Source organism: Nonomuraea sp. NPDC049129 (assembly GCF_040648495.1).
Taxonomy (GTDB): Bacteria; Actinomycetota; Actinomycetes; order Streptosporangiales; family Streptosporangiaceae; genus Nonomuraea.
The window spans coordinates 1-56,356 of record NZ_JBEZDU010000035.1; the positions used below are offsets into that span (position 1 = coordinate 1).

Here is a 56,356-nt window from a genome sequence, read left to right on the forward strand (position 1 = left end):
AGCACGACGTTGCGGCCCTTGGGACCCAGGGTCACCTTGACCGCGTCGGCCAGCTGGTTCATGCCGCGCTCGAGACCGCGCCGGGCGTCCTCGTCGAACGCGATCATCTTCGAAGCCATTCCTGCTCCTGCTCTCGATAGGGGCTGTCCGGGACGGCGCCCGCGACGGACGGCCCGCCGACAGGCGGACCTCGCCGTCCCGGCACACCCCGCCGGTTGGCACTCTCCAGGGGCGAGTGCCAGGCGTCCCGTCGCACTCTACCCACAACTTGCGTGGCACGCACCTAGTGCGTGCCACGCATCATCAGATAGAGTCGCTCCCATGAACGACGACGCCCTCGACCTCCGGGCGCGCAACAAGCAGGCCACCCGAGAGGCGATCAGCCACGCCGCGCTGCGCCTGGCCATCGAGCAGGGCCCTCACGGGCTGGCTCTGGTGCGCGTCCATGACATCGCCACGGCCGCCGGAGTCTCATCCCGTACGTACAACAACTACTTCTCCAGCAGGGCGGAGGCGATCTGCGCCTTCCAGGCCGACCAGGCCGGCCGCGTGGGGCAGGCGCTGCGCGCCCGGCCCGCCGGCGAGCCGCTCGACCAGGCCGTCATCGCGGCCGTGATCGAGCTCTACACCGACCCTGAGCCCGACAAGGCCGGCCTGCGCATGATCATGTCGACGCCCGAGCTGGAGGGCGAGGCGCTGAGGGCGTTCACCATGGCGGAAGGCCCGCTCACCGAGGCGATCGCGGCCCGCACCGGCACCGACCCCCAGCGCGACCTGTTCCCCGCCGTCACGGCCGCCGCGGTCGCCGCCGCCATCCGGGTGGCGGGGCGACGGTGGCTCGAGCCCGGCAATACGGAATCCTTCGCCGCGATCCTGCGCGGCGCCCTGTCCTGCGTCGTTCCCGCCGCGCCACCTGAAGGGACTCAGCCCTAAGGGCTTGAAGCCGTGCTTTCGAGCGCGTGGCCGGAGCTGACGTGGCAGCGACCCGCTCAATAACGAGGTGCGCCGAACCCGCGGTTCGGGCGAAGATGGCCGCGCCTGGCTGTGGGAGCCGGCACTCCCTGGATGAGGAGCGTGCCATGAGCGCCATCGGATCAGCGGACCCGGAGGTCCGGGTGAGCACGGGACGGCTGCGCGGGCGCATGGAGGACGGCGTGGCCGTCTTCCGCGGTGTCCCGTTCGGGCGCCCGCCGGTGGGCGCGCTGCGGCTGGCCGCGCCGGTGCCGGCCGAGGCGTGGGACGGGGTGCGCGAGGCCGGGGAGTTCGGTCCGCGGCCGCCGCAGTCCAGGTTGCTGGGCGCCTCCAGCGCGGACGGCGCCGACGGTGACTGGTTGACCGTCAATGTCTGGTCCCCCGACCTGGGCGCCGCCCGGCTGCCGGTGATGGTGTGGATTCATGGCGGGGGTTACATGTACGGGTGGTCCGGCGACCCCGTCTTCGACGGCCGCGTGCTCGCCCGGGACGGCGTCGTCATGGTCACCTTCAACTATCGGGTCTCCGCCGAGGGCTTCGGACATTTCCAGGGGGCACCGGCCAACCGCGGGCTCCTGGACCAGGTGGCCGCCCTCCGCTGGGTGCAGGACAACATCGCGGCCTTCGGCGGCGATCCGGACCGGGTCACCGTCTTCGGAGAGTCCGCCGGAGCCGGGAGCATCGCGGCGCTGATGACGATGCCCAGAGCCGCCGGCCTGTTCCGCCGGGCGATCGCGCAGAGCGTGCCGGGCATGTTCTTCTCCACTGAGCTGGCCACCGACATCGGCGCCGCGGTAGCCGCTGAGCTGGGCCTGCCCCCGCTCGCGGGCGAGCTCGCCCGCCAGTCGCCGGAGCGGCTGATCGACGCCGGGGACACGGCGGCGGAGAAGATGGGCGACTGCCCGCGGTGGGGCCACGCGGCGCACGTCCGGACGCTGTGCGCGCCGGTCGTGGACGGCGAGGTGCTGCCCGCGGTGCCGTGGCGGTCACTGGCGGATGGGGCCGCGCACGGGGTGGAGCTGATCGTGGGTCACACCCGCGACGAGTATCGGCTGTTCATGGCCATCAGCGGCGACACCGGCCAGATCACCGCCGAACGAGCGGACACCGCGCTGCGGGCGCTCGCCCCGGACCCGGAGGCCTACCGGGCCGCCTACCCGGGTGCCGACGAGGAGCGACTGTACGAGCTGGTGCACTCCGACTGGTTGTTCCGGATGCCTTCCGTACGCCTGGCCGAAGCCCGCCAGAAGCACGGGCGCGCCCACCTGTACGAGCTGACCTGGCCGGCCCCCGGCATGGGCGGAGACCTCCTCGGCGCCTGTCACGGGCTCGGCCTGCCGCTGACGTTCGGCAACCTGACCGCCGGATCGGCGGGACTGCTGATCGGACAGGATCCGCCTCCGGCCGCGGCCGAGCTGTCGGCCCAGGTTCGAGCGGCATGGATCGCCTTCGCCACGACCGGAGACCCGGGCTGGCCGGCGTACGAGCCGCAGAACCAGCACACCTGGATCATCGACACCAAGCCCGACATAGCAGCGTATCCGGAGGAAACCTCCCGTGAGCTGTGGGCCGGGCACGCCTTCGGCCCTCTCGCGTTGCAGACGAGTCCGTAACCGTTCCAACCCAATACATGGGCCGACCACCGTCCAGGCGCTGACGACGAAGGCGCCCGGTGCGGCGCGCCGTCGTACCACATGTGCTTGTAGCTCATCGCGGCCCTGAAGCAGGTCCAGGAACGGGACCTGGCCGTCAGGTGCTGTGACGCTGGCGGCGGGCCGGTCCAGGAGATCACCAGATGTAGCGTTTTGACACCTCCCACGGATAACCGCTATCTATTGGCTAACCGTTAGGGGGATGGAGTGCAGGACGCAGTGCTGGCGATGCTCGCCAAGGAGCCGTCACACGGGTACCACTTGCACGCTCGGCTGCAGCGAACTCTCGGCCCGCTCGGCGAGTCGATGAACCGCGGTCAGATCTACGTGACGCTGGCCCGGCTGGAAAAAGCCGGGCTCGTTGTCTGTGAGCGGACGGACGGCCTGCCCGAGCGGCCCGAACGCAAGGTCTATGAGCTGACGCCGGCCGGGCAGCAGCGGGTGGCCGCCTGGCTGGCCGAGGTGGGCTGGCCGAAACCGGACCTGGCGGAGTTCCACCTCAAGCTCGCCGCGGCCGCCGCGGCCCGGCTCGCCGACCCGGTCGAGCTGGTGGCGGCCCAGCGCCGTGAGTTGCTGCGCCGCTTGCGTGAGGTGCAGCAGGCGGCGCTGGCCGAGCCGCCGGGGTCGGGCGCCGGCCTGCTGCTGGAAGGGGTCGTGCTGCGGTTGCAGGCGGACCTGCGCTGGCTGGATTCCTGTGAGCGGGCCTGGTCCAAGGCCGATGACGAAGTCGAGGGTGGATGAACGTGTCAAGTGCCGTGGTCCGGGCCTGCGGCCTGGTGAAGACGCATGGTCAGGGACAGAGCCGGATCCGCGCGGTGGACGAGGCCGACCTGGAGGTGCCTCAGGGGGAGACGCTGGCGGTGATGGGGCCCAGCGGCTGCGGGAAATCTACCCTGCTGCACCTGCTGGGTGGCCTGGAGCGGCCCACCGATGGAGAGGTGTGGGTGGCCGGGCGACGCATCGACACGCTGAGCGAGCGGGCTCTGGCGCGCCTGCGGCGCCGGTCGGTGGGGTTCATCTTCCAGGCCTTCCACCTGGTGGAGGAGTTGTCGGCGGCCGAGAACGTGGAGCTGCCCGCGCTGCTGGCCGGACGCTCGCGCCGCCAGGCCAGGCGGCGCGCGAGCCTGCTGCTGGAACGGGTCGGGCTCGCCGACCGTGCCCGGCATCTGCCGTCGCAACTGTCGGGCGGCCAGCGCCAGCGTGTCGCCGTCGCTCGCGCGCTGGTCAACGAACCGCTGGTCGTCCTGGCCGACGAGCCGACCGGCAACCTCGACACCGCGGCGACCCTCGACGTACTGAGAATCTTCGAGGAGCTGCGTTCCGCGGGCCAGACCTTCGTGATCGTCACGCATGACGAGCGGGTCGCGGCCACCGCGGATCGGCTGATCTCGATGCGCGACGGGATGTTCGTCGACGACACCCGGCTGGCCGGCTCCCACCCGCGCGGGCTCGGCGGGCTGATCGGGCTGGAGGGCTGAACGGCATGGGCTCCATCGTGCTCGTCGTCCGCCTGGTGCTGGCCGACGTGCGGCGGCACAAGGTCCAGGCCGCGATGCTCCTGCTCGCGGTGACCGTGGCCACCGCCACGATGGCACTGGGCCTGTCGCTGGGCGGCGTGAGCGACGCGCTGTACGAACAGACCCGCGCGGCCACCGCCGGGCCGGACGTGGTGGCACTCTCCGGCGACGCGGGCCCCGCCGAGACCGCGGCTCTGTCCGCGCTGGCGGACGCTCCCGAGGTAGTCGCCCACCACGGCCCCTATCGCATCGTCTACGCCAACCTCACCACGCGCGATTCCACGACGTCCCCCGTGGTGGTGCACGGCTTCGCCGAGACGCCCGGCCCGGTCGACCGGCCGCTGGTGACCTCGGGTCATTGGGTGCGCTCCGGCGGCACGGTCCTCGAACGCGGCTTCGCCACCGCGCTGGGCGTCGGCGTCGGCGACCGCGTCACCATCGCCGGCCGCTCGTACCCCGTCCTCGGGATCGCCGTCACCGCGGCCACCTCCATCTACCCCTGGGCGGCGCAGATCGGCCCGGGCGGCGGCCCCAGCGACGCCAGCGGCCTGGCCTGGATGACCCGATCGGATGCCCGGGCCCTGGCGGCATCCCATGATCTCTCGGTGACCACGGCTGTCGACCTCAAGCTGCGCGACCCCGCCGCGGCCGAGGCCTTCATCGACGCCCACAGCGACACCACCGTCAGGGTCACCTTCCACTCCTGGCAGTTCAAAGAGACCCAGGACCTGGTCATCCTCAGGAACAGCCAGCCGATCCTGGTCGTCGGCAGCTGGCTGCTCAGCTTCCTGGCCATCACCGGAGTGGCGGCGCTGGCCGCGGGACGCGCCGTCGAGCAGACGCGCCGGGCCGGGCTGCTCAAGGCCGTCGGCGCCACCCCGGCTCTGATCGCCACCGTCCTGCTCACCGAGTACCTGGCGCTGGCGCTGGTCGGCGACACGCTGGGGCTGGTGATCGCCCGCCTGACCGCGCCCGCCATCGCCAGCCCCACCGCCAGCCGGATCGGTGACGTGGGCGGGCCCGACGGCGCCACCCTCGTCACGGCGACCGCCCTCGCCGTGGCGGTGGCGGTGCTGTCCACGCTGCGTCCCACGCTGCGGGCCATGCGTACGGCGACAGTCACGGCGCTGACCGCCACCGCGCGCCGGCCCCGTCACCGGCCCTGGCTCACCGCGCTGTCCGCGCTCCTGCCCACGCCGCTGCTGCTCGGGCTGCGGCTGACCGCCCGCCGGCCGGGCCGCGCCGTACTCCAGGCGTGCTCCACCGCCACCACAGTGATCGCGATCGTCGCCCTGCTGACCATCTACGCCCAGCCGGAGCGGGGCTACGGCCTGGACGGCTCCTCCGTCCTGACCAATCTGCGCGGCGAGCACGACCGCCGGCTGATGCTCGCCGTCACCATCCTGCTGATCGCGCTCGCCATCGTGAACACCCTCACGTTCACCTGGACCACGGCCATGGAGGCCCGGGCGCACATGGCCATCGCACGTACACTCGGCGCCACTCCCGGGCAGATCACCGCGGGCCTGTCCGCTGCTCAACTCCTGCCCAGCCTGCCCGGCGCCATCATCGGCATCCCTCTGGGCATCGGCCTGCTCTCGCTCTTCACTGCCAGGAACGCGGTGGAACCCCCCTCCTTCTGGCTGCTCGGCACCGCACTCGCGACTCTCCTGGCGACGGCGGCACTCACCGCCCTGCCCGCACGCCTGGCGGCGCGCCGGCCCGTGGCGCGGGCCCTCAGCGCCGAAACGGCGTGATCGGTCCCGCGCAGAGGCCTCATCCGATGGGCGGCCCGGAATGAATCGATTCGATCGACGGAAAGGAAGCACGAAGTGACGTCTGACGCGGTCGGCATTCGGCGATTAGTGGTGGACACGGGGGAGCCCCGCGGATGGGTGTCTCCCAGGACAGACCTGGTGACGGCGCTGCTCGGCACCTGGTTCGGGGTCGGACTGATGATCGACGCCTGGGCGCACAGCAACCTGGCGCAGCTGGAGACGTTCTTCACTCCATGGCACGCGGTGTTCTATTCCGGCTTCGCCGTGGTCTCCGGCTGGATCATCTGGCAGGTGTGGCGCAACGTGCGCGCCGGGCGGCAGGGGCCGGCGGCCGTCCCCACCGGTTATCTCGCCGGGCTGGTGGCGATTCCCGCATTCGCCGTCTTCGGGTTGGCCGACATGATGTGGCACACCGTCCTCGGCATCGAGACGACCATCAACATCTTCTTCAGCCCGTCGCACCTCGGCCTCGTCGTGACGATGATGCTGATCATCACGACACCGCTGCGCTCGGCATGGAACGCCCCCGACGTCGGCGCCCGGCCGTCGCTCGGCCGCCTGCTGCCGGCTCTGATCGGGCTCGCGTTCGCCACCACGTTGGTGTCGCTGTTCCTGTCGTACGGCGGCGCCATGAAGTACCGCCCCGAGGGCATCGTCCGGGCTTTGTCCATGTTGCAGAACGCGGGCGGCGGTGCGGGGGGCGCCGGCCCCGTGGCGATGGGCCCGGGCGCCGAGCAGGTGGCCGTCGCGATGGTCGTCACCAACGTCGTCGTGCTCAGCCCGGTGCTGTTGCTGGTGCGCCGCTGGCTGTTGCCGTTCGGCTCGGTGACCGTCATGTACGCGGTGATGGCGCTCATGCCGGCTGCCCAGACGGGGTTCCGCAATGTACCGATCCTGTTGTCGTTCGTGGTCGCCGGGTTCGTGAGCGACCTGCTCATCCGCCGACTGCGGCCGTCGGGTGAGCGGCGCGGCGCCTACTGGGCTTTCGCCGGGCTGTCGGCCTTCGCCACCTGGTCGCTGTACATCGGGGTCGCCTCGGCCATCGGGGGCGGCCTGCCCGCCGTGCCCGAGCTGTGGACCGGAGCGCCGGTCGTCGCCGGGCTGATCGGGCTGGCGCTCGGGGCGCTGCTCCTGCCCAACGCCGTCTCTGTCAGTGGACGTGGGGTTCTCCGAGATCAGGACTGAGCGCCGACAACAGACAACGATGCATCACGGCGACACTAGGTAATCGTAGCGCTACGGACAGTCACCGATCGGGTATGGTCGCGTTGATCACGTGCTCTCCCTTAAGGCGTTCACATGACTGTCACCAAGCTCGACGTTGCCGCACATCGCCGCTGGCTGGGCAAGTCCATGGCGCTGAGCTGCGGGCTGTGGGAGGGGACGAACGACCTCGACACCGCCCAGCTCGCGAAATTCCGGCTGCTGAGTGACTGGGCGGAGGTGAGCGCCCAGTCACGCGTCCTCGACGTGGGCTCGGGCTATGGCGGCTTCCTGAGCTATCTGAGCCGCGAACGCGGTGTGGCAGCCGCGTGTGGTGTCGACGCCTCCGATCACGCATGCCAGGAAGCCGAAGGGTTGCGGCTGCGCGGGGTGACCATCCATCAGGGCGATTACCGCGCCTTCACCCCCGACCGGCCCTATGACGCGGTCGTCAGCATCGGGCTCCTGGAGAACCTGGAGAACGTGGACGGCACGCCGGACACCTACGCGGAGTTCTTCGCCCACGCGCACGCGTGGACCAGGCCGGGCGCCCGCCTGGCGCTGGAGAGCACGATCCGGGGGCACAGCGAGAGCTGGCCGGCCGAGGCCGCACGATACGTCGAGGCGATGCGACGCCTTCGCCTGACCGGCACCGTTCTCACGCTCGACCGGCTCCTGACCGCCTGCGGGCGTTGGTGGGAGCCGATCCACGTACGGACCCACCGCGACGACTACGCGCGCACCTTCGCGACCTGGGCCACCCGGCTGGGCGGGTGCGGGAGCGCCGAGCGCGATGAGACGGCACTCGCCGACTGGCTGGAGTTCACCACGACGGGCACGGCGCTGTTCCAGCAGGGCGCCCTGTCCGTCGCGCACCTCGGACTACGCCGAATAGATCAACCGACGCGCCCGCCGACCGCACCAGGTCCGCAGGTGTGAAGACACCCGGGCCCCGGCCCGGCCCACGAGCCCCGCGATCAGATATCGCGAGGATCCGGTGAGGCACTCAGTCCGCACCGGCAGCACCCTCATGCACGAAAGGAGAGAGAAAATGCTTTCGACGAGCACCTCGACCGAAACCCTGAGCGCCTGCCCGATCGAGATGGAAGACGGCAAGCTTCTGGTCGCCCCGATCACCAGCAGCAGCAGTTCAGCCGCCGTCGCCATGGAGGAGTAAACGCGAGAAGCGGGTGCCGTGTCCCGGTCATCGGACCGGGACACGGCACCCGCCGAATCCGGCCCACCCCGTTCAAGGATCGGTGCAGATGGAGAACACGCCGGTGCTGCGCTCCGCGCTCGGCACCAACTTCTTCCGTGCGGTCAGCCCATGGCTGGACAGCACGGCTTTCCACACCAACCAGCTCCGGCACTCCCATCTCGGGATCTCCCGGTCGGCCTCGCCCGCCGAGGAGTTCCTGTACGCCAGCCGGCTCCGCCGCCACGACCGTGAGCTGCAACGCTCGGTCGCCGACTACCTCACGACCGCGAGCATGGAGACGCTGAGCCACACCGATGAGGAGACCATCCCCGCGGCACGCCGCGTCGAGCTGCCGGATCCGGCGCCGGCGCGGATGGCGCTGGATGAGGCGATCGCGGCCCGGCGCAGCACCCGCTCGTTCAGCGGAGACCCGGTGACGCTGCCCGAGACCGCCGCGCTGCTACGGGCCGCCGGAGCGTGCTTCGGCCACGAGGCGGGCCGGCCGCACCGAGCCGTCCCCAGCGGCGGCGGACTGTACCCGGTCGAGCTGCACCTCGCCGCACGCGAGGTGACGGACCTGGAGCCGGGCCTGTACCGCTACGCCCCCCGCCTGGACTGCCTGGCCCGCCACGGCGGCCCTCAGCAACTGGCCGCGCTGCTGCGCTGCGGCCTGGACGAGCTGCCCGACCTACTGCCGATCGACCGAGCGGCGCTCGTCGTGCTGTTCGTCGGGCGCCCATGGCGCTCGATGCGCAAGTACGGCCCGCGCGGGCTGCGGTTCGTGCTGCACGAGGTGGGGGCGATGGCCCAGCATGTCCATCTCACCGCGACCGCGCTCGGCCTGGCCGGTACGGACTGGTCGACCTACTACGACGAGGAGGCGCACGAGGTCCTCCGGGTCGACGGGCTGCGGACCGCCTTGCTGCATCTGATCGTCCTCGGCCGGCCGGGCGGCCGGCCACATCCGCAGAAGAAGAGCCGACCGCGTCTGCAGGAGAAGATGTGACCGCGTCCGCAGGAGAAGCTGTGACACAGCCCGCATCACCCCGTATCAAGCGGTCGTTCTCGGTCATCGGGCATGATCCCGACACGGTCGAGCTCAGGCAGGGCGTGTGGAGTGCCACCTCGCACACCATCACCGACGAAGCCCGGCGCGGCTGGCTGTTCTCGGTGGTGAACGCTCTGGACGGCTCCCGGGAGGTGGCCGAGCTGGCCGCGCGGGCGAACATCGGTATGGAGGAGATGTCCGCGCTCCTGGAGCAGTTGCGGACACTAGACGTGATCGAGGACACCGCGACGAACGCACTCGACCACTACCTCGACCACTACGCCGACCTGCTCTCCGGACCACCGCCGCCCGCCCGTCCGATACGGGTGATCGGCGACGGCGGTATGGCCGCCCGCGTCACGGAGCTGATCGCGGCCAGCGATCCGAAGCTCGACGTGACCGACTCCAGCGACGATCCCGTCCTTGAGGTGCTCAAGGACGCCGACACCGGCTGGACCACGCACGGGCTGCGGCTGCACGAAGTCGCCGAGACGTTCGCCTCCTGGGAGGGCGGCATCACCGTGTGGGCCGGTGTCCGGGTGGATCCGGTGGCGGTGAGCCTGTTCAACAGGGTCGCCCTGGAAGTCGGCATGTCCTGGCTGCACGGCACGATCGATGGGCCGTTCCTGTTCGTCGGCCCGACCTTCCACCCGGGCCGCGGGCCCTGCTACGCCTGTCTGGAAACGCGCATCACGATGAACCTCGCCGACGGCGCGGGCTACCGCCGATACAAGAACGCGCTCACCACCGCACAGGCGTCGGGCGGACGTCCGCCCATGCTGCCCGCGCTGTCCTCGCTGCTCTGCTCCCATCTCGCCTTGGAAGCGATCAATCTCGCCCATACGGGCGCCTCCTTCACCCATGGCAAGATGCTGTGCGTCTACCTCCCCACCTGGGAGACGACCGTCAGCGAGGTCCTGCAGATCCCCGGCTGTCCGGCCTGCTCGCCCGTCGCGCAGCGCGACGAACCCGAGCTCTACTTCCAGGCCAAGGAGTGGCTCAGTGGCTGACCAGGGCTCCGCCGCGGGCCTCGTACCGCGGACCACACCGTTCGACACCGGCACCCGGATGCTGGCCCGGCGCATGCTGAACCCCGTGTGCGGCCTGATACCGCGGTTGAAGTTCAGCGCCCGCTCACGTGGCGAACCACGCATCGCCATCGCCGGCGCCGAACTCACCGGCGTGCACGTCCTGTACGACGCCCGGCCGATCCCCGCCGAGCGCCACCACCTGGGCGGGGCCGGCATCCTGCTCGACGAGCCCCTTATCAAGTCACTCGGGGAGTCGGCCGAGCGTTACTGCCACCACTCGTTCCTCGCCCTGCACCGCGACCGGCTCCGCTTCGCCAGTCACCGCGCCATGAGCAGCGGTGGCCGCGCGATTCCGGCAGATCAGTGCCTGTCGTTCTTCTCCGACGAGCAGCTCGGCCGCGACGGCTTCCTTTTCGAGCCCTTCGACCCAGACGCCCCGATGAGCTGGCTGCCCGCCGACTCGCTCACCTCGGACGACACCTACTGGATGCCCGCCCAGCTCACGCTGGTCGGCTACCTGCCGCGGCGCAAGGAGGGCGAGCCCTGGGTGAACGCCGCAGTGACCACCGGCACCGCGACCCACAGCGACCCGAGCAAAGCCCTGCTCGGCGCGCTGGAGGAGCTCATCCAGCTCGATTGCGTGATCGGGCACTGGTACGGCGGTCAGCCCTCCGTCAAGATCCTTCTTGACGGCCGCCTGCGGGCCCTCGCCCGGTTGATCGACCGCCACTGGTCGCCGGGCACACCGCCCCCGGAGTTCCACCTCCTGCCCAGTCCCGACCTACCCGGCTTCACCGTCGCCTGCGTCTACCGCGATGACCACCCCGGCAACGCGCCGGTCGTCGCGGGCCTGGGCAGCGACCAGCGCCTGGGCCACGCGATGTACAAGTCCCTCCTCGAAGCCGTCGCGGTGTTCCGCTACGCCAACTGGATGGCCGCCAAGGCCGCCATCGAGGACAGTGACGTCACCGACAAGGACCGCTTCTTCGATCTCGACGACAACGTGGCCTACTACACAGATCCGGCCAACGCCGCGATCATCGACAAGCGCTTCGCCGTCCATGTGGAGGTCTCGGCGCGTGACCTGCCCCCTGACGCGGCCCCGGACCTCCGCAGCCGCGTGAAAGGGCTGGTGGCAGCCTTCGCCAAGACCGGAAAACAGCTCGGCTACCTCGACCTCACCACCCCGGACATCCGCCACCTGGGGCTCACGGTCTGCCGCGTCTGGTCCCCGGACACCCTCAGCCTGTGCCCGCCCAGCGCGCCGCCCCTGCTTCACAAGCGATTCGCCGACTACGGCGGCGCGACCAACCCCGAGCCCCATCCATACCCTTGATCACCCCATAACGGGAGGACGTCACGCGAGGTCACAGCGCCTGCGTGGCGTCCTTCCGGGCTGGCAGGCGCCGCGCGGGCGGGCTGGAGAGCTCTGAGAAGGGCAGCGGAACGTCGGCGTCAGAGCTTGCCGAGTCCCCGGGCCAGGATGGTGGCGGTCTTCGCGATGGTCTGGTTGTCGGTGGGGAGGCCCGGGGTGCGGTTGGTGTAGATCGCCATGACGATGGGAGCGGCGCCCTGCTCGGAGCGGATCACGGCGATGTCGTTCCCGCCGCCGAATCCGTCGGAGTTGGTGCCGGTCTTGTCGGCGATCGTCCAGGTCTTGGGCAGGCCCGCGCGGATCCGCTCGGCGCCGGTCTTGTTGGCGAGCAGCCAGGCGTTGAACTGCTCCCGGTCCTTGGCGTCCAGCGCGTCGCCGATCGCGAGCGCGCGGAGATCGCGGGCGATGGCCGCGGGCGTGGTGGTGTCGCGCTTCTCCTTGGGCGTCCAGTCGTTGAGCTCGGGGTGCCAGCGGTCCATCCGAGAGGTCGAGTCCTTCAGCGTACGGAAGTACTTCGTCAGCCCGGCGGGCCCGCCGATCAGCTTGAGCAGCAGGTTGGCCGCGGTGCCGTCGCTCTTGGTGATGGCCGCCTCGCACAACTGGGCGACCGTCAGGCCGTCCTCGACGTGCTTCTCGGTGACCGGCGAATTGGGCGTCATGTCGGCGGCCGTCCACTTGATGAGCTTGTTCATCAGGCCGGGCTCGGAGGTGCGCGCCTTGTTCAGCACGGCCGCGCAGAGGGGCGCCTTGAAGGTGGACAGAAACGCAAAGCGCTCGCTCGCCCGGTACGTCACCGTCTTGCCGGTGGCGGTGTCGATGGCGTACGCCCCGATGCGGCCCTTGAAAGACACCTCCAGCGCCCGCAACTCCTTCCTGACCTGAGCCTCGCCCGAAACGGCCGGGGACGCCGCGACGGTAGCGGCCGAGGCCGGGCCCGCGCCGAGAGCGCCGCCGGACAGGAGGGAGAGCGCCAACGAGGTCGCGGGGAGGGCTCCGGTGACGCGGCGGACGCGGAAGTGTCGCATGCCGAAATCCTTGCTTCTCATCTGTCAGAAGCTTGGAGCAAAGCAGATGTGATCATCCGCTGTCTAATAGCGATATCGGTGATCTAGCGATATCACATCCAATATCACTACAGGTCAGGCACCAGGCCCAGTTCCCGCATGACGAACGCCAGCCAGAAGCTCTGCTGCAGAACGATCGTGCTCCAGCTCGTTCCCCCATGGCCCGCGTCGGACCAGACGCGCAGCAGGACGGGATGGGAGGAGGTGGTGGCGGCCTGCGTTCTGGCGGCGAACTTGCGGGAGTGCCACGCCGGGCAGCGAGGATCGTTGGCCCCCGCGTCCAGCAGGATCGCCGGGTAGGCCGTACCCGGTTTCACGTTGTGGTACGGCGAGTAGGCCATGAGCACGGGGGCGTCGGCCGGGTCGTTGGGATTGCCGTACTCGGAGAGGGTCGCGGCGGTGCCCAGCGGGTCGCGGGCGACGCGCATCAGGTCCAGCTTCGGGGCGCCGCAGACCACCGCCCGCCACAGCTCCGGCCGCTGGGTCACGGCGGCGCCCGTGAGCAGCCCGCCGTTGGAGGCGCCCTGGACCGCCAGCCGGTCGGGCGTGGTGACCCCGTCGGCGATCAACCGCTCCGCGATGGCGTACAGGTCATTGAAGGTGTTCTGCTTGGCGTGCAGCCGCCCGCCCTCCCACCACTCCAGGCCGAACTCCCCGCCGCCGCGCACATGGGCGTGCGCGTAGATCCCGCCCGCCTCCACGAACGCGGCCAGGGGGCCGAGGTACGACGCCAGCACGGCGACGTTGAACCCGCCATACCCCTGGATCAGGGTCGGCTGTGGCCGCGAGCGGTCCAGGTCGGCGCGGTGGACCAGGGTGCAGGGCACGCGCGTGCCATCGGCCGACGTGGCCCATACGCGGGTGGTGACCAGCCCGGTGAGGGTGTGGCCCGACCCCTGCAAGGCGGTCAGGGCCCCCGACTCCAGCTCGTAGTGGTAGACCGTGGGCGACTGGGTGTAGGAGGTGTAGCCGAAGGTGATGGCGTCCTCGCAGCCCACGACCTGGTCCATCACCCCCAGGGCGACGACCCCCTGGGCGATGGAGCTGACCGAGCCCTGGCCGGGCAGCGGGACCTCCCCGAGGTCCGCGCCGTCCAGGCCGAGGATCCGGACGCGGGAGACGGTGTCCACCAGTTCGCCGAGCACCAGCCGCTCGCCGGCCAGGGTCACGCCGGTGAGTACGGCGTCACCGCCCGGCACCAGCTCGGTCCAGGTGTCCGGGTCACCGGGGCTGTCCAGCGGGATGCGGACCAGGCGGCCTCGCGGGGCGCCCGCCGTGGTGACGGCCACGTAGGAGTCGTCGACGAGCACGCCCTTGTACAGGTGCTCGGCGTCGGTGATGAACTCGCGCCACTCCCAGGGGCCGTCCAGGCGGGCGATGAAGTGCGGCCGGGGCCGTAGATGGTCGACCTGGACCAGCGCCCAGCGCCCGTCCCGGGAGATCTTGGGGATGGCGAACATGTGGGGGATGTCCAGCGGCTCTGGCTGGGTGGGCGCCGGCTGCCCCAGCCGGTGGAAGAACAGCCGCCACCGTACCTGCGCCGCCCCCGATTCGTTGGCCATGTAGAAGAATCCGCTGCCGTCGGGAAGCCAGGCCACCAGCCCCGGCCGCTGCTGCGGTACGCCGTCCAGCAGCACCTTCCCGGTGTCGATCTCGATCACCTTGAGCGCCGGCAGCTCGCGCCCCCCGGCGTCCAGGGAGTACGCCAGCAGGCTGCCGTCGGGGGAGGGCTGCGGGCTCATGCGCAGTGGCGTACCGTCGGACAGCTCGTTGAGGTCGATCACCATGCGCCATGGGCCCGTGGGGGCGTCGGCCGTCTCGAAGACCATCAGCTCCCGGCCGTCGGGGATGCGGGCGCGGAACCACCGCGGCCCGTATCGAACGGGAACCACCAGGTTGCGGGCGTCCATCTGCTCGACCAGCTCATTGACGCGGGCCGCGAGCGCCTCATGGTGCGGCCAGCCGTGCACGTAGGAGCGGGCCAGCTCGTCCTGGGCCTGCTGCCAGGTCGCCACACCCTCGCCGTCGTCCTCCTCCAGCCACTGGTAGGGGTCGTCGAAGACCAGGCCGCCGACCTTGTTGTGCTCCGGCCGTACCGGTGCCTCGGGGTATCGCATTCTCGCGTCACTCTCCTGATTCGTGTTCGCGGGCCCAGATCACGGCCCGCTGGAGGTAGTCGAAGATGGCAGGCAGGCCGTCGGCGTCCAGCCACTCGATCTGGCGGCTGACCTCCTCGCTGACCCCGGCGCTGTTGTCGCGCCACCACGCCGTTCCGGCGATCTTGAGCCGTTCGTCGAGCTGCTCGTTGCCGCTCTGGAGTGCGGCCGCCATCGCCGTCCAGCGGGCGGTCACGGCCCGCACCCGGGGGTCGTCGACGGGCGTGCCCGCCAGCATGTGCTGGTGGGCCTCCTTGAGGAGGACGAGCCATTCGGCCCGTAGGTCCCGCAGCGTGTCCTCGCCGAGTTGGATCCGGCGCTGGGCCAGGTGGTCTCGCAACTCCTGGGCGAAGTACGTCTCGTACACCGAGATCTCTTCGAGGGTGGTCATGAAGTGCTCGGAATCGGGCATGACCGACTGGTTGAGCAGCCCGAGGAGCCCGCCGATCTTCGTCTTGAGCTGCGCCATCCTGGCCGATTGCAGCTCCAGTTCGGCCAACTGGGCGCCGAGCAGGTCGCGCATGGCCGTCAGGTCGTCGGCCGGCCGCTGGAGGACGTTCGCGATCTCCTCCAGCGACAGTCCCAGTCCGCGCAGGGCGCGCACGCGATAGAGCTGCCGCAGATCGGCCTCGGTGTAGCGGCGGTGGCCCGACGCGGTCCGCTCGCCGGCCCGAACCAGGCCGATCTCGTCGTAGTGGTAGAGCGTACGGATGGTGACCCCGGTGGCCTTGGCCAGCTCTCCGATGGTCCATCGACGCTCGATACCGTCGTTTCCGGTCACGGAGTCGACGGTAGATCCTCCCGCCACGGGAGGTTCAAGCCAGAGCTCCCGTCTGTCTCATCGTGGCCGGTGGCCGTCGAGGCGGGGGACGTGGCTACGTGAAGCGAGGACGGCGGGCCATGTAGACGGTCGCGGGCGGCAGGTTCTGCCAGACCGTCATGGTCGTCACGACCTCCTGCGCTCCGGGAGGCCCGCCACCATCCGCGCCGCCAGCCGCGCCGAGCTCGGCAGCACCGAAGCCGTACGCATAGGCGACTTGCCGAATTCCCACATGAATCGGCTGCTGCCGAGGCCAAGGCGTTTCTGATCGGTCGTCACGGTTTCTTCTCCCCGAGCCTGTAGGTAGACCATGTCGGGTTGAAGTGAACGACTCAGGTAGGTCAGGCGAACGACAGGGTGGCAGCACGGGTCTACCGGCGTCGGGCCGCGGGCCGCAGGGCCGGGCTGGCCCATCCGTTGTCGGCCGGGTTGATCGTCACCCCGGGCGGCACGATCTCGTCGATGCGGTCCAGTACGTCATCCGGCAGCTCGACGTCGAGCCGCTGACGCGCCACGGAGAACGGCCCCGACTCCGAGCCCTTGCGGTAGCGCCCGGTGAGCCAGCCGCCGGCCAGCGGGCTGTACGGAATCACGCCCATCCCGTACCTCGCGCACGTGGGGAGCGTGTCGGCCTCGATCCCGCGCACGAGGATGGAGTACGGCGGCTGCTCGCACGTGAAGCGCTCACGGCCGCGCTCGCTCGCGGTCCACTGGGCCTCCACGATCGCCGAGACCGGCCAGGTCGAGTGGCCGGCGTAGCGGACCTTATGTGCGCCTTGGTCGCGAGTACGACCTCGTCGCGCCGCCCACCGGCCAGCGCCTTGCCGACGATGACCTCGGACTCGCCGGCTGGTGGCTCAGGCCAGGGTCGAGATGTCGATCACGAACCGGTACCGCACGTCGGAGGCCAGGACGCGCTCGTACGCCTCGTTGATCTTGTCGGCCGAGATGACCTCGATCTCGGCCCCGAGGTGGTGCTGGGCGCAGAAGTCGAGCATTTCCTGGGTTTCGCGGATGCCACCGATCGCCGAACCGGCGAACGACCGGCGGCTCATGATGAGGGGGAACACGTTGAACGCCAGCGGTTCGGCCGGGGCGCCGACGTTGACCATCGTGCCGTCCACTGCCAGCAGCGACAGGTAGGCGTCGAGGTCGACCTTCGCGCTGATGGTGTTCACGATGAGGTCGAAGGAGCCGGCGAGCTGCTCGAACGTCTCCGGGTCGCTCGTGGCGTAATAGTGGTCCGCGCCCAGGCGCAGGCCGTCCTCCCTCTTCTTCAGCGACTGCGACAGGACGGTCACCTCGGCGCCCAACGCGTGCGCGAGCTTGACGGCCATGTGACCGAGCCCGCCGAGCCCGACGACCGCCACCTTCTTGCCAGGGCCGGCGCCCCAGCGGCGTAGCGGCGAGTACGTCGTGATGCCGGCGCACAGCAGCGGCGCGGCGGAGTCGAGCTCGATACCTTCGGGGATTCGTACGACGAAGTCCTCGGTCACCACGATGTGGGTGGTGTAGCCGCCCTGGGTGATCCGCCCGTCCTTGTCGGTGGAGCCGTAGGTGAGCGTGTTGCCCTTGAGGCAGTACTGCTCCTCGCCCTTGCGGCAGCTGGAGCACTCGCCGCAGGAGTCGACCATGCAGCCCACGCCGACCCGGTCTCCGACGGCGTACTGAGTGACCTCCGGGCCGACCGCGGCGACGATGCCGGCGATCTCGTGACCGGGGGCGACGGGATAGGGGGCCGTGCCCCATTCGCCGCGTACGAAGTGGATGTCGGAGTGGCAGATCCCGCAGTACTTGATCTCAATGAGGACGTCGCGCGGGCCGACGTCGCGACGGTCGACCCTCGCCGGGGCGAGCGGCTCGGTCGCGGACGTGGCGGAGTAGGAGTTGACGGTGAGCATGTTTCTTCTCCGTGCTGAAGCTTCTATGACTGCTTTTACGACTGCTTCTATGACTGACGGCGGCGCGTGGCGGCGCGGCCGAAGCGAGCGTGTTCCGAGCTGTTCTGAAGCTGCTCTGAGCAGGGAAAACGTCTCTTTCCCCCATCAACTGTGCCACCGCCGCGTGCTACGCGGCAGGGCGGGGTGTGCCGGGGAGCGGTGTTCAGGGGTGTGACAGGGCCCCCCAGGCGCCGGGTCGGCGGCGCGGGTTTGGGTATCGACGATGCGGCCGCGGCACTTGAGACTGCGGCGATCACCGATATGACGAAGGAGACAAGCCGATGACTACGTGGACGAGCGACGAGCTCAGCAGGATCGAAGCGGCCGACGAGTTGCGGATCGAGCCCCGGCGCGGCGACGGCACGCTGGGCAAGCCGGTGCCGATCTGGGTCGTCCGCCATGGCGACCACCTCTATGTCCGCTCCTACAAGGCGGGCGCGGGTGCCTGGTTCCGCACGGTCCAGGAGACCCACGAAGGCCATATCCGGGCCGGCGGCGTCGACAAGGACGTCACCATCGAGGCGGAAACCGATCCTGACATCGGCAACCAGATCGACGCCGCCTACCGCGCCAAGTACGGCCGCTACGGTCCGACCTACATCGACGCCATGGTGGCGCCCGAGGTGCGAGCCACGACCCGTAAGCTCGAGCCTCGCTGAACCTTGCGGGCCCCCAAGACTTGCCTTGACGCTGGCGGCAACGTTCTAGTGTGTCGGCGACAGGCGGGGGGCGCATGCCGATCCTCCGTGCGCCGATCGGAGGAATGACGATGAAGTTCGGGATCAGCTACAACACGGCCTATTTCGGCGTCGACCCCGAAAGGATCATGGCCTTCGCCCGGCATGCCGAGGACAGCGGCTTCGAGTCGCTGTACCTGCCGGAGCACATCGCGCTGTATCCCGGTGCCACGGTCGGGACCATGGAGCTCCCGCCGTCGCTGCCTTACGCCGATCCGCTCGACTGCCTGAGCTTCGTCGCCGCGGCCACGGAGCGGATCCAGCTCGGAACGGGTGTGCTGCTGCTGCCGTACCACCATCCGGTGGTCCTCGCCAAGCGCCTGGCGACGATCGACGTGCTGTCCAAGGGGCGGATGCGGCTGCTGACCGTGGGGCTCGGCTCCCTGCCGGGCGAGGCGCGGGCGGTGGGCGTCGACTTCAGCACCCGCGGCCGGCGCGCCGACGAGGCGATCGATGTCATGCGCCTGCTCTGGGCCGGTGGCGAGGACGGCGTCAGCTTCGCGGGGGAGTTCTTCACCTTCGACGACCTGTGCCAATTCCCCAAGCCCGTCGGTGTCACCCACCTGCCGATCCACATCGGCGGATCGAGCCGGGCGGCCGCCCGCCGCGCCGGGCGACGCGGCGACGGCTACTTCCCCGGCGGCGCGCTCGGTCCGGACGAGCGCGCCCTCCAGCTGGACCTCGCCCGCTCGACCGCCGTCGAGGCGGGGCGTAGCCCGGAAGCGCTGGAGTACACGCGATGGGGATCGATCGACATGTCCGCCGAGCAGGTCGAAGCCCTTGCCGCGCAAGGCGTGACCCGCCTCGTCGTGAACCCCACCGCCGCCGACCTGGACCGCCAACGCGATCAGATGTCCGCGTTCGCCCAGCGCTTCGCCCTCCTCGACACCTCCCTCAGCGGTCCGGCTTGATTCCCTTTGATCCCGACGCCTCGTGACGTCGCCGCATGACGACAGCCGCCGACCCCGGCGAGGCCGAGACGATCCGCCGCCTGGGGGCCGCGCTGATGCGCTGACGGTCGAGTAGGCGACGGGACGTCTGCGGCACGGCGTGCACCCCGCCACATGGCCTCGACAACACTCGACATAGGCTGCTTCGAGGAAGGGCCTGAGCCAACCGCATCAGATGGAGACGGGGGGCGGTTGCCCGATGGCGAAGCTACTTTTCGTGATGACCGGCACGGCGTACTGGACGCTCAAGGACGGCACCAGGCATGCGACGGGTTACTGGGCCGAGGAGTTCGCGGCCCCGTACAAGGCGCTCACGGAGGCCGGCCACGAGGTCGTGGTCGCCACCCCCAATGGGGTGGTCCCGACCGTGGACATGATGAGCCTGCGCCCCGAGATGGCGGGGAGCGCGCAGATCGCTCTCGATCTGGAGGCGATCATCCGTTCCGCGGAGGTGATGCGGCGGCCGATCCACTTGGCGGACGCCCGCCTGGAGGACTACGACGCCGTCTACTGCCCAGGCGGCCACGGCCCCATGGAAGACCTGTACATCGACGCGGACGCCGGCCGGCTGCTGACCGCGGCGCTCGCCTCCGGCAAGCCCCTCGCGATCGTCTGTCACGCCCCGGCCGCGATGCTGGCGACCAGGATCCATGGCGTGTCGCCTTTCGCCGGTTACCAGATCACCGCGTTCACCAACGAGGAAGAGAACGCGGTCGGGCTCGCCTCGAAGGCCCGCTGGTTGCTGGAGGACGAGCTCATCGACCTGGGCGTCGACTTCACCAAGGGCGAGATGTGGAAGCCTTACACGGTGGTGGACCGCAACCTGTTCACCGGGCAGAACCCCGCGTCGGCGGCCGTCCTGGCCGAACGGCTGCTCAAGGTCCTTTAGCTGGATGCCTTGCCGATCATGTCGAGGGACACCTGCCAGAGGCGGGCGGCGGCGTCGGGGTCGACAGCGTAGGCCGCGAAGCCGCGCCGGAGTCCGGGTGTGTGCGGGACTGCTGGTTGGCAGTCCTCGAAGTACTGTCCGGTCACGCCTTCGACGAGCGGCGAGGCGGCCAGCAGGGTCGAGGTGGCCGCGCCCTGCGGGATGTCCTTGACCGTCACACCGTCGCTGGATTCGGGCTCGAACGATGCCGGTGGGGCGGTCATGTGCCGCGACAGGCCGGTGCTCCAGATACGGCCGGGGTTGAGCGCGTTGACCGTGATGCCGTCGCCGGCCCAGCGCCTGGCGGCTTCGACGGCGAACAGGATGTTCGCGGTCTTGGACTGGCTGTAAGCCTTCCACTCGTCGTACGGGTGGCGCTCGAAGTTGATGTCGTCCCAGATGATGTCCCCATTGAGGTGGCCCACGGAGCTCACGACGACGACCCGCGCGCCCCCGGCCGCCGCGAGGGCGTCGTGCAGTCCGGTAGTGAGGGCGAAATGGCCAAGATGATTGGTGGCGAACTGCATCTCCCAGCCCTCGGCGGTACGCCGCTCGGGGGTGGCCATGATGCCGGCGTTGTCGACCAGGATGTCGAGCGGTCCCCGCCATGAGGCGACGAAGGCGTCGATCGAGTCGCGGACCGATAGATCCATAAAGGCCACCTGTACCCGCGCATTGCCGGTGGACGCCACGATGTCGGCGGCGACCTTCTCGCCCGCGGCGGTGTCGCGGACCGCGAGGGTGACGTCGGCGCCGGCCTTGGCGAGCGCCCGCGCGGTCTCCACGCCGATTCCCGACGACGCTCCCGTCACGATGGCCTTCTTGGCGGACAGGTCGACGCCCTCGACGGTTTCCTCAGCGGTCGTGGCCGGCCCGAAGGCAATGGTGATCATGTTATGTTCCTCCACGCAGGATTAACCGGACTCGGCTCCGGTTAGCCTCACTATAACCGGACCCGGCTCCGGTTTCGCCGGCGGTACAGGAAGGCACATACGGACAACAGCATCGGTGTGCTGAGAAAGCCCGTCGCGAGGTGTCCGCCGTTCTCCTCGATGAGCGCGGCCAGGCGTGCGGCGGCGCGGGGTTGTTCGACGGGTTCGAGGAGGCCGAACGCGAGAGCGCGGACGTAGTCGTCCTGCCTGTCGGCGCCGATCCGAACTCCGTCCTCCTGGACGAAAGCGGCTCGGTAGGCGCTTCGCGCTTGCTCCGCGAGCTCCGCGTCGCTGTGGTGATCCAGCTGTTGGGCGGCGCGCGCGAGAAGGCGGGAGGAGTGAGCGAAATAAGCGGTGGCGACTTCTGCGGGCGGGCGTACTTTGTTGCGCATCATCTGCGCGACCATGTTCTCACCGGGCCGCAACCACTCTCCGAAGTGCATTCCCGTGTCGACGACGTAGCACTCCAGGTGGCCGGCGCGTCGGCCGAATCGGCGCACGAGTCCCGAGGACTCTGCCGCGATGCGGGCGATGCTGTCTACCCATACGCACATGGATGGATACTGGCGCCGCAGGATCTCTAAGTCGTCGTAGTAGGTGTGCAGCGTCCAGGGGAGCATGACGGCGGTGTCCCCCCAGCCGGCGGCCGAGCGGAAGGCGTACTGCTGGTCTCGTCCGCCGCTGAACTCTGACCATTCGCGCCCCGTACTGACCGGGCGGAAATTCCGGTGAGCGATGACGAAGCCTTAGTCGATGATCGCGGTGACCTCGGCTTCAACGAGGATGCCGGGCTCGAAGAGGACGTCGACCCCGATCAGCGCGGCGGGCGGCGTAGCGAGATCGAACTCGCGGGCCGCCTGGTCGATTCCCGCGCTGAAGGCGTCGTACATCTCTCTCTTCCAGCCCGCGGCGTACCACGTGAAGCGGACGACGTCGTGGAACGTCGCTCCTGCCGCGTCGAGCGCCTTGGCGACGTTTCGGTAGACCTGGGCGACCTGTCCGGCGAGGTCGCCCGGTGCCACGAGTTCGCCGTTCTCGTCCCAGGCGACCTGTCCCGCGATGTGGACCTGCCTGCTACCCGTCGCCACCGCGACGTGGTGGTAGAGCGGGACTTGGACATGCTTGTCAGGGTTGATGAGCGAGACGGTCATGAGATTTCCTATCAGTCTTTCGTTCGGTCGGGTGAGCGCGAAGGCGACAGACGAGTTGACCTTCCTGTGGTCTCTTGCGGTTACTCAGAAACCATAAGAGAGTGTGCGCTGACATGGAAGAACGAACTTTTTAGTGACTGGGGAACCAGATGGTGACCAAGCAGCTCAGCGACTCGTCCGACGAAGCCGATCTGCGGCGCGCGGACTCCCTCGCGCGGGAGATCTTCTCGGATGTCGCCAACAAGTGGGCGTTGCTGATCATCGAGGCCCTCGGCCAGCGCACCCTGCGCTTCAGCGAGCTGCGGGACGAGGTCGAGGGCATCAGCCACAAGATGCTCACCCAGAACCTGCGCATGCTGGAGCGCAACGGCCTGGCAGAGCGAAAGGTGCACCCCACTGTGCCGCCACGGGTCGAGTACACCCTTACCGAGCCGGGTCAAGCCTTGCGAGCGACGGTCGACCTGATCTGCGACTGGACCCACCAGTACTTCGGTCACATCGAAGCCGCCCGCCGCGGCTTCCACGCCTGACAGCTCACGTAGCTCGCGGCGTGGCCCCGGTTCAGGCGACGTGGGTGTCGTACGTCGCGCGGTTGGCGAGCACATCGTCCATGTGCGCCTCGGCCCAGGACTTGAGGCCGCGCATCATTTCCTGCAGTGAGAGACCGAGGTCGGTCAGCTCGTAGGTGACCGTGACGGGCACGGTCGGCGTCACCGTGCGGGTGATGAGGCCGTCACGCTCCAAGGAGCGCAGCGTCTGAGTGAGCATCTTCTGGCTGACGCCGGCCAGCAGGCGGGACAGCTCCGAGTAGCGCATCGACCTGGGCTCACCGGCGCAGTCGGCGCCGAACGGATGCGGGCCGTCGCTGCCCAGCGCGGCCAGGATCAGCGCGACCCACTTGTCGGAGATGCGATCGAGCAGCTTGCGGCTAGGACACGCCGCCAGGAAAGCGTCATATTCCGCCTTGGCCTGTGCCTTCTTCTGGGCCACCGTCTTGGTCGCCATCGACCGCTCCTCTCACCCGTGGGCGACTTACGCACTTTTAGGTGCCTACTTCCTATCAGGAAGTTACATCCCCATATATAGAGGTATGAGGATTCTCTCCACTTCACTCCCTGGCGGCACCTGGACCCTGGGCGACCTGACCGTCACCCGGTTCGGCTACGGCGCCATGCAGCTCGCGGGCCCCGGGGTTATGGGGCCGCCCGCCGACCACGACAGCGCACTCGCCGTCCTCCGCGAGGCCGTCGACCTCGGAATCACCCACATCGACACCAGCGACGCCTACGGGCCGCACGTCACCAACCAGCTGATCCGTAAAGCTCTGCACCCCTACCCCGAATCGCTGCACATCGTTACCAAGGTCGGCGCGATCCGGGACCAGCAGGGCGGCTGGCCCCCGGCCCGACAGCCCGACGAGCTGCGCCGCTCCGTCCACGAGAACCTGGAGACCCTCGGCCTCGAGGTGCTCGACCTGGTCAACCTCCGGCTCGGCAACGCCGAGGGACCCCAACCCGGCTCGCTCGCCGAGCCGTTCGAGACGCTCGTCGACCTCCAGCGGCAGGGCCTGATCCGGCACCTCGGAGTGAGCAACGCGACCGCGGAACAGGTCGCCGAGGCACGGGCGATCGCGCCGATCGTGTGCGTGCAGAACATGTACAACCTCGCCTATCGCCAAGACGACAACCTGATCGACACGCTCGCCGAAGCGGGCATCGCCTACGTGCCCTTCTTTCCCCTCGGCGGCTTCAGCCCGCTCCAGTCCGCGGCGCTCTCGACCGTGGCCACCCGGCTGGACACGACGCCGAAGGCTGTCGCCCTGGCCTGGCTGCTGCGGCGCTCGCCGAACATCCTGCTGATTCCTGGCACCTCGTCGCCGGCGCACCTGCGCGAGAACGTCGCCGGCACGCGAGTCTCACTCTCCGCCAGGGAGCTCGCCGAGCTGGACAAGCCGGCGACCGAGGGCTAGGGCGGCGACCACGGCGATGAAGGGGGAGTGGGCGGAGACGGCGACGGCCAGCAGGATCATGCCGGCCGTACCGATCAGCAGGCCGGTGGACAGGGCGGCGCGCATGCCCGCGCGGGTGACCAGGCGCTCGGCGACCTTGGTGCCGACGATGTTGAGCAGCGTCAGCGGCAGGTAGGCCAGGCCCGCCCGCAACGGATCGTAGGCGAGGATGTCCTGGAGGTAGACGGTGAGCAGGTAGTAGTGCGCGCCCAGGCCCGCCCCGAACACCGCCGTGATCGCCATGGCCGCGACCAGGCTGCGATTGGCGAACATGCGCAGCGGCATGAGCGGATCACGGCTACGGGATTCGATCACCGCGAACGCCACGAGCAGCGCGGCGCCGAGACCGAAGGCGGCGAGGATGGACGGAGAGGTCCAGCCCCACTCGGGGCCCTGCGCCAGGACGAACACCAGCAGCGTGATCCCGGCGGTCGCGGTCAGCGCCCCGGGCAGGTCGAAGCGGCGTCCCCGTGCCGCGGCACCGTCTTGAGCCGCGCCGTCTTGAGCGGTGCCGTCTTGAGCGGTGCCGTCTTGAGCCGCGCCGTCTTGAGCGGTGCCGTCTCCGGCCGCGACGGTTCGGGCCGGGTCGGCGGGCAGGAGCGGAAGCGCCGCCAGCAGAGCCGCGCAGCGCATCCAGGAGCTCTTCGCCGCGGGCCTGCACGGCGAGAAGATCGCCCAACTGCTGCCCTGCATGCGGACGCGGACGGCGGTCCGTCCGAGATCGCCACTCCACGGCTGGTCACCGAGCTCGCCACCGAACGGGACCGCATCAATCGGATGATCATCGACTTGGTCCGCTCGCGCGACGTCCTGGACGAAGTGATCGACACAGCCTCAGGCCAGACGACGACATGATGATCGAGCCCAGCTGCTACTGACGCGTCTTCGGAGGCTCGGCCGTTGACGGGAGGGCCGCCGCGATGCAGTTGAGGACGCGCTCCAGCCCGTACCGGAACCGCTCGTCACGGCTCAGGTGCGTCTGGCGGGCCTGCGTCGCGATCTTGGTGAAGATCGGGTACTGGCCGCCCTTGAGCAGCTGCTCGACGTACGGGTAGGTCCGCGCCAGCCACTGCGGCTCGGTGAGCCCGCTGCGGCGCACCTCCTCGGCCCAGCTGACCTCGTCGCGGACGGCGCTGTCGATGTAGCCGTTCAGAATGGCCATAAGACCGAGATTCTCGTCGATGGAGACGTAGGCGTCGAGGGCGCCCATCACCCGTTCGATCAGGCGCAGCTGGTTGGGGCCAAAACCGGGGAGTGACCGGTGGACGGTGGCGATCCACGGGTGCCGCAGCCACATGGCGCGCATCCCGTCGGCGTAGCGGGTCAGGTCCGCGCGCCAGTCGCCGGAGGGCATGCCCTCGACGTCGATCTCGCCCTGCAGCCGGTCGGCTACGAGCTCGATCAGGTCATCGCGGCTGGGGACGTAGCGGTAGAGGGACATCGCGCCCGCGCCGATGTCGGCGGCGATCCGCCGCATGGTGGCGGCCTCCAGCCCCTCGGCGTCGGCGATCCGGATCGCCGCCTCGGTGATCTGGGCGCGGCTGTAGGCCGGCTTCGGCCCGCGGGCCGGGCGCTCGGGCCGCATCCAGATGTTGACGTACTCGGCGTCGCTCACCGTTCCACCCCCAACTTGCGTACATAGTACCCAGTGACTTAGCCTGGCCATCGCAACTGCGTACGAAGTACCCAATGGAGGGACCATGGATCCGATCGTGGTCAGCGAAGACGACCGCGACACGGCCGTGCGGCGCCTTCAGGAGGCGTACGCCGAAGGGCACCTCTCGTACGAGGAACTGGACGAACGCCTCCACCACGTGCTCACCGCCAACACGCACAGCGAACTCGGGCCGGCTCTGGCCTCGCTCCCGGAGGAGGACGCGGGCACCACGACCACGATCGCCGCCGTCAGCGGACGGATCCAGCGGCGCGGCGCATGGCGCGTACCTCGGACCCTCAAGGTTGAGACCGCACTCGGAAGGGTGCGTCTGGACCTGTCCCGGGCGATCATCGACCACCCGGTGGTCGACATCGAGTTGCACCTCGGCACCGGCAGTGCCGAGATCACGGTGCCTCGCGACGCGCTCGTCGACGTCGAGGGCTTGCGCGCCGGGTGGAAGGCCCCGCTCTACAAGACCCGGCGACGCGTACGCCCCGGCGGGCCGCGAATCCGGATCTCCGGGGCCATGGGGACAGGACGGTTGAAGATCCGCCACGCGCGGCGCTAAGCTACGAGCCGACTTCTCACCGTTGGGCTTTCCGCCCCGCTTACCAGCTTCACCCGGGTCCCGATGACACGGGGAAGGTGGAAGTCGCTCACCACATCCTGGACAAGGGTGTTCTGCATGGTGGCGACGCGCGGCGGCCCTTCTGGTCTCCTCCGAGGTTTGCGCCGTTCTGGCATCAGTGGCGCGTGTCATCACCCAGCAGACGGTTGCCCTCAGAGAGGTCTCCGGAATGCCGGAAATCAAATCCACCGAACAACCGGTCACGCGGCGTCCGTGGCTGGTTCTCGCGATCATGTGCGTCGGCTTCTTCATGTCGTTGCTCGACGGATCCATCGTCAACGTCGCCATCCCCACACTGATCCATGGCATCGACGCCTCCTACGATCAGGTGCTGTGGGTCATCGACGGCTACCTGCTCGTCTTCTCGGTGCTGCTGATCACCACCGGGCGGCTGGGGGACATCTTCGGATACCGCCGGCTGTACGTGATCGGCATCAGCACCTTCACCATCGCCTCGGCGCTGTGCGGGCTGGCCGACTCATCGCCGCAGCTGCTGGCCGCCCGGCTGCTGCAGGGACTGGGCGGGGCGCTGCTGTTCCCGCAGGTCATCTCGTCGATCCTGACGATCTTCCCGCCACGGCTGCGCGGCCGCGCGTTCGGGCTGTTCGGGTCGATCGTCGGCTTCGCCCCGATCGTCGGACCGGTCATCGGCGGCTTCCTGCTCGCCCACCTCAACTGGCGCTGGATCTTCTTCATCAACGTCCCGATCGGGATCATCACCGCCATGCTGGCGCTGGCCTTCGCGCCGCCCATGCGCGCGGGCCGTCAGCACCGGCTCGACCTGGTCGGCGTCGCACTGGCCACCGCCGGGCTGAGCGGCATCGTGTTCGGCCTGATCGAGGGGGAACGCTACGGCTGGGGCACCATCACCGGGCCGATCAGCATCGCCTCGGTGATCGTCGCGGGCGTCGCGTCGCTGGTGGTGTTCGTCCTGTGGCAGCACCGGCAGCGGGACGAGCCCCTGATGCCGCCGGCCCTGTTCGGCGCGCGCAACTTCGCGGTCGGTAACTGGGTCGGGTTCGTCTTCCAGCTCGGCATGATCGGCATCATGTTCGTGGTGGTGCTGTACCTGCAGATGGCGCGGGGGTATTCGGCGCTGGAGACCGGACTGGTGGTGCTGCCGAGCGCCGTGCTCACCGCGGTCGGCTCGGCGTATGCCGGGCGGCTGTCGGACAGGTTCGGCGGCAAGTACATCCTCACGGCCGGCCTGACGCTGCTGGCCGTCGGACTGCTGGTGCTGGTCGCCATGGCCGGACCCGCCGGCGGCGCGTGGAGCCTGCAACCCGGCTTGACCATCATCGGAATCGCCGGCGGTGCCACGTTCGTACCCCTGCTGCAGGCCACCATGGACGGTGTCGATCCCCGGCTGGCCGGGGCGGCCTCCGGCGTGTCCAGCACCACCCGGCAGATCGGTGGCGTCCTCGGCACCGCCGTGCTGGGCGTCCTGCTGTCGGCCCGCCTCTCCTCGACCCTGCGCGACGAGGCCGAGAAACGCGCCGGTCAGCTGCCGGAGAACCTGCGCGCCCGGTTCATCGACGACAGCGCCACCGCCGCGCACGACTACAGCCCGCCCATGCCGCCCGGCGGCCTGAGCCCCGCCACGAGGAGCCTGTACGAACGCGTCACCGCCGACACGTTCGCCACCGGCTTCGTCCACGCCATGCAGACCACCCTCGTGATGTGCGCCGTGGTCCTGGTGGTCGCCGTCCTGTCCTGTCTGCTGTTCAGCCCGCGCAAGAAGCCGGCGACCGAGCCCGCCCGGCAGTTGACCTAGCGCTCGTTCGGGCATATATATCGAGAGGTAAACATATGTAGTAGACCCGATATCAGACGGGAGCACCCCAGTGGCGCGTACCCAGGATCAGCGGCGAGCCGAGACCCGGGCCCGGCTGATCGACGCGGCCGCTGACCTGTTCGCCCGCAAGGGGTTCCACGCGGTGTCCGCCGAGGCGGTGGCCGATGCGGCCGATCGCACGACCGGCGCGCTGTACAACCACTTCGGCGGCAAGGAAGGGCTGCTGCTCGCGCTGCTGGAGGTGTGGAAGGACCAGACCGCGGCCGAGCTGCTCGCCGGGTTCGAGGAGGTCACCGAACTCGACGAGCGGCTGGCCGCCCTGTTCGAAGCGCTGACACGTAAGGACGAGGATCGCGGTGCGTCATGGCTCCTGCTCGAGCTGGAGCTGTGGCTGCACGGCGCGCGCGATCCCGTCATCGCCGAGCCACTGGCCAGGCGTTATGCCGACATCCGTGCCCGGCTCGCCGGCGGGCTGTCCGACTGGGCCGAGACGGCGGGCGTACCGCTGCGCCGATCGCCGGAGCGGACGGCCACGGCCGTGCTCGGGGTGCTGATCGGCTGCGCGGTCCAGCACCGGCTCGATCCCGCCGCGGTCGAGGAGCGCGCCGTCGTGGAGAGCCTGCGCGACCTGCTCGGACTGCCCGACCCCTGAGTCCTTCGACGTCCCGGGCCCCGGGCCGTCCCGACCGCTCGACCTGCTCGACTCCTAGATTCTCGCGCCGAAAGGGAGCCCATGCGGATCAACCTGCTCGAAGAAACGTGGGAACGCGAAGTTCCGCACGACCAGTTCGCCTACCTGCGCCGGAACGCGCCCGTCCACTGGCACGACGTCCCCGACGACACCGGCTTCTGGGCCGTCACGAAATATCAGGACATAAAGGCGATCAGCCGGGACGTACAGACCTGGTCGACCGAGATCGGGACCGCGTTCATCCGTACCCAGACGCCGGAGTTCATCGAGATCGCCAGCATGATGCTGCTGAACATGGACCCGCCCAAGCAGACCCGCTACCGCCGGCTGGTGAGCGCGGGCTTCACGCCCAGGACGATCGCCCGGCTGCGGGGCACCATCCAACGGCGCGCCGAGAAGATCGCGGAAGCCGTACGGGAGCGGGACGGCGAGGTCGAGTTCGTGACCGACGTGGCCGAATACCTGCCGCTGCAGATGATCTGCGACCTGATCGGCGTACCCGAGGAGGACCACCACCTGATCTTCGAGTGGTCCAACCGCATGGTCGGCTTCCAGGATCCCGACTTCCGCACGACGCCCGAGGACGGCGAGATCGCCGGGGCCGAGATCTTCTCCTACTGCGACGGCCTGGTCGACGACCGCCGCCGCAACCCGCGTGACGACATCCTCACCGCGCTGGTGGAGGGGGAGGTCGACGGCGACCGGCTGACCAGGGAAGAGATCGACTCCTTCTTCGTGATCCTCTGCGTCGCCGGGAACGAGACCACCCGCAACCTCATCGCCCACGCCATGAACGCCCTCATCCTCCACCCGGACAGCTACCGCGACCTGGCGGCCGGCCTCGACGACGAGGCCCTGTGGCGCAGCGCCACCGAGGAGTTCCTGCGCTGGGGCTCCTCGATCCACAACTTCCGGCGTACGGCCACGCGAGACACCGAACTCCGCGGCCAGAAGATCGCCGAAGGGGAGAAGGTGGTGACGTTCTACATGTCCGGCAACCATGACGAGGACGTCTTCGCCGACCCGTACACCTTCGACATCCGCCGCAGCCCCAACGACCACATGACGTTCGGCGGCGGTGGGCCGCACTTCTGCCTGGGCGCCAACCTGGCCCGGCTGCAGATCAACTGCATGATCAGGGAACTGCTGCGCCGCTTCCCCGAGGCGGAGCACGCGGGACCGGTCAAGCGGATGCGGTCGGATTTCATCAACGGCATCAAGCACATGCCGGTGCGCTTCTCCATGGCCGGGACGAAGTAGGGGTTCCGGACCGTACGGCCCTCGAGTAGGAGCGGTACGACGAACCGGGGTTAGTGTCACATCTGTAGTCGACCACCACTGCCGGCACGTCCTCCGGACCGGTCAGGAAGCAGCCCAGGAACCGGGCGGTGCCGAGCTGGACGGCGTAGCCGATCTGGTTGCGGGCGCCGTTGGCGGCCATCGCCCGCCGCCGGTCGACGCCGTCCAGGTGGAAGAAGCCGCCCAACTGGGCCTGGTCCGGGATCCGGTTGAACCGGGCCCACCGGCCGCGCTGCTCCTCGGTGAGGAAGTTGACCGGCACCACGAACCCCAGAACCCATCGAACAAGACCGCACGTCACGGCCATTTCAGGCCAAAGTCTGACAGTGTGAAGATCGCGGGAGCGCCGCTGGCGACGGGGCCCGCGACACTGATCATGAATTGTGATGTTCGGGCTCTCCGGTCGGTCGGCTGGGAGATGGACCGCGAGGCCGCCGCCGCGCCCGTGCCCACCGCGGACGTCGAGGCCGGTACGGACAACCCGCGCCGTACGGGCCGCTGCCCGATGCGGGCCGTCGGGGAGCTCCACCGGCAGTCCGGCTGGAGCCGCGCCGCAGAGGCAGGCCCTGGCCCCGGCACGCGCCGGGGCCAGGGCCTGCGCAGGCAGCGGGCTATGCGCTGCTCAGGGCTGGTGGTTGGAGTAGGTGATATATCCCTGGTCGCCGCCGTGGTAGATGGTGTCGGCATCGGCCTGGGCCAGGGGGGCCTCGGCGCGGAAGCGCTCGACGAGGTCGGGGTTGGCCAGGTAGTTGCGGCCGAAGCTGACGAGGTCGGCCCCCTGGGCGAGCCAGTACTCGCCCTCGGGCTTACCGGAGGGCTGCGGGTTGACGACGGTCGAGGGGTTGACGATGAAGGCGCTGGGCCACAGCTTGCGCATGGCCAGCAGTACGTCTGCCTCGGTGGTGGCGACCGTGTGGAGGTAGGCGAGGCCGAGCGGTGCCAGGGCGCTGGTCAGGGCGGTATAGAGGTCGGGGACGTCGTTCTCCTCGATGTCCCACAGCTGGCTTCCGGGGGAGAGGCGGATGCCGACCTTGTCGGCGCCGATGGCCTGGGCCGTGGCCTCGGCGGTTTCGACGGCGAAGCGGATGCGGCCGTTGATCGAGCCGCCGTAGGCGTCGGTGCGCCGGTTGGCGTTGGAGGACAGGAACTGGTGGATGAGGTAGCCGTTCGCGCCGTGGAGTTCGACGCCGTCGAAGCCGGCCTCGACGGCGTTGCGGGCGGCGTCCACGAACACCGCGATCTCGTCCGCCACTTCGCTGGTGGTCAGCTCATGCGGTTCGGGGGCGGGCTGCATGCCGGCAGGGTCGCCGAAGCGGGTGGCGAAGATCGGGGTGCCGACGCCGAGGGTCGAGGGGGCGACGGGCACCGTGCCGGTGACATTCGGGTGGCTGACCCGGCCTGAGTGCATGAGCTGCGCGAAGATCCGTCCACCGTTCACGTGAACCGCGTCGGTGACCTGCTTCCACGCGGCGACCTGTTCGGGAGTGTGCAGGCCCGGGGTGTTGACCGTCGACTGGCTTCGTGCGCTGGGCTGGATGCCTTCCGAAATCAGCAGGCCGGCGGTGGCGCGCTGGGCGTAGTAGGTCGCGACGGACTCGGTGGCCAGGCCGTCGGCGGTGGCACGGGAGCGGGTCATGGGGGCCATCACGACGCGGTTGGGCAGCGACAGGCCGCCCAGATGGAAGGGATCGAACAAGGAAGGCATGCGGAACTCCTGCGAAGTCTGACGGTCGGAAGCCCTGGGCTTCCGGAAGAGCAAGCGAGCGAGACGCTCGAGGGCGCCCACTCAGCCACTTCTGTACCGATCGATATAATGTACCGAGCGGTATATTAATTGAGGGGCTGCGCGCCGTCAAGCGGATCTATACTCGGCGGTACAGAAGACCGGGCAGGTGGGAAGGTATGAAGAGCGGACGACCCCGCGAGTTCGACATGGATGCGGCACTGGTCAGCGCTTTGAAGGTGTTCTGGGCCAAGGGCTACGAGGGCGCCTCGATGACGGATCTGACCACCGCCATGGGCATCAACAGGCCGAGCCTGTACGCCGCCTTCGGCAACAAGGAAGACCTCTTCATGAAGGCCCTCGACCTGTACGCGCAGAGCTTCCACTCCGCGGCCTCGGAGTTCGCCGAGGAACAAACGGCACGCGGCGCCGTCGAGGCGTTCCTGCGGTCGACCGCAGTACTGTGCACCGGTCCCTCCACCCCCCACGGCTGCCTGCTCGTCCAGGGCGCACTCGCCGTCGGAGACGCCAGCGAGCCCGTCCGCCGGGCACTCGCCGCCCGCAGAGCCGCCATCCTCGACGCCATCGGGCAGCGCCTGCGGCAAGGAGTCGACGACGGCGACCTGCCGGCCGACACGGATGTCGCCGACCTGGCGCGCTATGTGATGGTCACCAGCAACGGCATCGCCGTCCAGGCCGCTGGCGGCGCCACCCGCGACGAACTCCTTCGATCCATCGCCGTCGCCATGCACGCCTGGCCCGCAGCCCGGTGACCCTGCCGACCGTCATCGACAAGGCGTCGGGGAAGCTCGCCCGCCGTCCCGAGTTCGACAAGGCGCTGCTCGTGCTCCGTCCGGGCGACCAGCTCGTGGTGACCAAGCTGGACCGGCTCGGCCGCTCCCTGGAACACCTCATCGCGCTGTCCAAGCAGCGGGGGTCAGAGAGATTTGGAACGGAATCCGGCGTTAGCGGGGTTCCCCCAGGTCAGTGAACCCCTGCCGTTGCGGTCTTCGGGACGTGGTTGACGCCGGATTCGGTTCCATCGCACAGACGGTTAGCGCAACAAATGATCATGGTGCGGGAGGCCGGCCCCGGGTCTCGATGTCATGAAGGTGCGGCGGGCGGCCGGTGCCGGTCTGGGACGATCTGTGGCATGGCGCGTGGCGATGGTGGCGGCAGGGATGGCCGAGGCGATCCGCCTGCGATAGCTCCCCGCATGCAGCCGTCCCCTGGGCCTTGACGGGCCTGGCCGGTCAGGTCGCGGATGTACTCGCGCGACAGGCAGGAGGACGCCTGCGGGGGGCGCATGCCAGGCGGTGGCAATCGGGCCGGCGGCCATGCCGGCAAAGCGACCCCTGCCGCAGACAGGTACTGCGGAGCGTGCCATGTCGACCCCGCACCCTTCGAAGCGCCACTGCGGATCATAAGCCGCCCCATCATGGCCGAGGTCATGATGGGGCCGAGGTCGGGCCATGATGGTAACGCTCGTCCGAAGGTCGCAGTCTGCCCTGTCCGGCCCCGATGCGGTGACCTGGGACCGCCGTGCTTCGCCGCTGGCGCATGCCAGTTGTCAGAGCCGGTGGGTGCCGGCGCCCAGGCGGCGAACGTCGCCTTCGTGGTGAACTTCGGCTTGCGTGCCCGGCGGCACGGTGACCTCGAGCACGGTGGTCGCGTCGGTGACGTGCCAGCTCGCCGCGATCGTCCCGTAGCCGGTCTCCAATGTCCCTCCGGCGGACGTGAGCCCGCCTCCCGGCGTGGGCGCCACGGCGAAGCGCCGATAGCCGGGCTCGACAGGGCGGATGCCGACCACGTGCTCGAACAGCCATCCGGCAACCGACCCGAACGCGTAGTGGTTGTGGGACATCCGGGCGGCGCCTTTCCGGTCGTGACCCTCCCACGTTTCCCAGATGGTCGTGGCGCCTCGCTCGATCTGGTGCAGCCAGGAGGGAGGCGATGACTGCAGCAGCACGCGGTAGGCCAGGTCGCTGCGCCCGACCTCCGCCAGGACCGACAACAGCATCGGGGTGCTGAGGAAACCGGTCGCCAGGTGCCCGCCGTTGTCCTCGATGAGCGCGGCCAGCCGTGTGGCGGCGCGGTCTTGTTCGGCGGGTTCGAGCAGGCCGAACGCCAGTGCGCGGACGTAGTCGTCCTGTCTGCCGGCGCCGATGCGGGCCCCGCCCTCGCGGACGAAAGCGGCGCGGTAGGCGCTTCGCGCGTGCTCCGCGAGTTCCCCATAGCGTTCTGCGTCGCTTGCGTGGTCCAGCTGCTGGGCGATGCGGGCGAGAAGGTGGCAGGAGTGGGCGAAGTAGGCGGTGGCGACTTCGGCGGGCGGGCGTATCTTGTTGCGCATCATCTGTGTGATCATGTTCTCGCCGGGCCGCAGCCACTCTCCGAAGTGCATTCCCGTGTCGACGACGTAGCGCTCCAGCCGGCCGGCGCGCCGGCCGAATCGGCGCACGAGTCCCGAGGATTCTGCCGCGATGCGGGCGATGTTCTCCACCCAGGCGCGCATGGATGGGTACTGGCGTCGCAGGATCTCGGGGCCGTCGTAGTAGGTGTGCAGTGTCCAGGGGAGCATGACGGCGGTGTCGCCCCAGCCGGCGGCCGAGCGGAAGGCGTACTGCTGGTCTTTCCCGCCGCTGAACTGCGACCATTCGCGGGGGATGACGGTGGGCACTCCTCCGTCCGGGAACTGTTCGGCGGCGAGGTTACGCAGATAGCGGCGGAGGTACGGGCCGGCGTCGACCATCACGGACGCGGTCGGGCCGAAGATCTGGATGTCGCCGGTCCATCCCGAACGTTCCCGGGTTGGGCAGTCGGTGGCCGTATCGAGGAAGTTGGAGCGGAGCGACCATTCCACGTTCGACCACAAGCGGTTCAGTCGCTCGTCCGAGCTCGCGAAGGTGGCCGTCGAGCGCAGGGGGGTGGAAAGGACGATCCCTTCGACGTCCTCGACGCGGAAGGCCTCGTCGTCGGTGAGGGGCTCGATCGCGAGGTACCGGAAGCCGTGAACGGTGAACCACGGCGTGTAGTCGGCCGCCGTCTCGCCGAGGGTCACCTCGTCACGCTGGAACCACTCCTTGGAGCGGCCGAAGAGGTCCAGATAGTGGACGTCGAGTTCTCCGTCAGGGGTGAGGACCTCGCTGTAGGACAGCCGCACCGTCGTGCCCGGCGCTCCGGACAGCCGAACGCGGGCCACGCCCGCGAAGTTCTGCGCGAAGTCGACCAGGATGACGCCTTGGGGAGTCTTCGTGATGCGGCCGGGCAGGCGTCCGACCTCACCGACGCGCTCGACCTCCTCGCCGATGAGTCGGCGGTCGTGGTGCGCAAGCTCGACGGCCGGGCGGGCGTCGAGCGGGAGCGAGATCCCCGGCTGGTAGGCGAGCCGGAGATCGACGCGTTCTCCGTGCTTGTGATCGGCGGTGCGGACGGGACCGGCGCCGACCGTCCATGTCGTGTCGGAACCGAGCGTGACGCTGGTGCCGTCGGCGAGTTCCGCTTCGATCTGCATGAGGGTGGCGAGCCGGTCTCCGAAGACCGCTCCTCGCGACTGGAACCCGTTGCGGCCGCGGTAGCGCCCGTCGGCGACGATCACGTCGAAGACGTTCTCGCCCGCGCGTAGGGCGTCGGTGATGTCGTAGACCTGATACTCGACGTACTGGTCGAGCGGTGTCCACCGGGGGACGAGCGCGTGCCCGGTGATGTCCGTCCCGTTGACGAACAGCCGGTACCAGCCCAGGGCCGTGGCGTATGCGCGGGCCCGCACGACTTGGGGCGGCAGCGTGGCGGCGCCGCGGAAGTACAGGGTGCGTCGTGAGTCGGTCGGCTGGTCGTCGGTGATCCAGATGGCCGACCAGTCCTCATCCTGCAGGCCGGTCTCGAACGTCGCCGGGTCGGACCAGTCGCTGGCGCGGCCGTCGTCGCCCACGCGCACCTTCCAGACATACCGTGTCTTCGCCCGAAGCGCGGGGCCCTCGTACGGCACGCCGAAAGGGCGCTCACCGGTAACCCGGCCTGAGGTCCAGACCTTCTCGCTGGCGGAGTCGGTGACCTCCAGTTCGTACCACTGCTGGGCAAGGTCGCCCGGCCTCCAGGAGAACTCGGGGCGGGCCGAGTCCAGCCCGATGGGGTCCACCCGGCGATCGGTGCGGAGATCAGACGGCCGCGAGGCGGTGGTGGCCCGGATATCCCCGGCATTGGCTGGCGATGCCATGACTTCTCCATCGAGGCGAGCGGCGGCTGCCGGCTGGTCAGCTGATCGCGAGCCTAGCAACAATTGTCTTAGGGACAATAGTCAAGGTGATGGGGTATCGAGAGAGACGCCAGCCGCAGAAGAGAGGGGGTGGTTCGGCAGGGCGTCCAGCGATCTGGCGAGCTTGACGAGCAGCTGGCCCAGGATGGCGATCTCTTCCGGTGACCAGTGCTCGACGGCGGGCATGTGCAGCGCCTCGGTGGCGGCCAGGATCCGCCGGGCGACGCTTCTTCCGTGGTCGGTCAGCGCGACCACGACGGCCCGGTCGTCGGCGGGGTCGGCGGCGCGGAAGACCAATTCGCTCGCCTCCAGGCGGGCGACCACCTTGCTGATGTTCGACCGTCCGGTGTCGATGGCGTCGGCCAGGTCGGTGGGGCGCGCGACTCCGCGGTAGATCAGCTGGTTGACCAGGAGGAACGCCGCCAGGTCCCCTGGCAGCGGGAAGTCGCAGGCGGACATGAGCTGCTCACGGAACCGGGTGGAGGTGCCCCAGGTCGTGAGGGCGAACAGCGCGGAGGAGAGGTCAGGTCCTTCCGCGCCGACAAGGGGGCTGAGGTCCTCCGCCCGGAGGACCTCGGGCGGAGTCAGTTTGGTGGGTCTGGGCAACCGGGCTCTCCTGCTCGTGGTCCTGTCCCACCGAACTCTAGAGGGTCGGTCCCGAGGGCAGGGCCTCACGAGTCCTCGGCTCAGGTGGCGTGGCCGGAGGCGGGAAGGTCCGTTCCGGCCAGGGTCGGATCTTGGGGCGCCGTGCCGGATCCGAACTCGTCATGGGCGTCCCTGGTCCGGAACACGAGCCACGCCCAGCCACAGCCGGCCAGGCCCAGAGCGGCAAGGATTCCGTACAGAACGCTGGGTCCAGCGGCCAGAAGCACGGGAGTGACGCCGGCGACGAGCGCGGCCGCGAAGCGGGCGACCGCGATGATCAGGCCCTGCGCGGTCGTGCGCAGCAGGGTGGGAAAGGACCGCTGCGCCCAGACCTTCATGATGCCTTCGAACGCGAAGGCCGTGCCCACGGCGGTAAAGACGATGCTCACCAGATACGTCACGACGTTCACGCCGAAGATCGCGATGGCCAGCGGGCTGAGCACCTGAAAGACCGCGCCGATGGTGAAGTAGCGGAAGCGCACGGGCTTGTCGGCGATCCGCATGAACCACAGGCAGCCGAAGATGGAGATCGGCAGCACGGGAAGACCGACCAGCGCGGCGGTCTGCAGGGAGACGCCGCCGTAGTTCACGAGCACGTAGTTGCCGTACTGGCCGGTGGTGTTCGCGATCAGGTTCGTCAGGGTGTAGAAGCCGGTCAGGGCCATGAACGGCGCGGCGTAGGGCGTCCGGAGCAGTTCGCGAACGCGCGTCCGGTCGGTGCTGGCCGCCGCGACGCCGTGCGAGCGCCGGGCGCGGGCGGCTTTCCAGTCCTCGGATTCGGGGATGGTGAGCCGGCCGAGCAGGACCAGCAGCGCCACCACGGCCAGATGGCCGAAGATGATGCGCACGCCGGTCATGCCCTGGGCTGCGACGGCCGACCCCAGCAGCGAAGCGGCGACCGCACCAGCCAGCCACAGCAGGTTGGAGAACCCGAGCAGGCGGCCCCGATTCTTGTCCGTCGCCGCTTCCGAAATCGTGGACAGCGACACGGGGAGATCCGCCCCGGTGCCCAGGCCCAGGAGGACCGCACCGGCGAGCAGGACGGCGAAGGAGGGCGCGACCATCAAGGCTACGAGGGCAACGATGATCATTACCATCGTGACGGTGAAGACCGGCCGGCGGCCGAATCGATCTCCCAGGCCGCCGCCGAAGATCGCGCCCACGGCGACGCCGAAGGTCAGCGCCCCGGAGGCGAGTCCGACCTGGAGCTCGTTCAGTTCGAGGGCGCTTTGGAACACGATGATGGCGATGCCGAAGCTCACGATGGCGGCGGCGTCGATGTAGGAGGCCATTCCGGACACGATGCCCACCCACCAGGGGCGGGGAGGGCGGGGGGATGAGGAGGACATGCTTCACCTTTGGCAGGCAGGGCGGGTCGAACCCGATTAGCGGCACCGTACTCAACTATTGTCCTGAAGCCAATACACTGGGATATGCTCGCCTCTCTGAGGGCGCACGACTCGCCGGAACCGAGGGAGACGCAGTGGATGACAAGCTGGTTCTGGCGCGCGGCTCGTGGAAGTACGCCGCCATGGGCCGGATGCTCCGCATCATGGGCGCCGTGGCACCCAGAAGGGTGGACCGGATCATGTCCAACCCGCGAGGGACGGCGACTCCTCGCTTCCCTGACCTGCTGCGCTTACTCGAAGCAGCCGGCGGGATCATGTCACCCACTGCCCAGTACCCGGCCGAGTTCCTCTCCATCCCGACGCAGAACGTCACGATCCCTGGCCCGGACGGTGTCGTCCGCGGGCGCGTTTATCGTCCGCACACGACTCCCGAGGCGGGTCTGGTGTGGGTTCACGGCGGCGGGTTCGTCGGCGGCGACCTGGACATGACCGAATCGCACGGCGTCGGCCTCGCGCTTGCCCATCAGGGTGTCGCCGTACTGACGCTCGACTATCGCAAAGCGCTGAATGGCATCCACTACCCGGCTCCATCGGACGACGTGCTGGCCGGCTGGCGGTGGGCTGTCCGCAACGACGAACGTCTTGGAGTTGACGCCTCGAAGCTGCACCTCGCAGGGGCCTCGGCCGGCGGCAACCTGGTCGCGGGCGTGACCAAACGCCTGCGTGACACTCCCGGGTCGCGGCTTCCCCGGACGGTCGTCCTGGCTTATCCGCTCCTGCACAGCGAGGCGTTGCCCTGGGACGATGCGGAGATTGACCGGATCCGGACCGGCGCGGCGGGAAACTTCTTCGAACCGCAGGACCTCACCGATATGGCCCACAACTACGCCGGCCGCCGATCCGTGCTCGACGATCCCTACGCGTTCCCGCCCAACGGAGACCTGTCGGGGCTGCCGCCCTTCTTCATCATCACCGCCGAGTACGACTCCATCCGAGCATCGGGCGAGCACTTCGCGCGCGCCCTCCGCGCCGCCGCAGGCACAGCCGTGCTTACCATGCAGAGCGAAACAGCCCACGGCATTCTCGCTGAACCGTTTTCCAGCAAAGCCGCCGAGGCCCTGCAGCTGATCCGCTCATGGATCGCCAAGCCGGCCGCATGACCGCGTCCCATCTCATTGAATCCCCTGAGCACAAGGAGCACCCATGCCTTTCCCCTTTCCGGATGTTCCCGGCCGCCCCCTTGCGGATCTCATCTCACTACGCGGCCGTCGGGCCGTCGTGACCGGCGCAGCCCAGGGGCTCGGCAGGGCGATCGCCGCACGTCTCGAGGGTCACCAACTGGCTGGGCGAGCCCATCCAGACGTTCCCGCAGATGGCGCTGTGCCGATGCGGCCAGTCCGCCACCAAACCGCTGTGCGACGGCAGCCATGCCCGCATCGGGTTCAGCGGTGCCAAGGACCCGGCCAGGACGCCTGACCGGCTCGACTCCTACGAAGGCGTGCAGGTCACCGTCCAGGACAACCGCGGCGTGTGCGCCCACTCCGGACTGTGCACCGATCGGCTGCCCACGGTGTTCCGGGTGGGCGAGGAACCGTTCGTGACGCCCAGCGGCGGCCGGGCCGACGAGATCGTCCGGGCCGTACGCGCCTGCCCCTCCGGTGCGCTCCGCGCCACGATCGACGGTCACCAGGTTCCCGACCCGCGGCGCGAGCCCGGGATCGAGGTGTCCAAGGACGGCCCGTACCGGATCACCGGCGTCCCGCTCGACGGCGACGCCTCCCGGGAGCACTACAGCCTGTGCCGGTGCGGCCATTCACGGAACAAGCCGCTCTGCAGTGGCATGCACTACTACATCGGCTTCGCCGATCCGCCGCTGTCGGAGGATCCCACACTCTTCGAGCCCATGCCGTACGCGCTGCCGGGGACACGCCGCCCTCCTTCAGCGTCTGCGGCAGGCGCGGCGAAGAGGCGTCGGTTGCTAAATGGGGAGTTCCCCACTTATTCTGGCCGGCATGACACTGAGCGCCGACGACCGCGCGGCCATCACAGAGCTGATCTCCCTGCACGGGCACCTGTTCGACGAAGGCGAGTTCGACCGGCTGGACGAGCTGTTCACCCCCGACGTCGTCTACGACGCCACCGACTACGGCGTCGGATCGCTGGAGGGCGTGGCGGCGATCCTGGACGCCGCGCTCACGCTGGGGGCGCGAAACCCTGTGGCCCATCACGTGACCAACGTCGTGCTCACCGAACTCGCCGACGGCAAGGTGCGCGCCCGGTCCAAGGGGATCGCCATCATGGCGGGCGGCACCTGCGGAAGCGCGACCTACGACGACGTCATCTCGTACGGCGACCAGGGGTGGCGGATCAGCCACCGCAAGATCATCGCGCGGCGAGCGCCTCTCGGGGGTCTCGGTAGCGATGGCGGCCAGTAGCCGTGGAGCTTGTCCGCCGTAGTGTGACAAGGTGACCGTGCCTGCCGATCAGATCTCCACCGCCCTGGCGCCGTTCGTGGCGACGCTGGCCGCGTACGATCTCGGGCCGGGCTCGGGCGGCGTTCATCGCGGGCTTCCCTCATCCACGGTGTCGATCACGATTCCCGAGGAGGACCCGCTGGAGATCGCCTGGGTCGGGCGGCCCGGTTCGCGCAGACGGCTCCGGGCCGTGGTGGCCGGGCTCCATCTGAGCGCGGCCGAGCTGCGGCAAGAGGGGTGCACGCGCGGCGTGTGGTTGACGCTCAGCCCACTGGGTGCCGGCGCGCTGCTGGGACTTCCCTCGTCGGCGGTGGCCGGGGACATCGCCGATCTCGCCGACGTCGTCCCGGCGATGGCGGACCTGCCGGAGCGCTTGGCGGCCTGCCGGTCCTGGCCGCAACGTCGCACCCTCGTCGAACGCGCGCTGCTCACCGGCCTGGCCCGGCACGGCGAACGCGCCAACAGTCGCGAGCTGCGGGCCACGCTCGCGGTCCTGTCCGGGACCACCCGGGTGCAGGAGGCGGCTCGGCTGCTCGGGTGCTCCCGGCGGCACCTGAGCAGCACGGTTCGTACCGAGTTCGGGGTGACGCCGAAGGAGTACCAACGGCTCGTCCGCTTCGAGGCCGTCCGGGGCCGGCTCGTGGCCACCGCCGGTGGGGGAGGGGACGGTCTGGCGGCGGTGGCCGCCGCGTCGGGATTCGCCGATCAGGCGCATCTCACCCGGGAGTGGCGGGCCATGGCCGGGTGCACGCCCACCGAGTGGCTGCGCGCCGAAGGCCTGGCCGTACGGGGTTGGCCGGCCCACGACCGGTCACCGGGCGAGGAGCGTGCGTCCAACCGGCTGCCGGGCGAGGAGCGCGCGTCCCGGTGACGAACGATGCGGGCGCGTTCGTTCCCATATGTTCAAGACCCCTACGCCCGCCCGACCTCACCATGGGCACATGACGCCAGATATCCGCATCACCCCTCGTCTCATCGTGCCCGACCCGGACCGCGCGTCGGCGTTCTACCAGGACGCCCTCGGCGCTGAGCAAGTGTTCCGTGCTCCGCAGGGCGACGATGGACGGCCCGCCGTCGTCGACCACCGCATCGGTGGTTCGTCCTTCCGCGTCTCGCCGGCCGTCACCTCCTGGGGCTGGCTCTCACCAAGCGACCTCGGCGGCTCCGCGGTACTCCTGGAGATCGAGATCGGCGACCCGGACGCGGTCGGCGAACGCATGATCGCCCACGGCGCAGAGGTGCTCGTGCCGATCGAGAACCGGCCCTACGGCAAGCGCTCGGGCCGCGTCCGTGACCCATTCGGCCATCTGTGGATCATCACCGGCGAGCTCCGCTGAGCCTCCCCCGGAGAGGCCTCAGCCCTCCTGTCCGCCCGCACTGTGGTCGGCGAGGGGGAACGAGTGGTGCTCGTGCGCCACGACCCATCGCCCGTCCTTCTTGCGCAGGCCGAGCGTCAGCCGCAGCCGGTGCCGCGCCACGTCCTCGGGCATGCCGCAGCGAAGCAGGGCGTGGGCGAAGGCGACGTCGTCACCGGCGGTGACCTCCAGCGTCTCGATCTCGAACATCGCTCCTCGCGCCTGCCACTCGAAGAACGGCGGCCACGCCTTCCGGTACGTCTCGATGCCGCGCACCTCCCCGGGCACGTCGTACATCACGATGTCCTCGGTGTGGTCGGCGGCAACGGCCGCCAGCTCACCACGGTGCACGGCCTCGGCCCAGGCCTCGATCAGGCCGCGGATCCGCTCTTCGTTGATCGACATGGAGGCTGCCCTTCCGATGCGGATGTATCCGTCCCGAGCCATCGGCGAAAATCGTAGGCGCGAGCCCGAACATGGCCGAAGGCACTCTGATCCCCGGCCCGGGCCGCGGCCGGCAACCCTTCCGCCGTGGTCTCCATCGACCGTCCTTTCTCAGGTCACCGCGCGGACGACGGGGCAGGTCAGGGCATTCGTCCCCAGAAATCGAGGCTGTGCTCGGCCACGTAGTCCGTGCCGCCGATCCGTTCAGGTGCCAGGAACTGAACGTAACCGGTGCTGACGTCGGGCCAGTCCGGCAGGTCCGCGCGGGCGGGATCACCGTGGCGGGCGAAGGTCGTCCAGTACTGGTTCATCCGGTCGGCGAACTCACGTTGTGCCGCCGACAGCGACGTACCGCCGCCGGGAAAGTCGAATTGGTACGCCAGGGCGCTCGAATGCTGGGCGCCGGTCGGGAACCCCGGAAGAGGTACGAGCGATGGGGCGGCTCGGTCGGCGAACTCGTAGAACCAGGTGGCGGTGTGCGCGGCGAAGGCGCGGCCCAGCTCCCAGGCCGGTCGCGCCCAGGCCCGGTCCGTGGCGATCTGGGCCCAGGCGAGGCTCGGTGTCGGGAAGCCGTCGAGAGGGTAGCGGGCGGCGACCTGATCGGCCGAGTCACCGAACGCCTCGGCCACCAGTCGCGGGTAGCTCTCGGCTGTGACCGGGTTGCCGACGAGGTCGGCGAAGAGCCCGACGAAGAAACGCGCCTCGTCGCGCATGGCGCCCAGCATCAGCGGTATCCGGTGAAAGCGTCCGGCCGGTATCGCCGTCGAGGGCGACTCAGGCAGGGTGATCCCGCCGAAAGCGGGCCGGATGAAGGAGTCCGACGCCTGGAGCAGATCTGTCGCCGGGACCCGCCGGAGCTGCGCGAGCGCCGACTCGGGATCGACGCCCGGCGTGACCCAGCCGCGCTCGGCCGCGACCGCGGCGCCGAACTGCTCCAGCTCGGCCACTGGGGCCCATCTCGGTGGGAGCTCCGGAACACCGGGAATGAAGGTGTGCGTCGGCGTCGTGCCCAGTACCGAGAACGCGCTCTGCAGGATCGCTCGGTGGAACAACCCCGCCGACGCGGGTGACACGAGGTGCGCGGCGATCATGAGGGCCCCGTACGACTCTCCGGCCAGGGTCACATTCGCCGGGTCGCCGCCGAACCGCGCGATCTCCCGCCGCACCCAGCGAAGTACCGCCTGTTGATCCCGCAGACCGAAGGTGCCGCCGTCGGCGAGACCCGGGTGGCCGAAGCACCCGAACACGCCGAGCCGGAAGTTCGGTGCCACGACGACGACGTCGCCGGCGACGGCCAGCCGCTGAGCATCGTAGGCAGCGGCACTGCCGTTCGTCCCGCCGCCGCCGTGCAGCCATACCAGCACCGGGTGCCCGGTGCCCTGGGCGGCCTCCGGCACGGTGATGTCGAGCGTCAGACAGTCCTCGTCCACGGAGGTGACGTCCGCGAACGACTGGGCCAGCTGCGGCGCCGGGTTTCCGGGCACGATCGCGTCCCGGATCCCGGTCCACGGCTCGACCGGCGCGGGCGGCCGCCATCGCCGGTCTCCGATCGGAGCCGCGGCATAAGGGATCCCCTGGAACGAGAGATGGCCGTCAAGCCGGCGGCCACGGACGGCACCGCTGCTCAGCCGTACGGTCACGTGCTGGGTCATGGTGCGAACTCCGTGGTCAGTGTGCGCGTCGCGGGTTCTGGAAGTGGCGCAGGCCCACCGGGCTTCCGTAGCAATATGTTCATATTGCTACGATAATAGTATGACCATATTGCGAGGGAAAAGTGCCGCAGTCAGGCGAGTGAGCGATCGTGACGCCCGGCGAACACCGTGGCGACGACCAGGCGCAACACGTCGCGCGCCGAGAACGCGTCCGCACCCGAGAGCGCGACCTGATCGGCCAGGCCCTGCAAGGTCGCGAGGATCATGCGGGCGGCGAGCACGGCGTCCACGCCGGAATCGACCTCACCGCGCTTCCTGCCGTCCTCGACCGCCATCGTGACGTATCCGAGCAGGTCACCGCCCGCCCGCCGGGCAACCTCGGCGAGACCGGGGTGATATGGCGCCTGAGCCGAAAGGCACTGCCGGACGCGATACTCGATCTCCCGCTCCTCGTCCAGCGGCAACAGCTCGACAAGACTGTCGAGCAGCACCCGCGCGACCTGGAGACCGGCGTCCGAACCCTCACGGACACGCGCCCCCACCCGCTCGCTCATGCGACGCACGGCGTCGTCGTAGGCGAAGCGGAGCAGCTCGTCCTTGCCGGCGAAGTAGTGCTGGATGAGCCCGACCGAAACCCCGGCCTCCGCCGCCACGCGCGAGAACGAGACGCCGGCCAACCCCTCCGCGGCGAGCAAGCGCTGGAATGCCCGTGCGATCTGGACACGACGCTGGTCGTGATCGGCAACCCGCGGCACCCCGCTATCGTACCGCCGTATTGTTACCCTCACCCCGAATCAGGAGTTCGGCACATGCGCGCCAACCTGCGCGACGACCTGAAAACCGCCCTCAAGGCCCGCGACCGCGTCGCGATCACCGCACTCCGCTCCGCTCTGGCGGCGATCGAGAACGCCGAAGCCGTCCCAGTCGACTCCCCGTCGCCCGGCGGCCCGCAGTACAACGAGCACTTCGCAGGATCGACCGCCGGCCTGGGCGCCGCCGACGTGGAACGTCGTCTCCTCACCGAGGCCGATCTGCTGTCGATCGTCGAGAAGGAAGTGCGGGAGCGCTCGGTCGCCGCGCGGGAGTACGAGCGGCTGGGCCACGACGACCACGCCGAGCGGCTCCGCGCGGAGGCCGAGGTGCTGAGCCGGTACCTGGAGCCGACCGTCTGAACACACCACAACCGCCCCATAGGGCTGTCACAAATGGGGCGGCCGTCTTGTCCTCACTCCGGACAATCCCCGTTTGGATGGAGGAACACATGAGCGCACACCTGCCCCCAGGCGTTGAGGTGATCGCGACCCTGCCGGAGGCGGCGGCCCGGATCCCGGCCGGCGCCGAGGCCAGGACCGTCCGGATCACCCTGCCGCCCGGCGACCCCGGCGCGCCGCCGCACCGGCACCCCGGGCCGATCTTCGGCTACGTGACCGAGGGCGAGATCCTCTTCGAGTTGGAGGGGCAGCCGCCCCGGGTGCTGAAGGCCGGTGACGCCCTGTTCGAGCCCGGTGGCGACGTGATCCACCTCCAGGGCGCCAACAACCTTCCGGACGCGCGGTCGCAGATGGTGGTGACCATGTTCGCGCTGCCGGGCACCCCGATTCTGACCATGGTCAGCGCGGAGGAGCTGGCCGAACGACGGCACCTACGGGTTACCCCGACCATGAGGGCCACCAGCATCTCCTGATATACGAAGAGTCCATGTCCCATCACGTTGGGTGACGGTAGATTTCCCGTGTGGCGAACGCAGCGGATTCTCGTGAGGCCGAGTTCGGAGCCGAGCCGCGGCGGCGGGTCGAGACGGGCCGTTCGCGGTCCCGGCCCGCGGCCGGCTGCCCCTATCCGGGGCTGACGTCCTTCCGCACCGGGGACGCGCGCTTGTTCTTCGGCCGCGAGCGGGCCGTGGCCGATCTGGTGGCCCTGCTCGCCGACCCCGAGACGGCGGGTCATCCGGCGATCGTGATCGGCCCGTCGGGAGTGGGCAAGTCCTCGCTGCTGCGCGCCGGTCTGGCCCCGGCCGTGCTGCGGGGCGCGCTCCCCGGTCGCCGGCCGGGCCGGCCGAGTGTGGCGTACCTGACGCCGACCGCCCAGCCGATGCGCGAGCTGGGCGGCGTCGACTCCCGCACGCTGGTGATCGTCGACCAGTTCGAGGAGCTGTTCACGCTGTGCGGCGACGAGGCCGCCCGGCAGGCGTTCATCGCCGAGCTGTGCCACCGGGCGGCCGCGGGCCTCGCGGTGGTCCTGGGCGTACGCGCCGATTTCTACGGCCAGTGCGTGGCCCACCCGCCGCTGCTGGCGGCGCTGCGGGCGCGTTGCCTGCCGCTCGGCCCGATGGCGGCCGGGCAGCTGCGGCAGGCGATCAGTGAGCCGGCCGCCGTGGCGCAGCTGGACATCGAAGCCGGCCTGGTCGAGCTGCTGCTGCGCGACGTGGGCGCCCGGACCAGCGGCGCCTGCGATGCCGGGGCGCTGCCCCTGTTGTCCCATGCGCTGCGGGCGACCTGGCAGAAGCGGACCGGCAATCTGCTCACCGTCGCGGGTTACGAGCGTACGGGCGGCATCCGGGGGGCGATCGAGGTCACGGCCGAGCAGGCGTACGCGGAGCTCGACCCGGCGCAGCAGCAGGTGGCCCGGCACATGCTGCTGCGCCTGATCCAGGTCGGCGACGGGACGGCCGACACCCGCCGCCGGCTCGCCCGCCAGGCACTGACCGACGACGGGGACGAGGCCGTCCTGGAGGCGTTCATCCGGGCCCGGCTGCTGACGGCCAACGCCGCATGGGTGGAGATCAGCCATGAGGTCCTGTTCGACGCCTGGCCCCGGCTGAAAGGCTGGATCGACGCCGACCGGGCGGGGCTGCGGATCCGGCGGCAGCTCGCCGACGCCGCCGAGGCGTGGGAACGCGCGGGCCGCGACGACGGCCTGCTGCTGCGCGGTCCCCAGCTGACCATGCTGCGCGAATGGGCCGACGCGGCACTCGCCGTCAACCTCACTCCCGCCGAGTGCGCCTTCCTGAGCGCCAGCCGGCAATGCGGTGAGGCCGAGCAAGTGGAGACGGTGCGGCGTAACCGCCGGCTACGCCGCCTGGTCCGCTGCCTCGGAATCACGCTGGCGCTGACCGCGGTCGGCACGGGGGTGGCGGTCAGGCAGGCGGCGGAGGCGCACCGGCAGGAACGGAGCTCCCTGGCCGGGCGGCTGTCGGTCGAGGCGGCCCGGCTGGCCGGCCACCGGCCGGAGGTGTCGGCGCTGCTCGCCTCGGCGGCCGTCGAACAGGACCGCACCCCGCAGTCGCTTAGCGCGCTGATGAGCACGCAGGCAGGAGGGTTCGCCGGGCGCCTGGCCGGGCACGGGGCGGCGCTGTGGGGAGCGTCCTTCAGCGCCGACGGCTCGACGCTCGCCACCGTCGACCACGGCGGCCGCGCCCTGCTGTGGGACGCCCGCCGCCGGACCGTGACCCATACGCTGGAAGACCTCTCCGCCCGCCTCACCGCCATCGCCGTCAGCCCGGACGGGCGCCTGGTCGCCGGGGCGGGCGACGACAGGCGGCTGCGGATGTGGGACGCCGGGACCGGCAAGAGACTGGCGACGCGCGAGCTGCCGGGCGGCACGGCGATGGGCGGTCTCTCCTTCGATCAGAAGGGCTCGATCCTGGCCGTGGCCGGGACCGGGGTCGTGTTGTGGCGGGTGAGCGACCTGCGGGCGCTGCCTGCTCCGCCGTGGGGGTCCGATGCGATCGAAGGTGCCGCGTTCAGCCCCGATGGCAGGCTGCTGGCCGCCGCCGGCCACGACGGGAAGCTGCGGCTCTGGCGCACCGACGGCGCGAGCGGGCCGCCGCCGGCTCTCTCAGCGGGCGCGCACGCGTTGCACGACGTCGCCTTCAGCCCGGACGGCACGCGGCTGGCCGCCGCCGGTGACGACGGCGCCGTACGACTCTGGCGTACCTCCGACTGGCACCCGTCGGGCGTGCTCACCGGGCACCGCGGCGCCGCGTGGGATCTCGACTTCCGCGGCGACGGCCAGCTGCTCGCCACGGCCGGTGAGGACCAGCGGATCCTGCTGTGGGACGTGGCGGCGAGCCGCCAGGTCGCCGAGCTGACCGGCCACAGTGCCCCCGTGCACGCGGTCGCCTTCCCGCGCAGCGGGACGCTGCTGGTCAGCGCCGCCGCCGACACCACCGGAGCCATCTGGGATACCGCGGGCTGGGAGATCCGCGGCTGTCCCGAGCCGGAGACGGTCGCGGCGACATGGGGCCCCTGGGGGCTGGTGACGGGTGCCGCCGACGGCGTCGTTCGCTACGGCGGACCCGCCGCCGCGACCGGGCAGTGCGAGCAGCTGTCCCTGCCCTACCCACGCATCCGCGCGCTGGCCAGGGGCGGGAAGGACGGAGACCTGCTGGTGGCCGGCGGTGACAGGGGACGGATTCGCGTCTGGAGTCTCCGGCGCCGCGCCGAGCTCTACCGGCTCGACTCCGGAGCCGGAGACCAGCACGGTGTCGCCGTCGATCCCGAAGGCGACCTCGTGGCGGGCGGCTATGGCAACGAGATCCTGGTGTGGCACATCACCACGGGTCAAGTCGGCAGAGTGGACAAGTGGACGGCGAGCGGGACAGTGGGCACGCTCGCGTTCGACCCCGGCGCGGGGACGCTGACGACAGGCGAGGACCGGTCCGTATACGTGCGGCGACTGGGCGATCCCGCCTCGCGACGGCTCCTCATGGTCGCCACCGCGCCGATCACGGCGCTCGCCTACAGCGCGGACGGCACCGTGCTGGCGATCGGCTCCGATGATGGCACGGTGCGGCTCTGGCAGGTCCAGGGGCGCCGCGAGCTGTTCGCCCTGTCCACCCGTCAGGGCTCCGTCCGGGCGTTGGGCTTCGCCTCCGGCCATGGCCGCCTGGCCGTCACCGGAGCGCTCGGCACGGTGCGCTGGTGGGATCTGGACGAGGGGGCGGCGCTGCGCCACGCCTGCGACATCGCCTCCGTGCCCCAGCCGCAGGAGTGGGTGCGGCTCGTACCGAACATGAAACCCCTGCCGCCCTGCGCCTTCAGCTCTTCAGGCGCTCCGGTGTCAGCGCCGCACGCGGCGCCGGGGCGCGTCATCGGCGCGGCCGGGCACCCCGTCGTGGCCGGTCCGGGGCCGACCAGTGGGCCGGGCGCGTGAGCGCGGACGGCAGCTTGGTGGCGCTGTCGCCTCTGGCCGCGTTGAGCTGCGGCTGGGTGAGGAAGATGCTGCCCGTGAGATCGGCGCCGGCCAGCTCGGCGCCTCGGAGGTCGGCGCCGATCAGGTCGGCCAGCCGCAGGTCCGCGCCGCGCAGATCGGCGCCGATGAGGTAGGCCCCGCGTAGATCGGCGCCTCGGAGATCGGCGCCCTTGAGCTTGGCCCCGATGAGGTCGGCGCCCCTGCGGTTCTTCCGGCGCGAGGTCTCGCCCCGGACCAGCTCACTCGTACGCAGCAGCAGGGTGTTGACGCTCTGCCGGTGCGCGGGCACGTCCACGAGCAGCAGGGCGTCGGCGTCGGCGCGGCTGAGCCGCCCGGTCTCGTCGAGCGCGGCGCGGAGGTCGTCGTGGAGCTCGCGGGCCGGGTCGAGGGTCAGCGCCTCGGTGAGGTACCACAGCAACTCGTGGAGCTGGCGCACCACCGGGAACACCGCGAACATCCGCGTCGCCGTCTCCGGGGCCCGCCGCCAGTCCTGCCCGACGAAGGTGACCTGGGAGACCTTCTGCCCCGCGCCGAAGCAGTCATAGACCGTGCAGCCCGGGAAGCCGCGCTCCCTGAGATCGCGGTGGATGCCGCAGCGGAAGTCCGCCTCCAGGTTGGGGCACGGCCGTCCGGCGTCCTTGTCGATCGCGAAGTCGGCCGAGGCGGCGAAGGGCAGCGCCACGCAGCACAGACCGAAGCAGCTCTCGCAATCGGCTTTCAGGGATTCGGACAAGAGCAGAGGTCTCCTTCTGGGGCACCGAGTCTCCGAACATTACCCCAGCTCCGCAGCCGAGAATTCGGGAGCGCGTCACACTCCGGGGCCCGGCACCGCTCTTGGCTCGGAAACCGCTCAACATCGATGGGACATCTCATGATCTTAGTAACCGGCGCCACCGGCCTCGTCGCACGCCCCCTGATCGAGCCCCGCGCGCGGTGGCCCGCCTTCGCCGAGTGGGTTGCCGAGCAGGCCGCCGAGTTCGGGGAGTGAGCGCTCCTTAGGGCTGGCGAGTTCACGACAAGTCGGGATCTGGCCACACCTTTCGCATGGACAACGCTAGATCATGACCACTAGGAATTCGGTAGCTTCTCTTACCGATTCGCTGGAGGTCGTCAATGCTGCGTGGGCTGCGTGGGCGAAGGGCGGTGGCCACCGTCGCGGCGGTGCTGGCCGTCTCCGCGCTGTCGGTGCCCGGTGCCCAGGCCGGCGCCGAGGTGGCGGCCCCAGGGCTCGCGGTGGGTACGTCCGGCGGACTCGCGGTCGGTACGGCCGGCGGTGAGATCACCCTCATCACCGGCGACCAGGTGCACCTGCGCGCCGTCGACGGCGGCCACCAGGCGGTGACGATCACTCCGGCCCCACGCGCGGACGGCTCCGTACCGAACTTCCAGGTGCTGGAGGCCGACGGACAACTGAGCGTCATCCCCGACGACGTCGCCGCCCTGGTCCCGCAGCGTCTTGACGCGGCGCTGTTCGACGTCTCGGAGCTGGCCGAGGACGGGTACGACGCCGCGATCCCGCTCATCCTCACCTACGAGGGCAACACCACCAAGTCCGCCATCCCGGCCGTCAAGCAGCTCCGCACGCTGGAGAGCATCGGCGGCGCGGGGGTGTCGATCGCCACCCATGACGCGGCCCGTTTCGGCGCCGCGCTGGCCGGGCTCGCCGCCGGAACCGCAGCCCGCGCGGCGAGCCCGCTGGCCGGGGTGTCGAAGATCTGGCTCGACCGCAAGGTGGAGCCGGTGCTGGAGAACAGCGTGCCCCAGATCGGCGCGCCCGAGGCGTGGGCGGCCGGGTTCGACGGCACGGGCACGACCGTGGCGGTGCTCGACACCGGCATAGACGCCACCCATGCCGACCTGGCCGGAAAGGTGACCGACCAGCGCGACTTCACCGGCGAGAACGCGACCGGCGACCCCAACGGCCACGGCACCCACGTCGCGAGCACCATCGCGGGCTCCGGCGCCGCCTCGGACGACCGCCGCAAGGGCGTGGCGCCCGGGGCGAGGCTGCTGAACGGCCGGGTTCTGGGCGGCGACGGCAAGGGCCACCTCTCCTGGATCATCGACGGCATGGAGTGGGCGGCGGGGGAGAAGCACGCACAGGTCGTCAACATGAGCCTGGGCAGCCGCGTCGCGGGCGGGCCGCTCTCCTCGGCCGTGTCGCGGCTGTCCCAGCAGTACGGCACGTTGTTCGTGGTGGCGGCGGGCAACGACGGCTGCGACGGCTGCGTCGGAGCCCCCGGCGACTCCGCCGACGCGCTGACCGTCGGCGCGGTCGACCGCGCCGACCAGCTGGCCACCTTCTCCAGCAGGGGCCCGATCGCCGTGGACGGCTCGGTCAAGCCCGACGTCACCGCGCCGGGCGTGGAGATCACCGCCGCCAAGGCGGGCGGCGGCTACGTCACGATGTCGGGCACCTCGATGGCCACCCCGCACGTCGCGGGCGCCGCGGCGCTGCTGCGGCAGGCCCGGCCCGGCATCACCGGGCCCGAGCTGAAGTCCTTGCTGATGGAGAGCGCCAAGCCCATGCCGGGCACGCCCGCCGACGCGCGGGGCACCGGCCGGATCGACGTCGGCGCGGCGCTGAAGGGCGCCGTCGTCGCCTCGGCCGGCTCGGTGAACTTCGGCGGCCTCGTGGAAGGCGCCGACAAGAGCGTCACGATGACGTACCGCAACCTCGGCAAGGAGCCCGTCGAGCTGGACCTGAAGGCCGGCGGCCCGTTCACCGCCGAACCCGGCGAGGTGACCGTGCCCGCCGCCGGGCAGGCCGAGGTGAAGGTGACACTCAAGGGCGCGCCCTCCGGCCGGTTGCGGGAGGAGTTGTCGGCGAGCGTTCGCGGCGGGGCCACCGTACGGACCCTGCTGACCGCGAGCGTCGAGCAGCGGCTCGTCGAGCTGCGGGTACGCGGGGTGGCCAGGGACGGCCGCAACGCGCGTGGCGGGTTCACGGTACTGAACCTGGACGAGGGCACCCTGGTCGGGCGCGTCCTGCCCGGCGACCCGGCCCAGCCGTGCACCGAGCAGAAGTCCGGCACCGGCACCTGCCTGCTGGTCAAGCCCGGCACCTACTCCGTGCTCGGCCACATCTTCACCATGCCCGCCACCCAGGACAGCACGGCGACGGGCAAGCCGCTGAACGAGAGCCTCGTCGGCGATCCCGAGATGAAGATCACCGGGGACACCGAGATCGTGCTCGACGCCCGCAAGGCCGTCGAGGTCGAGATCCGGACCCCCGACCACAAGACCAAGCGGAACATGGGCGCCGCGGCGCAGCTCGCCTGGTACCGCGCCGGCGAGAAGGGAACGGCGCTGCGCGGCGGCACCAACATCTCGCCCGGCGGGCAGGTCGAGGAGCGGCTGTTCATCCAGCCGACCAGGAAGGTCACCAAGGGCACCTTCACCGTCGCCACCCGCTGGCGGCTGGAGGCACCCGCGATCACCCTGACGGCTCCGGGCCTCGACCTGAACCCCCAGTACTATGACCCGGTCTCCTTCAGCGACTACGCCACGGAATACCCGAAGCTGGACGGCACCGCTCTGCTCGCGGCGGTCGACGCCGGACGTGGCACGCCCGAGGAGATCAAGGCCCGCGACCTGCGCGGCAAGCTGGCGGTCATCCGCCGTACCGACGGCGTGCCCGTCTCGGCCCAGTCCAACGCGGCGGCGGCCGCGGGAGCCAGGATGGTGGCGATCTACAGCGACCGTCCGGGGGCGGACATCACCTCGGGCGGCACCGGCGTCAAGCTCACGGTCCCGACCGTCCGGCTGACGCAGGAGGAGGGCCTGAAGCTGGTCGAGCGGCTGCGGCGGCTGCCCGTGCCCGTCCTGGCCAAGGGGATCGTGGCCAGCCCCTATGTGTACGACCTGTACCTGCGCGAGAAGGGCCGGGTGCCGGACTCGCTGCGGTACTTGGTGCGCGACCGGTCCCTGGCCAGGACCGAGGCGGGCTATCACAGCCAGCTCGCCGACGACGTGACGGTGAACGAGGCGCGGTTCGTGTTCGAGCCGTGGGACACCTCGTCGATCTCCACGAACCGGCCACTGGCCAAGACGCCGCGTACCCAGGTCCAGTACTTCACTCCCGACCCCGACCTGCGCTGGAGCTCCTCGGCGGGCAGTCCCGAGCGGCACTACAACACGATGTGGCCGCACGTGGACACTCCACGCATCGCTCTGTCGTCACCGGAGTTCCGCAGCTATGAAGCGGGGGAGCGGGTGGAGCGCACCTGGTTCAAGCAGCCGCTGCTGCCGGGCGTCAACCCGCGCAATCCGCTGCGCAGGGAGGGCGACAAACTGCGTATCTCCATGCAGGGCTTCGTCGACGCGAGCGGCAACTACGGCGACACCTACACCAGCACGTTCGAGCACGGCATGAAAACCGATTTCCGCCTCTACCAGGGCGACTCACTGCTCCAGCAGACCAACTACCTGCCTTCGGGCAGCGTGACCCTGCCGGTGGAGAAGTCCACGTACCGGATCGAGTACGACGTGCGTAACGAGGCCACCTGGGCGAAGCTGTCGACGCGTATCCGGTCGGTGTGGACGTTCGGCTCGGAGCATGTGGACGCGGGGGTCGCCACGGTGATCCCGCTGATCCTGGCCGGGATCGACGCGCCCGTCGACCTGAAGAACCAGGCCCGCTCGGCCAAGCTCGGCGTGTCCTTCCATCGCCAGGAGGGGGCGGCGCGGAGCGCGCTGAAGGAGGTGTCCCTGGAGGTGTCCTACGACGACGGCGCCACGTGGCGGACGACCCGCCTGCGCGCGAAGGGCGGCACGGACTCCTACGAGGCCACGCTGGACCGGCGGCCCGGGAGCTTCGTCTCGCTGCGGCTCAAGGCCGCCGACGTCGACGGCAACACCTTCTCCCAAGAGGTCATCCGCGCGTACGCGACACGGTGACGGTCATCCCCGCCTCCATGGGACGGTGACGGTCATCCGCGCCTACCTGGCGCGGTGACACTCAGACCCGCCGGGCGGATGGGTCATCCCCCTCCGGTCCCATCCGCCCGGCGACCAACCTGAATATCAAGATTGACTTATATAAGTCCGGCTTGAAATACTCCGTCATGTGCATGCATTTGACGTCCTCGGAGACCCCGTCCGGCGCCGGATCCTGGAGCTGCTGGCCGATGGCGAGCTGAGCTCCGGCGAGGTCACCGCGGTCATCCAGCGCGAGCACGGCATCTCCCAACCGGCCGTCTCACAGCATCTACGGGTGCTGCGGGACAACGGGTTCGCCAGCGTGCGAGCCGAGGGCACCCGGCGGCTCTACGCCGTCGAGCCCGGGCCGCTGCGGGAGGTCGACCTCTGGCTGGAACGCTTTCGCGGGTTCTGGGAGCAGCGGCTGGACGCGCTGGCCACCGAACTGGCTCGGGGCAAGCGGGAACGCCGCGCTCCCGGCCCATCATCGAGAAACGAGCACACATGATCGACATCATCAAGCAGATCGAATACGTCCACCGGCAGCTGGAAGACGGCGACGAGCTCAAGACCGTCGTGCTGCGCCGCCACTACGACGCCGACATCGAGGACCTGTGGGACGCCTGCACGTCCGCGGAGCGCATCAGCCGCTGGTTCCTGCCCGTCAAGGGGGACCTTCGGCTCGGCGGCCACTACCAGCTCGAAGGCAACGCCGGTGGAGAGGTGCTGGAATGCGAGCCGCCGCACCGCTTCAAGGTCTCCTGGATCTTCGGCGACGCCCCCGGGCTCTCCGAGGTCGAGGTACGGCTGTCGGCCGACGGCGCCGAGCGCACGCTGTTCGAGCTCCGGCACACCGCTGCCATGCCGCCCGAGATGTGGGACCGGTTCGGACCGGGCGCCGTGGGCGTCGGCTGGGACCAGGGGCTGCTCGGCCTGGCCCTCCACCTGACTGGCGGATCCATCGGCGATCCGATCGCCTGGCAGGGGAGCGAGGAGGGCCGTACTTACAGCAAGACGTGCAGCCGGTTGTGGGGGGAGGCTCACGAGGCGGCGGGCGCCCCCGCCGACCAGGCGAAAGCCGCCGCGGACAACACCAGCGCCTTCTACGCCCCGCCTGCCTGAGCATCCGTGCCCGCGCGGTGGAGGCCCTGGCCTGCTGTTTGATCGGGGGCACGATGGAAGCCGGCCGGCTTATGGTCAGGCGATGCGGACGATGCTCTTGCCGTGGGTGTCGCCGTTGGCCAGCCGCTGGATGGCGGTGTCAAGGTCGGCCATCTCATACTCGGCGGTGACGTCCACCCGGACCGTCTGGTCGGCCAGCAGCCGCAGTGCCCTGGTGGCGCTGTCGGCCAAGCGTTGCGGGTGGGTTTGGCTGAGGAGGTTGCTGTTGTAGGTCAGGGCTGACTTTCCGCTCATGAGCAGGTCGTTGGTGTTGATCTCGACAGGTTCGAAGGTGGCGATGTTGCCATAGATCGCCAGGCGGCCGTGCGGCGCGAGCCGCTCCAGGTTGGCCAGGCGGGTCGGCCCGCCGATGGGGTCCAGGATCACGTCGAACCGCTCGTCGGCGAGGGCGCCGGGGAAGTCCTCGCGTGTGAGCAGCAGGTCGTAGCCGAAGCGCGTGGCGTATTCGGCCTGGGCGGTGCCGCCGACCACTCCCACGATGCGGGCGGCTCCGGCGGCCTTGGCGAACTGGGCCGCGAGCGTGCCGACGCCTCCCGCCGCCGCGTGGACGAGCACGCTGTCACCGGGACGTACCCGGCCGACCGTGTTGATCAGGTCGTAGGCGGTCGGGGTGACCCAGCCGAACCCGGCTGCCGTC

General features: G+C 69.9%; 54 protein-coding genes and 2 pseudogenes (1 of these 56 cut by a window edge). 34 read left to right on the forward strand and 22 right to left on the reverse strand.

Features of this window, described 5'->3' with window-relative positions; all coding sequences use genetic code 11:
* Positions 1–321: 321 nt before the first annotated feature.
* The 11 genes from AB0B64_RS53835 to AB0B64_RS53885 all read left to right on the forward strand — a co-directional run bounded on the left by AB0B64_RS53835 (position 322) and on the right by AB0B64_RS53885 (position 11,735).
* Positions 322–933, forward strand: coding sequence for a TetR/AcrR family transcriptional regulator (locus AB0B64_RS53835; RefSeq protein ID WP_357957077.1), 612 nt, complete (start codon positions 322–324; stop codon positions 931–933).
* 146 nt (positions 934–1,079) lie between these two features.
* Positions 1,080–2,585 carry a carboxylesterase family protein gene (locus AB0B64_RS53840; protein WP_358201578.1) on the forward strand — a complete coding sequence of 502 codons (1,506 nt, stop codon included), beginning with the start codon at positions 1,080–1,082 and terminating at the stop codon, positions 2,583–2,585.
* 246 nt (positions 2,586–2,831) lie between these two features.
* On the forward strand, positions 2,832–3,365 hold the full coding sequence (locus AB0B64_RS53845) for a PadR family transcriptional regulator (protein WP_357957073.1): 534 nt from the start codon (positions 2,832–2,834) through the stop codon (positions 3,363–3,365).
* Positions 3,362–4,102, forward strand: a complete 741-nt coding sequence (locus AB0B64_RS53850) for an ABC transporter ATP-binding protein (protein WP_357957071.1) — start codon at positions 3,362–3,364, stop codon at positions 4,100–4,102. The genes AB0B64_RS53845 and AB0B64_RS53850 overlap by 4 nt, the downstream gene beginning before the upstream one ends.
* 5 nt (positions 4,103–4,107) lie before the next feature.
* Positions 4,108–5,898, forward strand: coding sequence for an FtsX-like permease family protein (locus AB0B64_RS53855; RefSeq protein WP_358201590.1), 1,791 nt, complete (start codon positions 4,108–4,110; stop codon positions 5,896–5,898).
* Positions 5,899–6,036: 138 nt separating this feature from the next.
* Positions 6,037–7,104, forward strand: coding sequence for a hypothetical protein (locus tag AB0B64_RS53860; protein ID WP_358201594.1), 1,068 nt, complete (start codon positions 6,037–6,039; stop codon positions 7,102–7,104).
* A 114-nt stretch (positions 7,105–7,218) separates the two neighbouring features.
* Positions 7,219–8,061, forward strand: a complete 843-nt coding sequence (locus AB0B64_RS53865; protein ID WP_357957065.1) for a class I SAM-dependent methyltransferase — start codon at positions 7,219–7,221, stop codon at positions 8,059–8,061.
* 112 nt (positions 8,062–8,173) lie between these two features.
* Positions 8,174–8,299, forward strand: a complete 126-nt coding sequence (locus tag AB0B64_RS53870; RefSeq protein WP_357957063.1) for a hypothetical protein — start codon at positions 8,174–8,176, stop codon at positions 8,297–8,299.
* A gap of 88 nt (positions 8,300–8,387) precedes the next feature.
* Positions 8,388–9,326 carry a SagB/ThcOx family dehydrogenase gene (locus AB0B64_RS53875; protein WP_357957061.1) on the forward strand — a complete coding sequence of 313 codons (939 nt, stop codon included), beginning with the start codon at positions 8,388–8,390 and terminating at the stop codon, positions 9,324–9,326.
* Positions 9,327–9,346: 20 nt separating this feature from the next.
* Entirely contained in the window at positions 9,347–10,378 is a 1,032-nt protein-coding gene (locus AB0B64_RS53880; protein WP_357957059.1) for a TOMM precursor leader peptide-binding protein, read from the forward strand.
* Positions 10,371–11,735 (forward strand): YcaO-like family protein, encoded by a 1,365-nt coding sequence (locus AB0B64_RS53885; protein ID WP_358201608.1) that lies wholly within the window; start codon positions 10,371–10,373, stop codon positions 11,733–11,735. The genes AB0B64_RS53880 and AB0B64_RS53885 overlap by 8 nt, the downstream gene beginning before the upstream one ends.
* 119 nt (positions 11,736–11,854) lie before the next feature.
* Here AB0B64_RS53885 and bla read toward each other — a convergent pair whose 3' ends face one another.
* The 6 genes from bla to AB0B64_RS53915 form a co-directional block, all read right to left on the reverse strand.
* Positions 11,855–12,799, reverse strand: coding sequence for a class A beta-lactamase (gene bla, locus AB0B64_RS53890; RefSeq protein ID WP_358201615.1), 945 nt, complete (start codon positions 12,797–12,799; stop codon positions 11,855–11,857).
* A gap of 107 nt (positions 12,800–12,906) precedes the next feature.
* Positions 12,907–14,955 carry a prolyl oligopeptidase family serine peptidase gene (locus tag AB0B64_RS53895; protein WP_358201622.1) on the reverse strand — a complete coding sequence of 683 codons (2,049 nt, stop codon included), beginning with the start codon at positions 14,953–14,955 and terminating at the stop codon, positions 12,907–12,909.
* Positions 14,956–14,962: 7 nt separating this feature from the next.
* Positions 14,963–15,775: a MerR family transcriptional regulator gene (locus AB0B64_RS53900; RefSeq protein ID WP_358201627.1), complete on the reverse strand. Its 813-nt coding sequence runs from the start codon at positions 15,773–15,775 to the stop codon at positions 14,963–14,965.
* A gap of 94 nt (positions 15,776–15,869) precedes the next feature.
* The gene (locus tag AB0B64_RS53905; protein WP_358201635.1) at positions 15,870–16,046 is read right to left on the reverse strand and encodes a hypothetical protein; all 177 of its coding nucleotides are present in this window, start codon (positions 16,044–16,046) and stop codon (positions 15,870–15,872) included.
* A gap of 139 nt (positions 16,047–16,185) precedes the next feature.
* A complete protein-coding gene (locus AB0B64_RS53910) occupies positions 16,186–16,536 on the reverse strand; it encodes an aldo/keto reductase (protein WP_357957048.1) in 351 nt (116 codons plus the stop codon).
* Positions 16,537–16,671: 135 nt separating this feature from the next.
* Positions 16,672–17,715: an NAD(P)-dependent alcohol dehydrogenase gene (locus AB0B64_RS53915; RefSeq protein WP_358201646.1), complete on the reverse strand. Its 1,044-nt coding sequence runs from the start codon at positions 17,713–17,715 to the stop codon at positions 16,672–16,674.
* Between the two features lie 320 nt (positions 17,716–18,035).
* On the opposite strand from AB0B64_RS53915, the gene AB0B64_RS53920 reads away from it, so the two are divergent.
* The 3 genes from AB0B64_RS53920 (at position 18,036) to AB0B64_RS53930 (ending at position 20,330) form a co-directional block, all read left to right on the forward strand.
* Entirely contained in the window at positions 18,036–18,413 is a 378-nt protein-coding gene (locus tag AB0B64_RS53920; protein ID WP_357957044.1) for a DUF2255 family protein, read from the forward strand.
* Positions 18,414–18,523: 110 nt separating this feature from the next.
* A complete protein-coding gene (locus AB0B64_RS53925; protein ID WP_358201655.1) occupies positions 18,524–19,402 on the forward strand; it encodes an LLM class F420-dependent oxidoreductase in 879 nt (292 codons plus the stop codon).
* 238 nt (positions 19,403–19,640) lie between these two features.
* Positions 19,641–20,330: a type 1 glutamine amidotransferase domain-containing protein gene (locus tag AB0B64_RS53930; RefSeq protein WP_357957040.1), complete on the forward strand. Its 690-nt coding sequence runs from the start codon at positions 19,641–19,643 to the stop codon at positions 20,328–20,330.
* Here the strand turns inward: AB0B64_RS53930 and AB0B64_RS53935 are convergent.
* The 3 genes from AB0B64_RS53935 to AB0B64_RS53945 are packed head-to-tail and all read right to left on the reverse strand — an operon-like array spanning position 20,327 to position 22,452.
* Positions 20,327–21,262 carry an SDR family NAD(P)-dependent oxidoreductase gene (locus tag AB0B64_RS53935; RefSeq protein WP_357957038.1) on the reverse strand — a complete coding sequence of 312 codons (936 nt, stop codon included), beginning with the start codon at positions 21,260–21,262 and terminating at the stop codon, positions 20,327–20,329. The genes AB0B64_RS53930 and AB0B64_RS53935 overlap by 4 nt on opposite strands.
* Before the next feature lie 50 nt (positions 21,263–21,312).
* Positions 21,313–22,038 (reverse strand): hypothetical protein, encoded by a 726-nt coding sequence (locus AB0B64_RS53940; RefSeq protein ID WP_358201992.1) that lies wholly within the window; start codon positions 22,036–22,038, stop codon positions 21,313–21,315.
* A gap of 9 nt (positions 22,039–22,047) precedes the next feature.
* Positions 22,048–22,452: a RidA family protein gene (locus AB0B64_RS53945; protein WP_358201665.1), complete on the reverse strand. Its 405-nt coding sequence runs from the start codon at positions 22,450–22,452 to the stop codon at positions 22,048–22,050.
* A 149-nt stretch (positions 22,453–22,601) separates the two neighbouring features.
* Here AB0B64_RS53945 and AB0B64_RS53950 point away from each other — a divergent pair, with 149 nt between their 5' ends.
* Entirely contained in the window at positions 22,602–22,982 is a 381-nt protein-coding gene (locus AB0B64_RS53950; RefSeq protein WP_358201670.1) for a helix-turn-helix domain-containing protein, read from the forward strand.
* 31 nt (positions 22,983–23,013) lie between these two features.
* On the opposite strand, the gene AB0B64_RS53955 is transcribed toward AB0B64_RS53950, so the two are convergent.
* Positions 23,014–23,457: a helix-turn-helix domain-containing protein gene (locus AB0B64_RS53955; protein ID WP_357957033.1), complete on the reverse strand. Its 444-nt coding sequence runs from the start codon at positions 23,455–23,457 to the stop codon at positions 23,014–23,016.
* Between the two features lie 85 nt (positions 23,458–23,542).
* On the opposite strand from AB0B64_RS53955, the gene AB0B64_RS53960 reads away from it, so the two are divergent.
* Entirely contained in the window at positions 23,543–24,421 is an 879-nt protein-coding gene (locus AB0B64_RS53960; protein ID WP_358201678.1) for an aldo/keto reductase family oxidoreductase, read from the forward strand.
* Here AB0B64_RS53960 and AB0B64_RS53965 read toward each other — a convergent pair.
* Positions 24,368–24,703, reverse strand: coding sequence for a hypothetical protein (locus tag AB0B64_RS53965; RefSeq protein WP_358201685.1), 336 nt, complete (start codon positions 24,701–24,703; stop codon positions 24,368–24,370). The genes AB0B64_RS53960 and AB0B64_RS53965 overlap by 54 nt on opposite strands.
* Here AB0B64_RS53965 and AB0B64_RS53970 point away from each other — a divergent pair.
* Positions 24,662–25,315, forward strand: a complete 654-nt coding sequence (locus AB0B64_RS53970) for a pentapeptide repeat-containing protein (RefSeq protein WP_358201691.1) — start codon at positions 24,662–24,664, stop codon at positions 25,313–25,315. The two genes, AB0B64_RS53965 and AB0B64_RS53970, sit on opposite strands and share 42 nt — an antisense overlap.
* Before the next feature lie 16 nt (positions 25,316–25,331).
* Here the strand turns inward: AB0B64_RS53970 and AB0B64_RS53975 are convergent, their stop codons facing one another.
* On the reverse strand, positions 25,332–26,075 hold the full coding sequence (locus tag AB0B64_RS53975) for a TetR/AcrR family transcriptional regulator (RefSeq protein ID WP_357957027.1): 744 nt from the start codon (positions 26,073–26,075) through the stop codon (positions 25,332–25,334).
* An 85-nt stretch (positions 26,076–26,160) separates the two neighbouring features.
* On the opposite strand from AB0B64_RS53975, the gene AB0B64_RS53980 reads away from it, so the two are divergent.
* The 4 genes from AB0B64_RS53980 to AB0B64_RS53995 all read left to right on the forward strand — a co-directional run bounded on the left by AB0B64_RS53980 (position 26,161) and on the right by AB0B64_RS53995 (position 30,491).
* Positions 26,161–26,685, forward strand: a complete 525-nt coding sequence (locus AB0B64_RS53980; protein WP_358201699.1) for a DUF1707 domain-containing protein — start codon at positions 26,161–26,163, stop codon at positions 26,683–26,685.
* A gap of 229 nt (positions 26,686–26,914) precedes the next feature.
* Positions 26,915–28,519, forward strand: coding sequence for a DHA2 family efflux MFS transporter permease subunit (locus AB0B64_RS53985; RefSeq protein ID WP_358201710.1), 1,605 nt, complete (start codon positions 26,915–26,917; stop codon positions 28,517–28,519).
* A gap of 70 nt (positions 28,520–28,589) precedes the next feature.
* Positions 28,590–29,192 (forward strand): TetR/AcrR family transcriptional regulator, encoded by a 603-nt coding sequence (locus AB0B64_RS53990; RefSeq protein WP_358201715.1) that lies wholly within the window; start codon positions 28,590–28,592, stop codon positions 29,190–29,192.
* 81 nt (positions 29,193–29,273) lie between these two features.
* Positions 29,274–30,491: a cytochrome P450 gene (locus AB0B64_RS53995; protein WP_358201720.1), complete on the forward strand. Its 1,218-nt coding sequence runs from the start codon at positions 29,274–29,276 to the stop codon at positions 30,489–30,491.
* On the opposite strand, the gene AB0B64_RS54000 is transcribed toward AB0B64_RS53995, so the two are convergent.
* Together AB0B64_RS54000 and AB0B64_RS54005 are read right to left on the reverse strand one after the other, a co-directional pair.
* Positions 30,448–30,837 carry a DUF4158 domain-containing protein gene (locus tag AB0B64_RS54000; protein ID WP_358201728.1) on the reverse strand — a complete coding sequence of 130 codons (390 nt, stop codon included), beginning with the start codon at positions 30,835–30,837 and terminating at the stop codon, positions 30,448–30,450. The genes AB0B64_RS53995 and AB0B64_RS54000 overlap by 44 nt on opposite strands.
* 315 nt (positions 30,838–31,152) lie before the next feature.
* Complete coding sequence (locus AB0B64_RS54005) at positions 31,153–32,235, reverse strand: alkene reductase (RefSeq protein ID WP_358201735.1); 1,083 nt, start codon at positions 32,233–32,235, stop codon at positions 31,153–31,155.
* 197 nt (positions 32,236–32,432) lie between these two features.
* On the opposite strand from AB0B64_RS54005, the gene AB0B64_RS54010 reads away from it, so the two are divergent.
* Both AB0B64_RS54010 and AB0B64_RS54015 read left to right on the forward strand, forming a co-directional pair.
* On the forward strand, positions 32,433–33,026 hold the full coding sequence (locus AB0B64_RS54010) for a TetR/AcrR family transcriptional regulator (RefSeq protein WP_358201742.1): 594 nt from the start codon (positions 32,433–32,435) through the stop codon (positions 33,024–33,026).
* Between the two features lie 17 nt (positions 33,027–33,043).
* Positions 33,044–33,175, forward strand: a pseudogene (locus AB0B64_RS54015) (recombinase family protein); the annotation flags it as partial.
* Between the two features lie 648 nt (positions 33,176–33,823).
* Here the strand turns inward: AB0B64_RS54015 and AB0B64_RS54020 are convergent.
* The 3 genes from AB0B64_RS54020 to AB0B64_RS54030 all read right to left on the reverse strand — a co-directional run bounded on the left by AB0B64_RS54020 (position 33,824) and on the right by AB0B64_RS54030 (position 38,499).
* Positions 33,824–36,466, reverse strand: a complete 2,643-nt coding sequence (locus tag AB0B64_RS54020; RefSeq protein WP_358201751.1) for a family 78 glycoside hydrolase catalytic domain — start codon at positions 36,464–36,466, stop codon at positions 33,824–33,826.
* Positions 36,467–36,547: 81 nt separating this feature from the next.
* The gene (locus tag AB0B64_RS54025; protein ID WP_358201759.1) at positions 36,548–37,111 is read right to left on the reverse strand and encodes a MarR family winged helix-turn-helix transcriptional regulator; all 564 of its coding nucleotides are present in this window, start codon (positions 37,109–37,111) and stop codon (positions 36,548–36,550) included.
* Between the two features lie 80 nt (positions 37,112–37,191).
* Positions 37,192–38,499, reverse strand: a complete 1,308-nt coding sequence (locus tag AB0B64_RS54030; RefSeq protein WP_358201765.1) for an MFS transporter — start codon at positions 38,497–38,499, stop codon at positions 37,192–37,194.
* Positions 38,500–38,633: 134 nt separating this feature from the next.
* Between AB0B64_RS54030 and AB0B64_RS54035 the strand changes: the two genes are divergently transcribed.
* From AB0B64_RS54035 to AB0B64_RS54055, 5 genes and pseudogenes are all read left to right on the forward strand, one after another.
* Positions 38,634–39,659: an alpha/beta hydrolase fold domain-containing protein gene (locus AB0B64_RS54035; protein WP_358201772.1), complete on the forward strand. Its 1,026-nt coding sequence runs from the start codon at positions 38,634–38,636 to the stop codon at positions 39,657–39,659.
* A 194-nt stretch (positions 39,660–39,853) separates the two neighbouring features.
* Positions 39,854–40,333 (forward strand): annotated as a pseudogene (locus tag AB0B64_RS54040) (CDGSH iron-sulfur domain-containing protein); the annotation flags it as partial.
* A gap of 178 nt (positions 40,334–40,511) precedes the next feature.
* Positions 40,512–40,934, forward strand: coding sequence for a nuclear transport factor 2 family protein (locus AB0B64_RS54045; RefSeq protein ID WP_358201779.1), 423 nt, complete (start codon positions 40,512–40,514; stop codon positions 40,932–40,934).
* A gap of 31 nt (positions 40,935–40,965) precedes the next feature.
* A complete protein-coding gene (locus AB0B64_RS54050; protein WP_358201782.1) occupies positions 40,966–41,844 on the forward strand; it encodes a helix-turn-helix domain-containing protein in 879 nt (292 codons plus the stop codon).
* Positions 41,845–41,914: 70 nt separating this feature from the next.
* Positions 41,915–42,310 carry a VOC family protein gene (locus tag AB0B64_RS54055; RefSeq protein WP_358201787.1) on the forward strand — a complete coding sequence of 132 codons (396 nt, stop codon included), beginning with the start codon at positions 41,915–41,917 and terminating at the stop codon, positions 42,308–42,310.
* 18 nt (positions 42,311–42,328) lie between these two features.
* Here AB0B64_RS54055 and AB0B64_RS54060 read toward each other — a convergent pair whose 3' ends face one another.
* The 3 genes from AB0B64_RS54060 to AB0B64_RS54070 all read right to left on the reverse strand — a co-directional run bounded on the left by AB0B64_RS54060 (position 42,329) and on the right by AB0B64_RS54070 (position 45,179).
* Positions 42,329–42,733 carry an SgcJ/EcaC family oxidoreductase gene (locus AB0B64_RS54060; RefSeq protein ID WP_358201793.1) on the reverse strand — a complete coding sequence of 135 codons (405 nt, stop codon included), beginning with the start codon at positions 42,731–42,733 and terminating at the stop codon, positions 42,329–42,331.
* A gap of 179 nt (positions 42,734–42,912) precedes the next feature.
* The gene (locus AB0B64_RS54065; protein WP_358201799.1) at positions 42,913–44,424 is read right to left on the reverse strand and encodes a carboxylesterase family protein; all 1,512 of its coding nucleotides are present in this window, start codon (positions 44,422–44,424) and stop codon (positions 42,913–42,915) included.
* A gap of 131 nt (positions 44,425–44,555) precedes the next feature.
* Complete coding sequence (locus AB0B64_RS54070; protein WP_357957004.1) at positions 44,556–45,179, reverse strand: TetR/AcrR family transcriptional regulator; 624 nt, start codon at positions 45,177–45,179, stop codon at positions 44,556–44,558.
* Positions 45,180–45,233: 54 nt separating this feature from the next.
* On the opposite strand from AB0B64_RS54070, the gene AB0B64_RS54075 reads away from it, so the two are divergent.
* The 3 genes from AB0B64_RS54075 (at position 45,234) to AB0B64_RS54085 (ending at position 49,578) form a co-directional block, all read left to right on the forward strand.
* Positions 45,234–45,596 (forward strand): GatB/YqeY domain-containing protein, encoded by a 363-nt coding sequence (locus AB0B64_RS54075; RefSeq protein ID WP_357957002.1) that lies wholly within the window; start codon positions 45,234–45,236, stop codon positions 45,594–45,596.
* Positions 45,597–45,685: 89 nt separating this feature from the next.
* A complete protein-coding gene (locus AB0B64_RS54080; protein ID WP_357957000.1) occupies positions 45,686–46,108 on the forward strand; it encodes a cupin domain-containing protein in 423 nt (140 codons plus the stop codon).
* Positions 46,109–46,158: 50 nt separating this feature from the next.
* Positions 46,159–49,578, forward strand: a complete 3,420-nt coding sequence (locus tag AB0B64_RS54085) for a hypothetical protein (RefSeq protein ID WP_358201807.1) — start codon at positions 46,159–46,161, stop codon at positions 49,576–49,578.
* Here AB0B64_RS54085 and AB0B64_RS54090 read toward each other — a convergent pair.
* Positions 49,514–50,350: a pentapeptide repeat-containing protein gene (locus AB0B64_RS54090; protein ID WP_358201811.1), complete on the reverse strand. Its 837-nt coding sequence runs from the start codon at positions 50,348–50,350 to the stop codon at positions 49,514–49,516. The genes AB0B64_RS54085 and AB0B64_RS54090 overlap by 65 nt on opposite strands.
* A 380-nt stretch (positions 50,351–50,730) precedes the next feature.
* Here AB0B64_RS54090 and AB0B64_RS54095 point away from each other — a divergent pair, with 380 nt between their 5' ends.
* The 3 genes from AB0B64_RS54095 to AB0B64_RS54105 all read left to right on the forward strand — a co-directional run bounded on the left by AB0B64_RS54095 (position 50,731) and on the right by AB0B64_RS54105 (position 55,659).
* Complete coding sequence (locus AB0B64_RS54095) at positions 50,731–54,516, forward strand: S8 family serine peptidase (RefSeq protein ID WP_358201815.1); 3,786 nt, start codon at positions 50,731–50,733, stop codon at positions 54,514–54,516.
* A gap of 169 nt (positions 54,517–54,685) precedes the next feature.
* Positions 54,686–55,045: a metalloregulator ArsR/SmtB family transcription factor gene (locus AB0B64_RS54100; RefSeq protein ID WP_357956993.1), complete on the forward strand. Its 360-nt coding sequence runs from the start codon at positions 54,686–54,688 to the stop codon at positions 55,043–55,045.
* Positions 55,042–55,659, forward strand: a complete 618-nt coding sequence (locus tag AB0B64_RS54105; RefSeq protein ID WP_357956991.1) for an SRPBCC family protein — start codon at positions 55,042–55,044, stop codon at positions 55,657–55,659. The genes AB0B64_RS54100 and AB0B64_RS54105 overlap by 4 nt, the downstream gene beginning before the upstream one ends.
* Before the next feature lie 75 nt (positions 55,660–55,734).
* Here the strand turns inward: AB0B64_RS54105 and AB0B64_RS54110 are convergent, their stop codons facing one another.
* Positions 55,735–56,356, reverse strand: the 3' portion of a protein-coding gene (locus AB0B64_RS54110) for a zinc-binding alcohol dehydrogenase family protein (RefSeq protein ID WP_358201819.1). The gene runs 326 nt beyond the window's last position; the window shows 622 of its 948 coding nt (coding positions 327–948); its start codon lies off the right edge, out of view; the stop codon is at positions 55,735–55,737.

Coding starts and splice junctions, on each gene's coding strand:
- AB0B64_RS53840 (WP_358201578.1), top strand. CDS start 1,080: ATGAGCGCCATCGGATCAGCGGACCCGGAGGTCCGGGTGAGCACGGGA.
- bla (WP_358201615.1), bottom strand. CDS start 12,799: ATGCGACACTTCCGCGTCCGCCGCGTCACCGGAGCCCTCCCCGCGACC.
- AB0B64_RS54045 (WP_358201779.1), top strand. CDS start 40,512: ATGACACTGAGCGCCGACGACCGCGCGGCCATCACAGAGCTGATCTCC.
- AB0B64_RS53980 (WP_358201699.1), top strand. CDS start 26,161: ATGGATCCGATCGTGGTCAGCGAAGACGACCGCGACACGGCCGTGCGG.
- AB0B64_RS54080 (WP_357957000.1), top strand. CDS start 45,686: ATGAGCGCACACCTGCCCCCAGGCGTTGAGGTGATCGCGACCCTGCCG.
- AB0B64_RS53875 (WP_357957061.1), top strand. CDS start 8,388: ATGGAGAACACGCCGGTGCTGCGCTCCGCGCTCGGCACCAACTTCTTC.
- AB0B64_RS53955 (WP_357957033.1), bottom strand. CDS start 23,457: ATGGCGACCAAGACGGTGGCCCAGAAGAAGGCACAGGCCAAGGCGGAA.
- AB0B64_RS53985 (WP_358201710.1), top strand. CDS start 26,915: ATGCCGGAAATCAAATCCACCGAACAACCGGTCACGCGGCGTCCGTGG.
- AB0B64_RS54000 (WP_358201728.1), bottom strand. CDS start 30,837: ATGGCCGTGACGTGCGGTCTTGTTCGATGGGTTCTGGGGTTCGTGGTG.
- AB0B64_RS54095 (WP_358201815.1), top strand. CDS start 50,731: ATGCTGCGTGGGCTGCGTGGGCGAAGGGCGGTGGCCACCGTCGCGGCG.
- AB0B64_RS54105 (WP_357956991.1), top strand. CDS start 55,042: ATGATCGACATCATCAAGCAGATCGAATACGTCCACCGGCAGCTGGAA.
- AB0B64_RS53950 (WP_358201670.1), top strand. CDS start 22,602: ATGGTGACCAAGCAGCTCAGCGACTCGTCCGACGAAGCCGATCTGCGG.
- AB0B64_RS53925 (WP_358201655.1), top strand. CDS start 18,524: ATGAAGTTCGGGATCAGCTACAACACGGCCTATTTCGGCGTCGACCCC.
- AB0B64_RS53855 (WP_358201590.1), top strand. CDS start 4,108: ATGGGCTCCATCGTGCTCGTCGTCCGCCTGGTGCTGGCCGACGTGCGG.
- AB0B64_RS53945 (WP_358201665.1), bottom strand. CDS start 22,452: ATGACCGTCTCGCTCATCAACCCTGACAAGCATGTCCAAGTCCCGCTC.
- AB0B64_RS53835 (WP_357957077.1), top strand. CDS start 322: ATGAACGACGACGCCCTCGACCTCCGGGCGCGCAACAAGCAGGCCACC.
- AB0B64_RS53930 (WP_357957040.1), top strand. CDS start 19,641: ATGGCGAAGCTACTTTTCGTGATGACCGGCACGGCGTACTGGACGCTC.
- AB0B64_RS54030 (WP_358201765.1), bottom strand. CDS start 38,499: ATGTCCTCCTCATCCCCCCGCCCTCCCCGCCCCTGGTGGGTGGGCATC.
- AB0B64_RS54020 (WP_358201751.1), bottom strand. CDS start 36,466: ATGGCATCGCCAGCCAATGCCGGGGATATCCGGGCCACCACCGCCTCG.
- AB0B64_RS54055 (WP_358201787.1), top strand. CDS start 41,915: ATGACGCCAGATATCCGCATCACCCCTCGTCTCATCGTGCCCGACCCG.
- AB0B64_RS53850 (WP_357957071.1), top strand. CDS start 3,362: ATGAACGTGTCAAGTGCCGTGGTCCGGGCCTGCGGCCTGGTGAAGACG.
- AB0B64_RS53995 (WP_358201720.1), top strand. CDS start 29,274: ATGCGGATCAACCTGCTCGAAGAAACGTGGGAACGCGAAGTTCCGCAC.
- AB0B64_RS53935 (WP_357957038.1), bottom strand. CDS start 21,262: ATGATCACCATTGCCTTCGGGCCGGCCACGACCGCTGAGGAAACCGTC.
- AB0B64_RS53920 (WP_357957044.1), top strand. CDS start 18,036: ATGACTACGTGGACGAGCGACGAGCTCAGCAGGATCGAAGCGGCCGAC.
- AB0B64_RS54010 (WP_358201742.1), top strand. CDS start 32,433: ATGAAGAGCGGACGACCCCGCGAGTTCGACATGGATGCGGCACTGGTC.
- AB0B64_RS53865 (WP_357957065.1), top strand. CDS start 7,219: ATGACTGTCACCAAGCTCGACGTTGCCGCACATCGCCGCTGGCTGGGC.
- AB0B64_RS53870 (WP_357957063.1), top strand. CDS start 8,174: ATGCTTTCGACGAGCACCTCGACCGAAACCCTGAGCGCCTGCCCGATC.
- AB0B64_RS53965 (WP_358201685.1), bottom strand. CDS start 24,703: ATGGCGATCACGGCGGTGTTCGGGGCGGGCCTGGGCGCGCACTACTAC.
- AB0B64_RS53960 (WP_358201678.1), top strand. CDS start 23,543: ATGAGGATTCTCTCCACTTCACTCCCTGGCGGCACCTGGACCCTGGGC.
- AB0B64_RS53895 (WP_358201622.1), bottom strand. CDS start 14,955: ATGCGATACCCCGAGGCACCGGTACGGCCGGAGCACAACAAGGTCGGC.
- AB0B64_RS54060 (WP_358201793.1), bottom strand. CDS start 42,733: ATGTCGATCAACGAAGAGCGGATCCGCGGCCTGATCGAGGCCTGGGCC.
- AB0B64_RS54005 (WP_358201735.1), bottom strand. CDS start 32,235: ATGCCTTCCTTGTTCGATCCCTTCCATCTGGGCGGCCTGTCGCTGCCC.
- AB0B64_RS54065 (WP_358201799.1), bottom strand. CDS start 44,424: ATGACCCAGCACGTGACCGTACGGCTGAGCAGCGGTGCCGTCCGTGGC.
- AB0B64_RS54075 (WP_357957002.1), top strand. CDS start 45,234: ATGCGCGCCAACCTGCGCGACGACCTGAAAACCGCCCTCAAGGCCCGC.
- AB0B64_RS53915 (WP_358201646.1), bottom strand. CDS start 17,715: ATGCTCACCGTCAACTCCTACTCCGCCACGTCCGCGACCGAGCCGCTC.